This window comes from Arthrobacter sp. 9MFCol3.1 (assembly GCF_000620385.1).
Taxonomy (GTDB): domain Bacteria; phylum Actinomycetota; class Actinomycetes; order Actinomycetales; family Micrococcaceae; genus Arthrobacter.
The window spans coordinates 1-48,876 of record NZ_JIBJ01000023.1 but is presented as its reverse complement, the minus strand read 5'-3'; the positions used below and the strand labels follow the sequence as shown (position 1 = coordinate 48,876).

The window sequence follows — 48,876 nt, the reverse complement described above, 5'->3', positions numbered from 1 at the left end:
CCGTTCAAGAGCATGGACGTCGAGAAGATGAAGGACATCACGCTCGCCGAACTCGCCGCGATGGGCATCGACCTGCGCGACGTCGAACAGCCCATCGGCCAGCTCTCCGGCGGTGAACGCCAGTGCGTCGCGATCGCCCGGGCCGTGTACTTCGGCGCGAAGGTCCTGATCCTGGACGAGCCCACCGCGGCCCTGGGCGTGAAGCAGTCCGGCGTGGTGCTCCGCTACATCCTGCAGGCCCGCGACCGCGGCCTCGGGGTCATCTTCATCACCCACAACCCGCACCACGCCTTCCCCGTCGGGGACCGGTTCCTGCTGCTCAAACGCGGCAAATCAATCGGCTACTACGACAAAAAAGACATCACCCTCGACGAACTCACCGCCCAAATGGCCGGCGGCGCCGAACTCGCCGAACTCGCCCACGAACTCGAACAACTCGGCGGCCACGGCGACATCGTCAAGGAAGTCCAGGGTGAAGTCGCCGACGTCGCCCAGACCACCGGCACGACCTACCAGTAAGGGCCGCCCCACTCCTGAAAGGACAAGCCTTTGGCTTACCTCAACCGCACCCCGTCCGACGCCGCCCTGCCGGTGCGGATCGGACTCATCGGCTCGGGCTGGATGGGCGCCTTCCACGCCGAGAGCATTGCCCGCCGGGTCCCCGGCGCCGTCCTTGCCGCCATCGCAGATCCGAACCTGGAATCCGCCGGGGCGCTGGCCGGCGCCCTGGGCACCACCAAGGTGACCGCGGACGCCACCGACCTCCTGGCCGACCCGGCGATTGACGCCGTCGTCATCGCCAGCCCCGCGCGTTTCCATTCCTCCCTGATCGGCCAGGCCGCAGCGGCCGGAAAGCACGTCTTCTGCGAGAAGCCCGCCGGCCAGGGGCTCGAGGAGCTCGGCGCCGCCCTTGACGCCGTCGCCGCCGCCGGGGTGCACTTCCAGATCGGCTTCAACCGCCGGTACGCCGCAGACTTCCAGGCGGCCAAGAAGGACCTCGCCGCCGGAATCGTGGGGCAGCCGCAACTGCTGCGTTCGCTGACCCGGGACCCGGGCACCGGGACCATCGGGCACGCCGCAAAGATCCCTGTGTGGACCATCTTCCTCGAAACCTTGATCCACGACTTCGACACCCTGAACTGGTTCAACGAAGGCGCCGAACCTGTGGAGGTCTATGCGGTTGCCGACGCGCTTGTGGAGCCGGGACTGCGGGACCAGGGGTTCCTGGACACCGCCGTCGTGACCATCCGCTACAGCAACGGCGCCATCGCCGTCGCCGAGGCGAACTTCAGCGCACTGTACGGCTACGACATCCGCGGCGAGGTCTTCGGCTCCAAGGGCATGGTCCAGGCCGGCCGCGCCACCGAAACCGCCGCCCGCCGGTTCACTGCCGAGGGGCTGTCCGCCGACACCCCACGGCTGAACGTCGAGCTCTTCCGGCAGGCCTACACGGACGAGCTGGTGGACTTCGCAGACGCCGTGCGCGCCCGGCGTGACGGTACCGCGCCGGAGCCGAAGCCCTTCACCCTCACTCCGGGAGCCAGTGACGCCCGGCGCGCACTGGCCATGGCGCTGGCCTGCATAGAGTCCGTCAAGCAGGGCGCCCCGGCAACGGTCAACACAGTGGCCGTCAACGAGAGCGTGGTCCTCTGATGCGGCTCGCCGTGTGCGCTGAGATGGTCTTTACGGACCTGCCGTTCACGGAGCGGGTGCGCAGGCTCCACGAGGCCGGTTTCGACGTCGAACTCTGGGACTCGCGGCCCAAGGACATCGGCGCGCTCAAGGCCACCGGGGCGGTGTTCTCCTCCATGACCGGTTACAGCTCCGGCAGCCTCGTGGATCCGGACACGGCGGACGAGGTGGTGCGGACCGCCGAGTCCCTGATCCCCACCGCCCTGGAACTTGGCGTCAGCCGGATGGTAGTGCACCCGGCGGAACTCATCGACGGCCACGCGGCCCGCCCGGTCTACCGGGCCACCGGCCAGATGTGGGCCACCGGCGCCCGGACCCTGGAACGGCTCGGGAAGCTCGGTGAGAAGTACGGGGTGACGTTCTGCCTCGAGAACCTCAACACCATCCTGGACCACCCCGGCATTCCGCTGGCACGGGCCAAGGACACCCTGGCGCTCGTGCAGGCCGCCGGGCACCCGAACGCCAGGCTCATGCTGGACCTCTATCACGCCCAAATGGGGGAGGGGAACCTGGTCGAGCTCGTTCGGACCGCCCTGCCATACATCGGCGAGATCCAGGTGGCGGACGTTCCGGGCCGCTGCGAACCCGGAACCGGGGAAATCAACTACGCGGCCGTCGCCAGGGCGCTCGCGGACGCAGGCTACGAAGGGACTGTGGGCCTGGAAGCGTGGGCCAGTGGCGACAGTTATGCGGCCCTGGAGGCCTTCCGTGCGGCGTTCACCGTGCCCGCACCAAACCTGAGAGTAGAAGTATGAGAGACGTAATCCTTGGACTCGTCGGCGTTGGGCGGATCGGGGTCATGCACGCCAACAACATCGCCGCCCTCAACGAGGTCCTGAATCCGCAGGGGATCCGTGTCCGGCTCCGCCTCACCGACGTCGCCGAAGAGCACGCCCGGACGGTGGCAAGCGGTCTCGGTGCCGAATTCCTGCCCTCGGTCGAGGCGCTGCTGGCCTCGGGGCTGGACGGCCTGGTCATCGCCACCGGAACCGGGACCCACCCTGAGCTCATCAAGGCCGGCGTGGACGCCGGGATCCCGGTCTTCTGCGAAAAGCCCGTGGCCCTGAACGTGGCCGAGGCCCTGCCGGTGCTCGACTACATCCGGGACCGGAACGGCGTGGTGCAGATCGGGCATCAGCGCCGGTTCGACGCCGGGTATCTGGAAGCCCGCCGCGCCTACCAGGCCGGCGAGCTGGGCTGGATCCATTCCCTGCGTGCCGTCACGTGCGACATGACGCCGCCCCCGGTCGAGTTCCTGGCCAGCTCCGGCGGGCTCTTCCGGGACTGCTCGGTCCACGATTTCGACATCCTGCGCTGGCTCACAGGCCGCGAAATCGTCGAGGTCTACGCCAAGGGCTCCAACAACGGAGACCCGGCGATCGGTGAAGCCGGCGATGTGGACACGGCCCTCGCGCTGGTGACGTTCGACGACGGCACCGTGGGAACGGTTTCGGCCACCCGCTACAACGGGGCGGGCCATGATGTCCGGCTGGAAATCCAGGGCTCCCGCGGCTCCCTGATGGTGGGCCTGGACGACAAGACGGCGCTGGCCTCCGCCGAGGCCGGGATCACGTTCCCCGCGGGGAAGCCGCATCTGACGTTTGCCGAGCGGTTCGAGACGGCGTACCGCTCCGAAATGGAGGCGTTCGTCGAACTGATCCTTGGCCGCCGGGAGAATCCCTGCACTCCGGAAGACGCCGTCGCGGCCTCCCGGGTTGCCGATGCCGCCCAGGAATCGCTGGCCACCGGTGCCCCGGTCAAGGTGACGGTGAGCGTCGCCAGCTGACCACGGCCCGGGGGTTGCCGGTCCTGAGCGGTCAGGGCCGGGTGCGGCACACCTCGACGAAGGCCCGGAACGGCGCGAGCCGCTCCCCGGCCGGGAGTTCCAGGGCCTCGGGGTGCCACTGGACCGAGGCCACCCAGCGCTCCGGATCCTCGAGCGCCTCGACAGTCCCGTCCTCGGCCACGGCCGTCACCCGCAATCCTCCGGCCACCCGGGCCACGGCCTGATGGTGGCCGGAGGCGATCTTCACGTTCACGGCACTCGAACCGCCGCCGTAGAGGGCCGCCACCCTCGAGCCGGCCCGCACCCCCACCTCGTGCCAGGCCCACGGTCCGGCCCCGCGCACCGGCGCGGGCTCGCGGTGCGCCACCGTCCCCGGCGCCATGTCCTGGATGAGCGTCCCGCCGTAGAGCACATTGAGCAGCTGGTGCCCGCGGCAGATGCCGAACACGGGCAGCCCGGCGTCGATCGCACGACGCGCCACGGCGAGATCCAGCGCGTCCTGGGCAGGGCTGACGTCGTAGCAGACGTCGCCGCGCAGCTCGCCGTAGAGGGCGGGGTCGAGGTCGCCGCCGCCGGGAAGAACGACGCCGTCAAGGGAGGCCAGCGCCGCGGCGAGGCCGCCGTCGTCGGGCCCCAAAGCGTCGAGCAGCACCGGTTCGCCGCCGCCCTCGCGCAGCAGCTCCACGATGTACTCGAACAATGCGTTGGCTTCCGCCACGCGCGGGTCGGGATCGGCGGAACTGCTGAGGCGGACGGGAACGCCGATGCGCGGCCGGCCGCGGAAGGGGTTGCGGGAAGTCTGCATGCCTCATTCTGCAACACGATCGCGGACTAGGATTACTAGATGAATCCCCGCTATCTCGTGTCCCGCAGCCGGTACATTGCCGCCGCCCCCGAGGCCATCTTCGAGGTGCTCGCCACGCCTGCCCTGCACAGCGTGATCGACGGCTCGGACACGGTGAAGGGCGCCCAGCCGCGCGGGCCACGGCGGCTGTACCTCCGCGCGAGGTTCGGCATGCAAATGAACATGCGGGTGAACTACAAGATCCTCAATACGGTCTGCGAATTCGAGGAAGGCCACCGGATTGCGTGGCGGCACTTCTACGGCCATGTGTGGCGCTACCTGCTCGAACCATCCACGGGCAAGGACGGCACAGCGGGCACGCTGGTCACCGAGCAATGGGACGCGCGCCGGGTCCGCGGCAAGAGCCTGCTCCGGCTGGCCGGCTACCTGCGCCGCCATCCGGCCAACCTGGAACAGACGCTGGCCAAGCTCGACGCCTACATGGCTGCGCACCCGGACATGGGTAATGTGGATGGCAGCACGAAACGAGACTGAAGGTGGGAACTGGGATGGGCCGCAGGACACTGGTCGACGATCTCGTCGACGGCCTGCTGACCGAAATCCTTGACGGCAAGCTCCAGCCCCATAACCCGATTCCGCCCGAGGCCGACATCGCCAAGGCCTACGGCGTCAGCCGGCTCACCGTGCGTGAGGCCCTCAAAGCGCTCCGCGCGCAAAACATCCTCTATGTGAAGGCCGGCCGGGGAACGTTCGTCAATCCCACGGACAACTGGACCGGCCTGGACGCGATTTTCAAGGCGGCCTCGCATGGCAATGCGGCCGACCAGGTCTCGGTGGGACTGATCGAGATGCGCCGGATGGTGGAGACCGGGGCGGCCGCGCTCGCCGCCAAACGCTATACCCCGGAGCAGGCCGAGCGCATGCGCGAGTGCATCGCGGACATGAAGCGCTTCCACGACTCCGGCGACCTGGACCGCTTCGTGGAGGCGGACATTGGCTTCCACGACGCCGTCCTGAAGGCGTCCGGCAACCCCTTTGTGCGGGCCCTGTTCGCCCAGTTGGGCCAACTGCTGTACGTGACCCGACGCGAAACATCGGCCGTCGAGGTGATCCAGCAGCATGCCATCGATTACCACCAGCGGGTCCTGGACAGCATCCTGAGCGGCGACGCCGAGCGCTCGCGGCAGGCGATGGATGAGCACATGGACCAAACCAACGCGGACTACGAACGCTACGTCCGGGGCGCCAAGTCCTGACGTCCACCTCCGGACCCTTGACGTAATCCGAATCACATCCTAAGATTTTGCCTAGTTCCTGAATCAGATGTCTGACATCTGACTCAACAAGTATCCTGCAGCACGCGCTTCCAAGCGGGCAGGATGACCACCCCAATCCACCGATTTCCTCACCCGGCACAGCCGCAGGGCGGGAAAACACGTAAGAAGGTCGATGATGACTTCATTAGCCCCCAAGTCCTTCGGACTCGGCGAACTGGGCGACCGCACGCTCCGCAAGGTCCGCCGCCGCGTCATGCCCCTGATTGTCCTGCTCTACTTCGTTGCCTACCTGGACCGCAACAACGTCGGATTCGCCAAACTCACCATGAGCGAGGACATCGGCCTGAACTCCGCTGCCTACGGACTGGGCGCCGGCATCTTCTTCCTTGGCTACGCCCTCCTGGAGGTTCCCAGCAACGCGGGCATGTACCGATTCGGAGCCCGGAAATGGCTGGCCCGCATCCTGATCACGTGGGGCATCTTCGCCACCGCCATGTGCCTGGTGAACGGTGAAACCACCTACTACATCATCCGGTTCCTGCTCGGTGCCGCCGAGGCCGGATTCTTCCCGGCGATCCTGTTCTACCTGACGCTGTGGTTCCCCGCCGCGCAGCGCGTCACCGTGCTGGGCATCTTCATCCTTGCCCAGCCTGTATCCAACGCGCTCGGCGCCCCGGTATCCGGGCTCCTGCTGCAGATGGACGGCGTCATGGGACTCCAGGGCTGGCAGTGGCTCTACATCATCGAAGGCATCCCGGCGATCGCCCTCGGCCTGCTGACGCCCATCCTCATGACGGACCGTCCGCGGGACGCCAAATGGCTCGAGGCCGACGAGCGCAACTGGCTCACGGCCACCATGGACGCCGAACTGGCGGCCAAGTCCCAGTCGGGCAAGCACAACTTCCTGGCCGGGCTCAAGGACAAGCGCACCCTGGTCTACTCCGCCCTCTACTTCGGCCTCGTGTGCGGAATCTACGGCCTGGGCCTGTGGATGCCCACCATCGTCGCGGCCCTCGGCAAGTTCTCCACGGCCGAGATCGGCTTCATCGTCTTCATCCCCTATGCCGTGGCCGCAGTATTCGTCTACTTCTGGAGCAAGCGCGCGGACCGGACCGGCAAGCGTGCCTGGCACGCCTCGGTCAGCATGGTGCTCGCGGGCGTCGGACTCCTGGCCGCCGGCTACCTGCTGCCGGTCAACCCCTTCCTCGCGATGATCGGCCTGACGGTCTCGGCCATGGGGATCTACGGGGCCATCGCCCCGTTCCTCTCGATGCCCTCCGCGGCACTGACCGGTGCGGCTGCCGCTTCCGGACTGGCCCTGGTGAACTCCCTCGGAAACCTCGGCGGCTTCATCTCCCCGTACGCCGTCGGCCTCCTCAAGGACGCCACCGGAAGCAACCAGAGCGGGCTGCTGTTCCTCTCCCTCTGCCTGTGCCTCACCGCCGTGGCCACCTACCTCTACGCCCGCCGGCGCCCCGAAGGCGACGCCGGCCTTGACCCCGCGGTCGCGGCGGCTGCCGCCGTCGACCCGGCCAAAGTATCCTGATCCGAACCCCTGAAGGAATCTTCGACATGACATCAATTACCCCGTTCCCCACTGAACGCACTGTGGTCCTGACCGGAGCCGCGTCAGCCCGCGGCATCGGCCGTGCCGCCGCAGATCGCCTGGCCAGCGAGGGCTGGTCCATCGCAATCCTGGACATCAATGCCGAGGACGCCAGCGCCGCTGCCGCCGAGATCGGTTCCAACCGTGCGGTCAAGGCCATCGGCGTCGGTGCGGACGTCTCCGACGCCGCGTCGGTTGACCGGGCCATCACCGAGATCGAAGGCTCGCTGCCCCCAATCGTCGCGCTGGCCAACCTGGCCGGCATCAGTTCCCCGACGCCGTTCATGGACACCACGGTCGAGGAATGGGACAAAGTCTTCGCCATCAACATGCGCGGATCCTTCATCGTCTCCCAGCGCGTGCTCAAGGGCATGATCGAGCGCAAGCTCGGCCGGATCGTGAGCATCTCCTCGATTTCGGCACAGCGGGGCGGCGGCACCTACTCCAAGGTCGCCTACAGCGCCTCCAAGGCCGGGATCATCGGATTCACCCGCGCCCTGGCCCGCGAGGTGGGCGAGTTCGGGGTCACGGTCAACGCGATCGCCCCCGGCCCCATCGACACCGACATCATGGGCGGCACCCTGAGCGAGGAACGCAAGGCGCAGATGTCGGAGGGCATCATGATGGGGCGGGTCGGCAGCCGCGAGGAAGTGGCGGCCCTGATCGCCTTCCTGCTCGGCCCGGACGCCGGTTACATCACCGCGGCCACCTACGACATCAACGGCGGCCTCCAGGTCTCCTAAGCTGCACGCACCCCCGTTGCGCTATCACTTTTGGGCCTCAAGATCCCGGAATGGCCCGGAATGGCCACCAAAAGTGATAGCGCAACGGGGGATTGGCGACGGTCTAGGCTGGCTCCATGAGCGCCGCCCGCAGCCTTTACCCCAGCCCCCGCACGTTGGAGGTCGAGAGCGTTGCCGGTTTCGACCGGCTGGTCGCGGCGGGGGCGCGCAGCATGCACGGCTGGCATGTCCAGTCCCTGGACCTGCGGGGCCGCCGGACACAGTTGGAGGCGCTGGAGGCCCAGGGCGCGGTCTTCCTGGGCTGCAGGTTCGATCAGGGTGTGGAGGATTTGCTGCGCGGCCGGGGCGCCCTCATCTTTCCCCGGCTCACGGCGGTGCCGTTCAACCCCTACCGCGGGCAGCTGTATACGCCGCAGGAACTTTATGCCGGCATCGCCGCGTCGCCCTATGAGGACACGCTCGACGCGCGGGTGTACCAGTGGAGCATCCGGCCGGGCCAGCGCCGCCGGCTCGATGCGACTCTGGCCGCCGCCCTGCATGACCATTCGATCGGCGTGGCCCTCGACGAGCTGGCCGGCACCTATCTCCGCGCCGGCCGCACGATGGTGGGGGTCATGGGCGGGCATATTGCCCGCCGCGGCACCGCCGTATTTGAGGAAGCCGCACTGCTGGGCCGGCTGCTGGCCCGGAGTGGACGGGTGGTAGCCACGGGCGGCGGCCCCGGGGCCATGGAGGCCGCGAACCTGGGCGCCTTCCTCAGCGACGCCCCCGAGCCGGACTTCCGGCGGGCCCTGGCCGACCTCGCGGCGGTGCCGTCCTTCCGCCCCTCGGTGTCCGCCTGGGCGCGGGCGGCTGCGGCGGTCGCCCAACGCCACCCGGAGGGTAAGCCGTCGCTGGGGATTCCCACGTGGTTCTACGGTCATGAACCACCGAACTTCTTCGCCACCCACGTGGCCAAATACTTCGCGAACGCCATCCGGGAAGCCATCCTGCTTGAACTGTGCAACGGAGGCATCGTCTTCTTGCCGGGTTCCGGCGGCACCGTCCAGGAGATCTTCCAGGACGCCTGCGAGAACTACTATGCCGCTCCGGAAACCGTCACCCCCATGGTCCTGGTGGGACACGAGCACTGGCTGCGTCGGTTCCCCGCGTGGCCCCTCTTACAGAGCCTGGCGTCAGGGCGCCGGATGGAGGGACGGATCTTCCTGGTCGATACGGTCGCAGAAGCCCTTGAGGCGCTGGAGCGCTAGCGGGTCAGAGATCCTTGCGGCACTGGGCGTGGCCGAGCTCGTAGAGTCCGTTCAGGTCCCCGTCGGCAAGCCCGTCCGGGGCTCCGATCTCGGGGTACATCAGCTGGGCCGGGTCATCGACATGTTCCAGGCCCATCACATGGCCGAGCTCGTGCAGGATCACGGCCGTGGCATAGGCCGCACCCTCTGCGCGGTCCAGGTCTTCCGCGATTTGCGGCGCATCCAGTTCCAGGCTGCCCGTGACGAAGCTCTTGGGACCGTCGCCGAAACTGAAGTGTGTGCTCCCGCCCGTGCCGATCACCGGGCCTTTGAGCTGCGGTGCCTGCTCCGGTGTGGTCCAGGCGATTAGCAGCGGCGCCCACCGGTCCCCGTAGCGGTCCTTCTGGTAGGGCGCCCGGGTGGGCGAGGGGGCCTCGGACGTGGGGCCGTCATTGATGAACGTGATTCCGGTGGCCTCCGAGATCGTCCGGATCGAGTCCTCCACAAGCCGCTCGGCACCCTGCGGGGCCAGGGCGGCATTGATGACGTAGTGCAGCGGACGGCACGGCGAGTAACCCACCGGAGTGCCGTCGTCGTTCGTTGCCAGAAACTTGTACGAAGTGCTGGCGGCCTCCGGTTTCCGGGGCACGCCGAGGGGCTGGTCCTGCTCCTCGAGCCCGGGCGGGGGAGTGTCCGTCCGGTCTCCTCCGGCCGGCACGGCAGGCTGGCCGGAAGCCTGGCCAGCCTGCGGCTGTGCGTGCACGTCACTGCCTGAATTGTGCCCCGCGTTGTGCCCCGTTTCGCGAGTGACCTCGAAGAGGCCCGTGAACCGGGGATCGCCGTAGACGAGTCCCGCGGTGAGGAAGGCTCCGCCGGCGATCACCGCGGCGGCGGCCAGGTTCCTGACGATCCGCAGCGCGGTGGCTGGCCGGCTGTGCCGTGATCCGCGGTCCCGAAACTCAGGACCGTCCACTAGCCAACCACGGCGCCAAAGGCCATGCCCAGCAGGTACGTCACGCCGGCGGCACCCATGCCGATGGCCAGCTGGCGCAGGCCACGGGTGGCAGGCGACGTGCCGGAGAGCAGGCCCACGACGCCGCCGGTGAGCAGCAGCGCCACGCCGACGAGGGCGGCGGAAACCACCAGTGCGGCGAGTCCGGTCATGCCGAGCAAGAAGGGAATGATGGGCACGATCGCGCCGGAGGCGAAGAAGCAGAAGCTCGACGCCGCCGCACTCCAGGCGGTGCCGACCGCCTCGTGCTGGTCCTCGCTTTCGGGCAGTTCCGGCCGCAGGGACAGGCTGGGATCGCAGTCGCAGTCCAGCAGGCCCATCCGCTCCGCGACGCGGTGCTCGGCGGCCTCCCGGGACATGCCGCGGGCCAGATAGACGAGCAGGAGTTCGTTGTGCTCGATATCGAGCAGCGGCGCCGCCGCCAACGTGATCTGGGTGGGACGGGTCGCGGCGAGGAGCTCCCGCTGCGACCGTACGGAAATAAACTCCCCGGCCCCCATGGACAAAGCGCCGGCCAGCAGCCCGGCGACGCCGCTGAGGAGCACCACTTGGCTTCCCACGCCCGAGGCCGCCATGCCCATGACGAGGGACAGGTTGCTGACCAGCCCGTCGTTGGCGCCGAACACGGCGGCGCGGAACGTTCCGGCCAGCCGGTTGCGGCCCCGGGTGGCCAGTCCGCGGACCACTTCCTCATGGATCTGCTCGTCGGCGACCATGGCCGGGGTGGCGAACGACTCGGTGGCGTACGGGGAGCGGCTCTCCGCCCGCTGGGCTAGGGCCAGGACGAAGACCGAGCCGAAATGCCGGGCTAGGAAGCCCAACAACCGGCTCCGGAGTGAGGCATGCCGGTCCTTGCCGGCGTGATCGCCCAGCAACTGGAGCCAGTGGGCCTCATGGCGTCCCTCGGCCTCGGCCAGCGCCAGCAGGATGGCGCGCTCCTCGCCGGCACGGTTCTGCGCCAGGTCCCGGTAGACGGCCGCCTCGGCACGTTCATCGGCGAGATACTGGCGCCAGCGCTTGATGTCCGCAGCGCTGGGCGCTGCGCTCGCGTCTGTTCCGGGCTCCGGGCTGGGTGCGCTGACGGGAGGCGCGGTGCGGGAAGTCGCGCCGGGGGCAGGGGAGGCGTGCGGCGGGGCGGGGCGCGGGTCCGTCTCGGGGACCTGGGAGGGCTGTGTCGGGTGGTGCTGCGAAGAATCGTTGCGGTCCGATTCGGTGTGCTGAGACACGAAAAACTCCTGGGTTTGGTCGGGCATGGTCCGGCCCCATTGCGACTCCAGAGTACCCGGTATTTCCGCGTCTTTCCGGCTGGCCATCCTCAGCGGAAAGTTTAGGGCGGCCGTAACTGCCCTGCCGTGGCGGGGCCGCCCGCAGCCGCTTTCCGGCCGCAATTGTGAGCCCTTGACCGCCCGGGTCCGCGGTGTTCGAATGAAACCCAGGGCGGGCTCCCCGGGGCCCTGCCGCCGCCGAAGCCGCATGGAGGTTGCACCATGGACAGCACCGCATCACATCCCATCCAGCCGGCCCGGGACTCCCTCGAGTCCGATCCCGCCTACGACTACGCCGAGGACGCGCCCGTCAGTGATGCCGCGGAGACCGAGGACGAGGAGCTTCTCGAAGAGGCCGATCGGCTCGTTCCCCTGGACGCGGACGACTTCCTGGGCGACGAGACGCCGGTGGTGCCCCTGGAGGGGGAAGAATTCCTTGCCACTGAGGAAAACGAGTGATTCTCCCGCGGCCCGTTAGATAGCCCAAAGCCGAATAAATAGCCAAAGGCCGACGGCGGCGCCCCCGCGTGGGGAGCGCCGCCGTCGACCTGCAACTCGCGGTCAGGACCCTGACGGGGCCCGGCCCTAGTGCGTAAGGGCCCTAGTGCGTGAGGGCCGGGGCCTTTTCTTCCTCGGCCGCGCCGCCGGCGACACGCCGGCGCCAGTTCTGCATGACCGCGGGATCCGTCGGCTTGGTCAGCAGGGACACCGCGATGTAGACGGCCGCGGAAGCCGCCAGGCCGTAGTAGATCGGCTCGTTGGCGTAGATGCCGTCCAGCGGAACCTCGGCGTTGACTTCCAGGATGATCATGGTGCCGAGCGTGATGACCGAGCCGACCGCCATGGACGCCGCGGCGGCGACGCCGGTGCCGCGCTTCCAGACCAGGCCGCCGAGGATGGCCACCAGCAGGCCGCCGACAAGGATGTCGTAGGCAATGGTCAGGGCCGCGACAACGTCCTTGGTGACGATGGCGATCACGATTGCCACGATGCCCAGGCCCAGGACCCACATGCGGTTGGCCTTGACGTCGTGTTCCGGGTTGTCGGTGTCATCGGTGTTGACGGTCTTGCCGAACCAGCCGGCAACGAACGGCAGCACATCGGCGCGGGCCACGGTGGCGGCTGCGATCAGGGCACCGGAGGCGGTGGACATCATGGCAGCGACGGCGGCGGCCAGCACGAGGCCGCCGATGCCGATGGGCAACAGGTGGGTGGCGACCTCGGCGTAGACAACGTCCTTGCCCAGGGCCTTGACGTCGATCTGCGGCAGCGCCACCCGGGCGCCGAGGCCGATCAGGGCGCCGGCTGCGCCGTAGAGGATGCAGTAGATGCCGGCCGTCGCGCCGCCCCAGCGCGCAACTTCAGGCGTCTTGGCGGTGAACACACGCTGCCAGATGTCCTGGCCGATCAGCAGGCCGAGGGTGTAGACCACAAAGTACGTGATGATCGTCTGGGCGCCGATGCCGTCGATCTGGAAGAACGTGGCGTCCACCCGGCTGCGGATCCCGTCGAGGCCGCCGGCGGCGTTGAGCGTGAACGGCAGCATCAGGAAGAAGATGCCGACCGTCTTGATGACGAACTGGACCTGGTCGGCCAGCGTGATGGACCACATGCCGCCGATGGTCGAGTACACCAGCACGATTGCCCCGCCGACGGCGATCGCGACGGCGCGGTCCCAGCCGAAGAGCACCACGAAGATGGTGGCGTAGGCGCCCGTGGAGGTGGCGCAGAGCATCAGCGTGTAGGCGAGCATGACGATGCCCGAGGTCTGCGTGGCGTTGCTGCCGTAGCGCAGGGTCAGCATCTGGGAGACGGTGTAGATCTTCAGCTTCTGGATGGTGCTGGCGAAGAGCAGGCTCAGCAGCAGGACGCCGGCGCCGATTGCGACGACGAGCCACATGCCGGAGATGCCGAACTTGTAGCCCAGGCCCACACCACCGACGGTCGAGGCGCCGCCCAGGACGACGGCGGCCATGGTGCCGGTGTAGAGGAACGGGCCGAGGCGGCGGCCGGCGACGAGGAAGTCGCTATTGTTCTTGGTGCGGGACTTGCCCCACCACCCGAACGCCAGCATGGCGGCCAGGTACACCACCACGATTGCGATGTTGACGAAAGTTGCGTCCATTAGAGGCTCCTTGGAGCGGGTTGGCAGCGGATGCGGGCTTGCCGGGCCTCAACAGAATGGTCGGCAAGGCTACTGCTGCGTGACGTGGGTAGAGGAGGATTTCCGTCGGAACCTCCGGTTTTGCCCTATAGGCAACACATGTTGCCCAGAAGAGTATGCTGTGACTCCGGTAACAGTCAAGGCGCAGGGCGTGGTGCCGCCGCCTCCGCGTCACGAAGGCCCGCTCCCGCTAGGATTGCTCCAATAATGGGGCCAAGCGGCCGGCCGTGAAAGGTTCCTAAATGAAGGCACTACCAGTTGAACCGAGCAATGTTCCCGTTGCCATCGGTTCGCGGATCCGCGCCGCCCGGCAGTCCCAGCGGCTCACCATTGAACAGGTAGCAGACGCCACCGGGCTCACCAAGGGATTCCTCAGCCGGGTCGAACGGGACCTGACCTCGCCCTCGGTTGCCTCCCTGGTAACGCTGTGCCAGGTTCTGTCCATCTCCATTGGCGACCTCTTTGCCGCCCCCGAAACGCACCTCACGAAGCAGAATGAGGGTCCTCGAATCTCCCTCGGCGGCGAGGGGATCGTCGAGCGGCTGCTGACCGCCCGGTCCGAGCGCCGTGTCCAGATCATCCAGGCCGTGATCGAGCCGCGCGGGCGCGGCGAGTCCGAACTCTATGCCGTGGACTGCGACGTCGATGTCCTGCATGTGGTCAAGGGAAGCATCCGCCTGATCCTCACGAATGAGGAATTCGAGCTCAGCACCGGAGACACTGTAACGTTCCCCGGCCGGGAACCCCACACCTGGGTCAATCCCACCGACGACGCCGTCGAGGTGCTGTGGGTGCTGGTACCCGCCGCCAGCCGCTGAGGGCAGGACCGCAACAATAACCACCATGAAAGTATCCACACGGCGCAATCCGGCACCACAGGACGGGCGCAAGCCGCTCGCGTCATCAACTGGGGGATCCATGAACCGCAACAACGTCTTTCTGTCCCTGGCCCTGGCCGCCGCGCTCGCGGTTGCCCTTGGCCTTAGCTCCTGCTCCGCAGCGGGTCAGCGTGCCGGCGAAACGGCAAGCGGCCCCGCCAGCGAAACTGCCGCCCCGGCGCAGCAGGAATCCGGCCCGGCCGCCACAACCGCGTCCACCGCCGCTTCGGCCACGCCCGCGCCGTCCTCCAGCGCCTCCGGCACCCCCGCCCCGGCCGCGCCGACGGCCAGTGCCGTGGCCGGCGTGAAAACCTTCACTTTCCCGGACGGGCACCTTTCCTTCTCCTACCCGAACGGCTGGTCCATCCGGTTGGTGGGCTCGCCCGAGGACGCCGCCAAGCTGCGGGGCGTGCAGGCGGTCATCGCCGACGCCACCGGCAACGAACTGGCTTCCATCATCAGCAGCACCAGCGCCAGCAACGCCTCCGGCCCGGTGGCCCGTACCGTGCTGGACACCGCTCCGGTGCCGGGGTTAAAGGATGTGGACGGTGAACAGCTGGCCTTCGGCTTCGCATTCGATTCCATCGCTGACCAGTCCGATTTCCACATGAGCGTCCGCAAGGAACGTGACTTCGCGCCCGGGGTCGCTGACTCCGGCTCTGCCTATGTCAGCTTCGCCAACGGCGGGGCGGAAGCCAAGGTGCTCTTCGGCAGCCCGGCGTTTGCCTCCGTCGACGCCGCCAAGGCCTGGATGACCACGGAGCAGTACATCCAGCTCAAGCGCCTGCTGCTCACTCTCAAGTACAACTGACCCCCGGGGCCTTGGTGAGATGTACGTCACATTTCGGCAATCTGCCGGAAACGGCAAATTAATGCCCAGAGCCGCCGCGTAACGTGCCGGCAAGAATCGGAAAGCCTTCCCGAAACACGCCGTGGGTAGCGTCATCCGCGGGGGGACGTACAACAGTCCCAAGGTGACATGGTCTCGCCGAATCGGCGCCCTCGGAGCGCCGGCACTCGAGGAAGGCTCCCGCTATGAAGTTCTCTGTGCTTGCAGTAGGAATGGCAGTAGATCCGCAGGTCCTTGACCCCGGATCGACCGCGTGGATGCTCACGGCGTCCGCCCTGGTCCTCCTGATGACCCCCGGACTTGCGTTCTTCTACGGCGGGCTCGTCAGGATGAAGTCCGTCCTCAACATCATGATGATGAGCTTCGGCGCCATGGGCGTGGTGGGCGTCGTCTGGGCCCTGTGGGGCTACGGACTGGCCTTCGGCCCGGATGCGTTGGGCGGATTCGTTGGGGATCCCTTCACTAATTTCGGCCTGAGCGGGCTGACCACCAGCATCGGCACCAAAGCGCCAGGACTGCCGGACATGATATTCGTCGGCTTCCAGGCCACGTTCGCCATCATCACTGTCGCGCTGATCAGTGGGGCGGTGGCCGAGCGCGTCAGGTTTGGCCCCTGGCTGCTCTTTGCCGCCCTCTGGGTCACGCTCGTCTACGCGCCGATCGCGCACTGGGTCTGGGGCGGCGGCCTGTTCGGGCCCACCGGCATCATTGGCAGCAAGATCTCCGCCCTCGACTTCGCCGGCGGCACGGTGGTCCACATGAACGCCGGCATAGCCGGACTCATGCTCGCGGTGGTTCTGGGCAAGCGGCTCGGCTTCATGAAAGACCCCAACATCCGCCCGCACAACCTGCCTTTCGTCATGCTCGGCGCAGGGCTGCTCTGGTTCGGCTGGTTCGGGTTCAATGCGGGCTCGGAACTCGCTGCCGACGCCACGGCCGCCCTGGCCTGGATGAACACGCTGCTTGCCACCTGCGCCGCCCTGCTGGGCTGGCTGCTCGTGGAGCGGCTGCGCGACGGGCACGCCACCTCGCTCGGAGCCGCCTCGGGTGCCGTCGCGGGACTCGTGGCAGTGACCCCGGCCTGTGGGTTCGTCGACCCTGTCGGGGCAATCCTGATCGGCACAATCGCCGGAGCCGTCTGCGCGCTCGCCGTCGGGCTGAAGTTCAAGATCGGACTCGACGACTCCCTGGACGTCGTGGCTGTGCACTTCGTGGGCGGCCTGTGGGGGACCCTGGCCCTCGGATTCTTCGCACTGCCGTCCGCCAAGACGGCCGGCGGCCTCTTCTACGGCGGTGGCCTGGCGCAGTTCTGGCCACAGATTCTCACCGCCCTGATTGTCACGGCATGGAGCGCCGCCATGACCACGCTGATTGGTTTCGCGATCCACAAGAGCATCGGCATGCGCGTTTCCGAGGCCGACGAGCTCTCCGGCATTGACGTGACGGAGCACGCCGAAACAGCGTACGAGCTCCTCATGGTCGGCGGCAGCTTCCACCCCGGTGACCCGCATGCCCGGACTGATGGTGCGGCGGCCCACGCCCACACCGGGACTCAGGCCGAAGCCCAGGCCGAGACCCAGGCCGGGGCCGAAGGTGAGGCCGTCCGCGGCAGGGTGTCGTCATGAAGCTCGTCACGGCCATTGTTCGGCCGGAGCGGGTTGCCGCCGTCAGCGCGGCCCTGGAACGGGCCGGGGTCAACGGCCTGACCGTGAGCCAAGCCAGCGGCTACGGCCGGCAGCGGGGCCATACCGAGGTGTACCGGGGCGCCGAATACAGCTCGGACCTGCTGCCCAAAGTGCGGCTGGAAGTCCTGGTCGAAGAGGACGCCATGGGCGCCGTCATGGCGGCCGTTGAGGAGGGCGGGCGCACGGGCCGCTTCGGCGACGGCAAGATCTGGATTATCGAGGTGCGCGACGCCGTCCGTGTCCGGACAGGGGAGCGGGGCGCCTCGGCCATCGCGTGAAGCGGTTGGTAAACAAATGATGCGCAATACGAAACTTCGAGTGTATGATGGGTGTCACAACCCGTCGGTCAATCCTCGAAGGAGAGGCTTCTTTTGGAAGAGCTGCGCATCGAGGCCAATGGCAACCTTGGCCCCATCGATTCATCCCGCGTCCCACGCTACGCCGGGGCTGCTACCTATGCCCGCCTGCCGCGCCTGGACCAGGTGGCCAAGGCAGACGTCACGGTGGTCGGCGTGCCGTTCGACACCGGCGTCTCCTACCGCCCCGGCGCCCGCTTCGGGGCCAACCACATCCGCGAGGCCAGCCGCCTGCTGCGCCCGTACAACCCGGCGTGGGACGTCAGCCCCTTCGAGAACATCCAGGTTGCCGACGCCGGCGACATGGCGGTCAACCCCTTCAACATCAACGACGCCATCGAAACCATCCAGCAGAACGCCCTGGACCTGACGGCGACCGGCAGCAAGCTGGTGACCCTCGGCGGCGACCACACCATCGCCCTGCCGCTGCTGCGCGCCGCCGCAGAGCGCGCCGGCGGGCCCATCGCCATGCTGCACTTCGACGCGCACCTGGACACCTGGGACACCTACTTCGGCGCCGAGTACACCCACGGCACACCCTTCCGCCGCGCCGTCGAGGAAGGCATCCTGGATACCGAGGCCATCAGCCACATCGGCACCCGCGGCCCGCTCTACGGCAAGAAGGACCTCGACGACGACCACCGGTTCGGCTTCGGCATCGTCACCTCCGCCGACGTCTACTACCAGGGCGTCCTGGAGACGGTCGCCAAGGTCCGGGACCGGATCGGCAACCGCCCGCTCTATATTTCGGTGGACATCGACGTCCTTGACCCCGCGCACGCCCCGGGCACCGGCACGCCGGAAGCCGGCGGCATCACGAGCCGCGAGCTGCTGGAAATCATCCGCGGGTTCCGCGGCATGAACCTCGTCGGTGCCGACGTCGTCGAGGTTGCCCCGGCGTACGACCACGCCGAGATCACCGGCGTGGCGGCAAGCCACGTCGCCTACGAACTCGTGACGCTGATGGCGGACCGCGCCGTCGAAGGGGACCGCTTCGGCGCCCCGAACGGCTACGCGGCCCAGGCCCTCGGCCAGGAACCGCGCCGCACCGCCGGCTTCGGCTCCCCGGTGGCTTCGCCGGTGGCATCACGATGACCGGCGTGCGCAACGGCGGGGACCTCGTCGTCGAGACCCTTGAGGCGCTCGGCGCCAAGACGGTCTTCGGCATCCCGGGCCAGCACGCCCTGGGCCTGTTCGATGCGATGGGCCGCGGGAACCTGCACTTCGTCTCCTCCCGGGTCGAGAACAACTCGGCGTTCGCCGCGGACGGCTACTCCCGCGCCACCGGCGAGGTCGGCGTGCTGTTCCTGTCCACCGGTCCGGGCGCACTGACGTCCCTGGCCGGGCTGCAGGAGGCCTACGCCACCGGTGTTCCCATGGTGGTCGTGGCCAGCCAGATCCCGCTCGAGGGCCTCGGCGCCCGGCGCAAGGGCATGCTGCACCAGCTCGATGACCAGAAGGCCTCGGCCGCGAACGTCACCAAATCCCAGCGGCTGATCCAGCACGCCTCCGGCATCCCCTCGGCCATCCAGGATGCCTGGACCGAGGCGATCTCCTCGCCGCAGGGCCCCGTGTGGCTCGAAATTCCGCAGAACGTCCTGCTGGACCCCATCATGGTGCCTCCCGTGGAGGACGCCCTCGCCGAAGCGGCCGACAACCCGCCCCGCGTGGAACTGGTCCGCGAAGCCGTGAAATGGCTCTCGACGGCGGAACGTCCCGCCATCATCGCCGGCGGCGGCACCCGCCGCGGCCGGGCCGAAAAGTCGCTGCTCTCGATTGCGGAGAAGCTGCGGGCGCCGGTAATCTGCACCCCGGGCGGCAACGGCGCGTTCCCCTGGAACCACGAACTCTCGCTGCAGTCCTGGATCGAGGACCAGTACATGACGGAGGTGCTCGAGGACGCCGACGTGCTGATCGTCATCGGCTCCTCCCTGGGCGAGGTCACCTCCAACTACTTCACCTTTGAACCGCGCGGCCGGATCATCCAGATCGACGCCGAACCCCGCGTCCTGGAGTCCAACCGTCCGGGCCTGGGCATCCGGGCGGACGCCGGCCAGGCCCTCGCCGCCCTCGACGCCGCCCTGACCGAACCGCACGGCGAACGCGCCGACTGGCACGGCACGGCTCCCGAGGTGCTCGTCAAGGACACCCTGGCCAAGGTCAAGGCCCGCCTCGAGTCCCAGGACCTCGGCAAGGAACTGAAGTTCATGGCCGACATCCGTGAGGCCGTTCCCGCGGGCATGCAGACGTTCTGGGACATGACCATCTCGGCCTACTGGGGCTGGAGCTGCTGGGATGCGCGCGAGGGCCAGTTCCACTCCGCGCAGGGCGCCGGCGGGCTGGGCTTCGGCTTCCCCGCGGCGATCGGCGGCGCCGTCGGGCTCGAAACCACCGGCACTTCCGCCGGCGCAGCTGCCGGACACGCCAGAGTACTGGCCGTCTCCGGCGACGGCTCCGCGATGTACTCCATCTCCGAGCTCGCCACCGCCAAGCAGCACAACGTCCCGGTCACCTGGCTGATTGTGGACGACGGCGGCTACGGCATCCTGCGCGAATACATGGTAGGCGCCTTCGGCAAGGCCACGGCCACCGAGCTCGCCCGGCCCGACTTCGTCAAACTGGCAGAGTCCTTCGGCGTCCCGGCCGTCCGGGTGGCCCCGGAGGGCGTCGGGGACGCCCTGAAAGCGGGTTTCGCCGCGGACGGCCCCAACGTCGTCGTCGTCGAAACCCTGCTCCACATGTTCGGCCCCACCCACCTGGCCACGTAGCCGGGACCTCAACAACACAGCAGCATTGAAGTAACGGCACTTCAGTAGCAACAGTGCAGTAGCAGCACTGCACAGCGCGGACCCGGCCGGGTCTGCCCCTCACGCGAGGGGCAGACCCGGCCGGTCCGCGTTTGGCATTTAAGCGCCCTTTCGGGGCCGCGCGGCACCTCCCACGAGAGAGTTAGTTTCCCGAAGTAACCAATTTCGTATATAGTTGCCTTGGGCAAACAAAAGAGGGGTGTCCATCATGTCAGTTGAGTCCAACGCTGCAGCCAAACTCGTGTACCAGATCTTCGACCTCCAGCGCGCGGTCCGCTGTGTTGCCGCCGCCAGCCTGCGCGGGCAGGACACCGGAGTGGCGTTACAGGGCGTTCTGCGCTTTGTGGGGGAGGGCGAATCCCGGGCCACGCATCTTGCGGAGCGGCTCGGCGTCAGCGCCCCGGTCCTCAGCCGGCACATCGCCGACCTCGAAGAGCACGGCTATGTGGTCCGCCGGCCGGACCCGGAAGACGGCCGCGCGCAGCTGATCGCCCTGTCCGCTGCCGGCACGGAGAAGCTGCGTGTCATCGAGGACCAGCGGACGGCCACCATCCAGGACCTGTTGCGGGACTGGAGCCAGGACGACGTCGAACTGACGGCGCGCACCCTCGAAAAACTTGCTGAGTCCCTCAGGACCTCAGCCCGGGCAACGACGGCCGGACCCACGAAGACGACCGAAATTGTTGAGGAGTAGATATATGGCTAGCCACGCCGCCGCCACAGGGCCGTCCCCGGCCCCGTCCGACCTTGCGCAGGGGGCATCCCGCGCATCCCAGACCGCCGCAGAACCTGTGGCGATGACCCACCGCCAGATCATGGAGGCGCTCACCGGGCTGCTGGCGGCGTTCTTCACCGCCATCCTGAGCAGCACGATCGTCGCCAACGCGCTGCCCACCATCATGTCCGAGCTCAAGGGCACCCAGACGGACTTCGCCTGGGTGATCACCGCCGCGCTCCTGGCCAACGCGGCAACCACCCCGATCTGGGGCAAGCTCGCGGACCTCTTCAACAAGAAGGTCCTCGTCCAGCTGAGCATCGTGATCTTCGTGGCCGGCTCCGTCATGGCCGGCCTGTCCGAGACCATCCCGCTGCTGCTGACCGCCCGTGTCATCCAGGGCATCGCCATGGGCGGGCTCACCGCCCTTGCCCAGGCCATCATCGGCTCCATGATCCCGCCGCGTGACCGTGGAAAGTACTCCGGCTACATGGGCGGCGTCATGGCCGTGGGCACGGCAGGCGGCCCGCTGCTTGGCGGCTTCATTGTCGACAGCCCGCTGGGGTGGCGCTGGACCTTCTTCGTCTGCGTCCCGCTCGCGGTGGTCGCGCTGATCCTGCTGCAGGTCACCCTGAAGATCCAGCACGTCAAGCGCCCCGCCAAGATCGACTGGCTCGGCTCCATCCTGTTGACCTCCGGTGTCAGCCTGCTGCTCATCTGGGTCTCCTTCGCCGGCAACCCCGACTACTACGACTGGTGGTCGTGGCAGACGGTGGCCATGGTGGGCGGCGGTGTCCTGCTCCTGGGCCTGCTGGTGCTGGTGGAATCCCGGGTAGCCCAGCCGATCATCCCGCTCAAGATCATCTCGGAGCGGACCACCGCCCTCGCGATTCTCGCCTCGGTGGCCGTCGGCGTGGGCATGTTCGGCTCCTCGACCTTCCTTGGCCAGTACTTCCAGGTGGCACGCGGCGCCACCCCCACCGAGGCCGGGCTGCTCACGCTGCCCATGATCGCCGGCAACCTGATCGGGTCGGTTGCCTCCGGCATGCTGATCAGCCGCACCGGCAAGTGGAAGCGGTACCTTGTAGCCGGTGCCATCTTGCTGATCGGCGGCCTGGGCCTTGCCGGCAGCATGGACCACACCACTGACCTGTGGCTGACCGGTATCTACACTGCCATCCTGGGCGTCGGTCTGGGCCTGCTGATGCAGAACCTCGTCCTCGCCGTCCAGAACACCGTCCAGGCCAAGGACATCGGCACGGCCAGTGCCTCTGTTGCCTTCTTCCGGTCCGTCGGCGGGGCGATCGGCGTCTCGGTCCTCGGCGCCGTGCTGGGCAACCGGGTCAAGGAGCTCGTCGTGGAGGGGCTCGCGTCCGCCGGGATCCAGGTTCCCGCCGGGTCCGCGGGGGCCAGCATGGACCTCAAGGACATGCCGGCACCGATCCGCGACATCATGCGCGCCGCCTACGGTGACGCGATCGCCGAGGTCTTCCTGATCTCTGCAGTTGTCGGCCTCGTGGCGCTGGTGGCCATCCTGTTCATCAAGGAACGCCCGCTGCGCCGCACCGTCGACGTCCGGCCGGAACCCGCCGAACTCGCAGGGGACGCCCCGGATCTCGCCATGGCCGCTGCCGCGGCGACAACGCCGGGCACCACCGGGAAAACCCGTAACGCCGGGAACGCCCGTAACGCCGGGAACACCGGGACCGACGCCGGCGTGGCAGCTCCGTCCGCCGGCGGCACCGGCATCGTGGACCTGGACCGGGAATTCATCGAGGTGCTCAGCCGGGAGCGCGCCGAATCCCGCTTTCCCGGCGCCGCCCGCCAGCGGACCCGGACCTTGGTGGCCGAGGACCGGCCCGAGGCCGCCGACGTCGTACCTGTGATGCTGCAGACCCAGCAGCTGCTCGCGGAGCAGCAGCTGCTGCTGGCGGACGCGCTGCGCGCCGTGCACGAGCAGGCCGCCGAGCAGCGTGCCGTCGCCGCCGAACAGGCCCGGGTTGCCGAGGAGCTCACGGCACTGCGCCGGCAGCTCGCCAAGCAGCGCAAGATGCAGCGCGCGGCTGCCGACTACATCGCCACCCACGGCCGGCACCGCACCGAGTAGCGCCGGCTCGCGTAGGACCCGAGTAGCACCGGACCGCAGAGGCCCCGCGGCCGCCCCCAGGGGCGGCAGTGGGGCCCTTCGCACGGCAAGACGGTTGCGTGCGAGGCGGCGGCAGCCGCTAAACTACACCGTTTGGATGATCTTCAGTGTCCCGTGTTCCACCCGGGCAGGGGATTTCGTAGAGTTGGGTGGCCAAGGCTGTCGGCCCCAACGGATAGTCTTCAATCAGCTTTTCAACTCACTTCATTTCCGGTCTTCGTATCGTCCGGCCTTCCCAAAGGACTCGTGGGCATGCTCGTTACCCTCATGCGGCGCTATTCCAAGCCGTATCTGCCATACATCGCGGCTGTGGTCATCTTCCAGCTGGCCTCGACCATCGCGGCTCTGTACCTGCCCAGCCTCAATGCCCAGATCATCGACGAGGGCGTCTCCCGCGGCGACACGGACTACATTTGGCGGACCGGCGGCGTCATGCTCGGCGTCGCCCTGATCCAGGTGGCCACCGCGATCGCCGGCGTCTACTTCGGCTCGAAGGCGGCGATGGCGTTCGGCCGGGACCTGCGCCGCGGCGTGTTCCGCAAGGTGAGCAGCTTCTCGGCGCGGGACGTCAACGTCTTCGGCGCCCCCACCCTGATCACCCGGGGCACCAACGATGTGCAGCAGGTCCAGATGCTCATGCTCATGGCGCTGAACTTCATGGTGGCCACGCCCATCATGTGCATCGGCGGGATCTTCATGGCCCTGCGCGAGGACCTCAACCTGTCCTGGCTCGTCTGGGTGTCCGTGCCCCTGCTCGTCGTCGTGGTGGGCTATCTTGTGGTCCGCCTGATGCCGCTCTTCCGTTCCATGCAGGAGAAGATCGACCGGCTCAACGGTGTCCTCCGCGAGCAGATCATCGGCATCCGGGTGGTCCGGGCGTTCGTGCGCGAACCCCACGAGGCCGAGCGCTTCGGCGCGGCCAACAAAGACCTCACCGACGTCTCGCTGAAAATCGGTTCCCTGTTTGTGCTGATGTTCCCCGCCATCGGCATGATCCTGCACATCTCCACGGCGGCCGTGCTCTGGTTCGGTGGCCAGCGCGTCGACGCCGGCGAGATGCAGGTCGGTTCGCTGACTGCCTTCCTCCAGTACCTCCTGCAGATCCTCATGGCCGTCATGATGGGCACTTTCATGGCCATGATGATTCCCCGCGCCTCGGTCTGCGCCGACCGGATCGGTGAAGTGCTCGACGTCGAACCCTCCATCCATGAGGCGCTCACCCCGGTGACGCCGGCGGCCAAGGCCGGCCGCGTTGAATTCCGCAACGTGACCTTCGCTTACCCCGGTGCCGAGGCGCCCGTGCTCAGTAACATCAGCTTTACGGCCGAGCCCGGACAGACGGTAGCGATCATCGGCTCCACGGGAGCCGGCAAATCCAGCCTGCTGGCCCTGCTCCCGCGGCTCTACGACGCCGAGTCGGGCGAGGTCCTGCTCGACGGCGTCCCCGTCACCCAGCTGGACCGGGCCGAGATCACGCAGCGCGTGGCCATGGTGCCGCAACGGCCCTACCTGTTCTCCGGAACCATCGAGCACAACCTGCGCTTCGGCAAGCCCGAGGCCACGGACTCGGACCTGTGGGAGGCCCTGACGGTCGCCCAGGCCGCGGACTTCGTGCGCGAAAAGAAGGGCGGCCTCGCAGCGCGGATCGCCCAGAGCGGCACCAACGTCTCCGGCGGCCAGCGGCAGCGGCTGTGCATCGCCCGCGCCCTCGTCACCGAACCCAAGGTCTTCCTGTTCGACGACTCGTTCTCGGCCCTCGACGTCGCCACCGATGCCAGGCTCCGGCGGGCGCTCAAGGCCAAGACGGCCGATGCCACGGTGATCATCGTCGGCCAGCGCGTCTCCACCATCGCCGATGCGGACCAGATCCTTGTGCTGGACAACGGCAGGATCGTGGACCGCGGAACACATGAGGAACTGTTGGAAAGCTCCAGCACCTACCAGGAAATCGTCGAATCCCAGCTGAGCGCGGAGGCAGTGGCATGAGCACCAACGAGAAAGTCTCCACGACTTCGGCCACCGCAGCCGGCCAGGCCGCAGCAGGGACGGACGCAACCGACCTGATCGAGGATGACTTCCTCGAGGAGGAGTACACTCCCGGTGAGGCCGACGGCGGCATGTTCGGCGCCGTGCCGGCCAAGAAGGCCCAGCACTTCTGGCCTTCGGCCAAACGGCTCATGGGGCTGCTAAAACCCGAGCGCGCCGGCATCATCGCCGTGCTCGCCATGGTGACGGTCGCCGTCGTCCTCAACGTCATTGCCCCGAGGATCCTGGGCCAGGCGATGGACGTGATCTTCGCCGGAGTGGTCGGCAAGCAGCTCCCGACCGGGGCCACCAAGGAGCAGTTCATCGAAGGACTGCGCTCCCAGGGCCAGGACAACTTCGCCGACATGCTCTCGAAGATGGACGTCGTGCCGGGCGCAGGCATCGATTTCCAGAAGCTCGCGTTCCTCATCAGCGTGGTGCTGGTGATGTACTTCGTCGCCAACATCTTCCTGTGGCTCCAGGGCTATGTCCTCAACGTGCTGGTCATGCGCGTGGTCCGCACGCTGCGCGATGACACCGAGAAGAAACTCAACAAGCTGCCGCTGAACTACTTCGATACCCGCCAGCGCGGCGACATCCTCTCCCGCGTCACGAACGACGTCGACAACATCCAGCAGGCGCTCCAGCAGGCCTTCGCCCAGCTCGTGAACTCGGCGCTGACGGTCATCGGGATCGTGATCATGATGTTCATCGTGTCCTGGCAGCTGGCCCTGATCGCGCTCGTCGCCCTGCCGCTCTCCGGGGTGGCCGCCGGCATCATTGGCGCCCGCAGCCAGAAGCTCTTCGCCGCCCAGTGGAAGAACACCGGCGAGCTCAACGGCCAGATCGAGGAATCGTTCTCCGGCCACGACCTCGTCCGCGTGTTCGGCCGCGACGCGGACATGCTGGCCCGCTTCGACGAGCGCAACGAGGAACTCTACAAGGCCAGCTTCGGGGCCCAGTTCGTTTCCGGCATGATCATGCCGGTCATGCAGTTTGTCTCCTACCTCAGCTATGTGGGGATCGCCGTCGTCGGCGGTCTGCGGGTGGCCTCGGGCAGCATGAGCCTGGGCGACGCCACGGCGTTCATCCAGTACTCGCGCGAATTCACCCAGCCGCTGGGCCAGATGGCCGGCATGGCCAACATGCTGCAGTCCGGTGTCGCCTCCGCCGAGCGGGTCTTTGAATTCCTCGACGCCGACGAACAGGACGCCGAGACCGCCACCGAGCACCTCCCGGCCAAGACCGACGGACACGTCGAGTTCAAGCACGTCACCTTCAGCTACACGCCGGACAAGCCGCTGATCGAGGACCTGTCCTTCACGGCCGAGCCCGGTCACACGGTCGCGATCGTGGGACCGACCGGGGCGGGCAAGACCACCCTCGTCAACCTCGTGATGCGCTTCTACGAACTCAACGCCGGCAGCATCACCCTGGACGGTGTGGACATCACCCGGCTGAGCCGTTCAGAGCTGCGTGCCAAGGTCGGCATGGTGCTGCAGGACGCCTGGCTGTTCGGCGGAACCATCTACGAGAACATCCGCTACGGCAAGCTGGACGCCACCGAAGAGCAGATCATGGCGGCGGCCAAGGCCACGTTCGTGGACCGCTTCGTCCGAGCGCTGCCGGACGGCTACAACACGGTGATCGACGAAGAGGGCAACAACGTCAGTGCCGGCGAAAAGCAGCTGATCACCATCGCCCGGGCCTTTGTAGCGAACCCGTCGTTGCTGATCCTGGACGAGGCCACGAGTTCCGTGGATACCCGTACCGAAGCCCTGGTCCAGAAGGCCATGGCGGCGCTGCGGACGGAACGCACCAGCTTCGTCATCGCCCACCGCCTCTCCACCATCCGGGACGCGGACACCATCCTTGTCATGGAGGACGGGCAGATCGTCGAACAGGGCCGGCACGCCCAACTGCTGGCCCTGCAGGGCGCGTACTACCGGCTGTACATGTCCCAGTTCGCCGGCGAGGACGCGGACGCCGCCTTGGCGGATTCCGCGGAGGACGCGACGGCGGTGCACAGCTGAGCGCCGCGGGCCCCGCGGGGGAGGGCACAGCCACGGGGGACGGCCCCGCTGGGGAGAACACAGCCACGGAGCCTCGGCGCCTCGAGGTGGAGGTGCCGATGCGCTGGAGCGACATGGATGCCTACGGGCATATCAACAACGTGCAGATTGTCCGGATCCTCGAAGAAGCACGGATCGCGGCCTTCGGCCCGCCCAGGGGTCCCGGGCTGCCGGGAACCGAACCCCTGGTGCCGCTCTTCAATGAAATTCCGGAAGGGACGCTGGCACTCGTGGTCGAGCACAAGATCAGGTACGTCAGGACCCTTGAATACCGGAACGTGCCCGCCGTGGTCCAACTGTGGATCGGGGCGGTCAAGGGCGCCAGCTTCGACATCCACTATCTGGTGCAGGATCCAATCACGCGGGAGGACTGCGTCCGGGCCACGAGCCATCTTGCCTTCGTGGACGAGGCAACCGGCCGGGTGCTGCGGCTGACGCCGGAGCAGAAGGACCGGATGGCCCCCTACACCCGCGCCCACCCGGTCCAATAGCCTCTACCCCGGTGCTCGGCCCGGCTCCTAGAATGAACAATCCCGACGCATAAGGAGGCGTGGTCGTTGTGAACATGGGCCAGAACATGCACAAGAAGCACACACGCAAGAAGAAGTGGAACGAACTCTCGCCGATGGCACGGTTCGGAACCATCTCCGCTGCCATCGTCCAACTCTCGCTGCTGGTCGCGGCCCAGACGGACATCAGCCGACGCCCGGCCGCGCAGATTCGCGGCAGCAAGGCCATGTGGCGGCTTGCCACCCTGGTGAATTTCATCGGTCCGGCCACGTATTTCACCTTCGGCGTGAAGCGCGGGCCCGGCGCGAAATCGGGTCTGCTGCCCGCCCGACCATAATCTACTGGCCGGTAGTTTAGGGGCCGGCGTTAAATGGGCGCGTTCAGTTTAAGCCTGTAAATTGAACGTATGACCCCAACCAAGAAGCCTGCCCTGCACCGCGCCCTCGGTATCTCCAAGGAGATTGAAGACGCGGCGTGGTTTGTGCTGGGCCCGGGGTTGCTCGGCAAGGCGTCCCCCCTGGACGGCCGAACCAAAACTTGGTCCGTCCAGGCTGCCGCAGAGCTGCTGGAACGCCTCGAACGGGGCGTTCCAGATCCCAAGGCGCCGATGATGACCAACCTGCGCCAGAACCTGGAAGACGCCACCCGCGGGGCGAAGCAACTGGCCGTGGAGCTACTTTTCCTCCAGTCCCTGCCGCTGGCCCATGAGGTCAAGTCGCTGAAGGTCAAGCGGGCGCGCGTCGCCGAGGCGGCGTCGTGGCTGGAGCCTGCGCTGGAGCTCCCCGACGAGCTCTATGCGGGGATGACGGACCACGGCGTGATCAGGGACCGCACCGCGGAATTCAACTGGACCATCTGGGACCACCTGAAATGGCTCTGCCGCTTTGTGCAGCACGTCGCACAGCGGCCGGCCCACGTCGTCCAGGCCGCGGTCAAGGATCCGCTGGCCTTCCACCGGCTGGTCGCCGGGACCCCGGATGACCAGCCGGCCATCCGCCGCAGCATTGAGTTCCTGGTCTGGCCCAGCTACTTCGAACCTGTGGTGGCCGATGTCGAACGGCAGGAGATCCGCGACGCTTTCGCTTCCTTGGTGGGCGGGGCCAAGGGGGACAGCGACGAGGACATTTCGGCGGACATCCACCGGATCCGCCTGCACCTGGACCAGCAGGCCGGGCAGCGGATCGACTGGTACTCGCGCCAGCTGGTGAGCCAGTGGCGAAAGGTCGGTGACCCCGGCCGTCGCGCCTGGCTCCTGCGCACCCACCACGACAACGCCGAGCTGCTGGGGGAGTGGCGGGACGAGGAAGCGGTGACGCTCGACGTCGAACACCTCCGCCTGCTGGACCCCGGCGTTACCGCCGGGCTGGTCCAGAACGCGGTTGACGAGGACTACAAGCACCTCGGCTATGTGGAGCGTGAGGACACCAAAACCGCAGTCTTCGCCTTCCTGACCGTCATGAAACCGGGCGACCTCGCGCTCTACCAGAGCTCGGGCAAGGTCCGGATCGGCGTGGTCCTGGGCGAACCGGAGCATGCCAAAGACAACCGCCAGCTCCGCCGCAAGGTCCGCTGGTTCGATGAGGAACATGACGCCACGGGTCTGCCCCGCCACGTGCAGCGCCAGCTCACCACTTCCGGCAACATCGTGGACATCACCCGCGTGATCCAGGCGCTTGAGGCCCTGCTGCCGGCTGAAGCGGAAGCCGAGGACGGCGACGGCGCCGCGCCGGATGCCGCCGTCGAACCGGCCTGTGACGGGTTCCGGCCGCTGACGCCGGAGTTCGCCGCGTCCCTGCACATGGACCTGGAGCCGTTGCAGGAAATCGCCGAACTCCTCGAGGAGAACCGGCAGCTGGTGCTTTACGGTCCGCCGGGAACGGGCAAGACGTACCTCGCCAAACATCTCGCCGCCGAGCTCGCCGGCGACACCACGGACGAGCGGGTCAAGCTGGTCCAATTCCACCCGTCGTACGCCTATGAGGACTTCTTCGAGGGCTTCCGCCCGGACAAGACGGACGAGGGCCAGGTGTCCTTTAAGCTCGTGGCGGGCCCGCTGCGCCGGCTCGCCGAGGAAGCAGCCAAGCCCGGCAACGAGAGCAAGCCGTACTTCCTGATCATCGACGAGATGAACCGGGCCAACCTCGCCAAGGTGTTCGGCGAGCTGTACTTCCTGCTCGAATACCGCGACGACCGCATCTACCTCCAGTACAGCCCCAACGAGCCCTTCACCCTGCCGGACAACCTGTACATCATCGGCACCATGAACACCGCGGACCGCTCCATCGCGATGATGGACGCGGCCATCCGGCGGCGGTTCTCCTTCATCGAGCTGCACCCGAAGACGGAACCCGTGAGGGGCTCGCTGCTGCGGTTCCTCCAGGCCCGCGACCTGGACACGACGCCCGCCCTGCTGCTTGACGCTTTGAACGACGCGATTGATGAATGGGACCGCGACCTCATGATCGGGCCCTCCTACTTCATGAAGAAGTCCGCACAGACGCCCAAGGGCCTGCGCAGAATCTGGAAGTACGAGCTCATGCCGCTGCTGGAGGAGCACTACCACGGCCAGCTCAACCGCGCCCAGCTCGAGGAACGGTTCGGACTGGAACAACTCCTGGGCCGCCTGGCGCATGCCTAGGCTGGCCGGGGACGCCGTAGTGCAGGACCGCAAGGCCTCGGACCGCGGTGCTGACCGTGATGCGCAGGACCTCAAAGCCTCGGACCGCGGGGCGGTTGGGCGGGTTTTATCCGGGCGCGGCTCATCCCGACCCGGTTCATCCGGGCGCGGCGGCGCCGCGGAGAACTGCCGGCACATTGTCCTGGACGAACTCTCCGTCGGCGTCGTGGAGCGGCTTGATCCGGACACTGCCGCCTACGTCAACGCCAGCGGCCTGGCGAAGGCCTCGCCGATGGGCATGGGACTGTATCGGATCGAACCGGTGGGCACCGTCGGGTCGGTGCGCACCCCCGCCGTGCAGCTGGAGGTGCGGCCGAAGGGTCGGCTCGGGCTGAGCCGTTTGCTGTTCCTGCTCGGCTACGCGGGGGACCAAGGGTTCCGGGACGAGTCCGTCGCCGCGGTGGAGCATACCGATCTTTGGAGCGCCCTGGCCGAATCCCTGGCGCAGCTCGCGGACCGGGCGCTGAGCCGCGGCGTGCTGCAGGGGTACCTCATGGTGGAAGAATCCCTCCGGACCGTCAAGGGCCGGATCCGGATGTCGGACCAGATTTCCCGCCGTCCGGGCATGCTGGTCCCGCTGGAAGTCTCCTATGACGAGTTCACCGAGGACATCGCGGAGAACCGGATTCTGCGCGCCGCGCTGGAACGGATGTCCCAGGTGCCGCGGGTGCGGCCTGAGGTCCTGAGCCGCCTGCGCCAGCTCAAGGGAAAGCTCGACGCCGTGACGCGCCTTCAGTCCGGCGCGCCGCTGCCGCAGTGGCGGCCCAGCCGGATGAACACCCGCTACCACGCCGCTCTCCGGCTCGCCGAACTGATCCTGCGGAACGCCTCGGCGGAGGCCGGGCACGGCAAGCAGCAGTCGGCGTCGTTTGTGGTGGACATGGCAAAGGTGTTCGAGGACTTCGTGGGAACGGCCCTGCGCGAAGCCATGGCCGCCTACCCCGGAGAAATGCGGCTGGGCTACAACGCACTGCTGAACGAGGCTGTCCGCGACTCGGACCGCATTGTGGTGCAGCCCGGTGCCGTCCACTTCCTCGGCGGCCGGCCCGTGATGGTGTACGACGCCAAGTACAAGGCCGCGGCCGACGTCGGCGCCTCCCTCTCGGGCGACCACTACCGGATGCTGGCCTACTGCACATCCTTGCGGGTGCCGACGGCGTGGATCGTTTATCCGGGAGCCGGGGAAATCAAGCTGCGCCGGATTCTCAATACCGACATCGACATTGTTGAGTTCCCGCTGGATCTGTCGCTGCCGCCGTCGGAAATCCTGGCCGCCGTGGCGGATCTTGCCCAGCAGTCCTGGGGCGAAGTGCTCCGGCAGGCCAGTATCGACAGGTCCGCCGGCTAGGCGGATTCCTCCTGGTCGGCCACTGTCCGCAAATGTTCCAGGAGCGCCTTTTCCGGCTGGCCGGGGTTGTTAGCGACGTGCCACTGGAGTTTCTCCCGCACTTCAGCTTCTTCCGGGTTGGTACCGGCCAGAACCTCATCAATGATCGTGGCCGCCTGCCGGCGCAGCGGCTCCAGATCCGGGTTCGCTCCGCGGAACTGGCGGGGCCGGACGCCGCGGAGTCTCGTGTGGCCGGCGCGACGGAACGGCAGAACCGTGGGATCTGAAACTGCGGGGCTGGAATCTGTGCGACTGGAATCTGTGCGACTGGAATCTGTTGGCGCAACAGTCGTTTCGGGCTGGTCGTTGGACATCAGCAAGTGCGGCATCGTGCGCTCTCCCGTGTTTGCAGTACGCGTTGGTACTGACCGAATAATGCCTATCGCCCCCGGAGTCGAATATTAGCGGAGGCTGTTCAGCTTGCACCGGAGGTAAGCCGCGCGACACGCGGGACGTTGTTGCTCGGTAAAGGTCCTCAGGAGGGCTCGTCCCGGGTCGGGCCTTGGCGGAAGGGGCCCTGAAGGAGACGGCCTTGAAGGAAGGCATCCAGCCGGAGCTCCAACGCCGATCGATCCTTCAGCTCGCACTCCCACACGGTAAGGACTTCCCAGCCATCGCGTTCGAGCTGCAGCCGCTGGGCGGCGTCGCGGTTCCGAGTGCGCGTGCGCTTGGTTTCCCAGAACTCGGCGTTTGCCTGGGGTGCGTGCTGGCCCACCCGGCAGTCGTGGAAATGCCAGAAGCATCCGTTGACGAAGATGACTTTGTGCCGGCCGGCGAAGACGAGATCGGGGTTGCCCGGGAGTTTGCCGCCGGCCGCGGTGCCGTGCAGGCGGTAGCGGTATCCCTTCGCGTGCAGCAGCCTGCGGACCAGCATTTCCGGCTTGGTGTTCTTGCCCCGGATCCGGGACATGTTCCAGCTGCGCCGCTCCGGAGTCAGCTTGTCCGCCATTATTTAAGTCTAGGCGGGTGCAAGGTCTTGGCGCCGGCCGGCACGTGGCCGGGCCGGCGGGCCCGGGGGTCTGGGGCGGGCCGGCGTCGGCGGGCCGGCGTCCGGGGTGGACCGGCGTCGGCGGGCCGGAAGTCGCCGTCGGGCGCTAGATCTCCCGCTCCGGGTGTTCGCCGAACTGGAAGTGGCGGCCGCTGACCGACGTCGGCGTAATTTCCACGTAGAAGTCCTTCAACGTTGGAACCCACGGTTTCAGCCCGAGGGCCTCGGCCTCGGCGATATCGGCTGATTGGTCGAGGACGCGCGCAGTGCCGCGCAGGACTACTGACCATGCTTCCTCGGACAGGATGCCGTCCGTTTCGAAGAGCACCTTCGAATTGATGGTGAGCTCGGCCAGCTTGTTTCCCGGGGCGGTGCGGAGAAACAACTTCCGGCCGCCGACCGCGTAGTTCACCGGGAAGATGTCGGGTTCGCCGGCCACCGTGACCACGAGCCTGCCGTGCTTGGTGCCCTCAATCAATGCCCAGGCTTGATCGTCGTCCAGTTTGAGAATCGGATTGCCATCTTCGTGTTCGAACATCATGGGTTCATTGTTCTGTCCCCCCGAGTGAAATGGCTAGGGGCTAAAGGACTGGCAAAGGACTGCCGGGGTGGTCTGCCGGGGTCTGCCGGTACGCGGGGCGGGCACATGATGCCTGTGGATAATCTTGACCAGCAAAATGTGATCTCGGTTACCCTTAAGCCACAAATTGGCTTCAATCGTCTTGATTTTCTATCGGGGGAGTAGCTGACCATGACATCTCGCACTTGGCTTTCCGGTCCCTGGCGAGCCTGTGCGGTCGCTTTGCTGTCGATCTCCCTGGTGTCGGTCACAGCGTGCAGCGGGGGTTCAACCACTCCTCCCGGATCTCCACCTGCTGCTTCGCAGAACCCCGCCGGGTCGCCCACCCCGAGCGCAACTCCCACACCTACCGCCAGCTACAAGCCCGCCGACGCGACCGGCAAGGCGCAGAACGTGCCAGTGCCGGAGTTGCCGGAAGCTGCGAAGGCCGAGACGAAGGAAGGGCTGGAGGCGTTTGCGCGGTACTGGTTCAAAGAACTAAATTTCGCGTACGAGACTGGCACATCGTCCGGATTGGACTCCGTGACCTCGACAGGATGCGAGTTCTGCTCAAACATCACGCGTTCATTGAAGACAAATTATGCGGACGGCCGATGGCTCGTCGGTGGCCATATTGAAACACCTTCACTTAGCACGACCTTTGAAGCCCAGGCCGACGGTCAGTATCAGATTGCCGTCCAGGTGCAGCAGGCGAAGATCACGTACTTCGACCCTGACGGAACTGAATTCCGGAAACCGACGCCGCCATCGGATACAGGCAACGTAATGCTGGCGGCGTTCAAGGATGGCGCGTGGCAAATTACCGCTCTCCATCCGTTCCGGTGAGCGCGTCAGTGTTTCGACCAAGGCATAGAACTCTCGGGTTGCTTGTCGGCGGCCTAATCTGGGTAGGCTCCCTAGCGCTACCCCTAGTTGCGGTGGCTGATGATGGAGGCATTGATTCCGGATTCGGAAATCAGGGTGTAGATGTTGGCGGTTGGAGACTGGATCCCGCCACGGGCAAATTTGTTGCCCTCCAGCCGGGTGCTACATTCGCCGACCCCTTCCAGTACAAATACGAACTGCAGTGCCACCTGGGCGGAGGCGACTTTGACGCCGACTGTCTCGCCGCCGCAGTGGACTGTTCCAGCGGCCCTGACGGGAAGGCCGGCATTCCCGTGGTCTGGCTAAAAGCGCCGGCGGGCGTGCCCAACCCGACATGGTCGTTTCACTCCGGCCCAACGTGCCTCTTCGATCCTAGGCCGGCGGACTTGCTGCCCAGAATTGCCGCAATGATCCAGAGGGAGTTCCAGCGGCTTCCGATATCTGCGGGCACGTCCACGGCCCAGCCCAGCCCCAACACGCTCCGGGGAGCCGAGACCAACTTCTTCGCCAGCGCCGCGGATCAGGAGTTCGACATCACGATCCTGGCCCAGGCCGTCCATGTCACCGCCAAGCCGGTGCAGTACTCCTGGAGCTACAGCGACGGCACCTCGCTCGGCCCGCAAACGGCGGCCGGCGGACCGCTTCCGCAGGACCGCTGGGGCGAGAAGACCCTGACGAGTCACGTGTATACCCAGACCGGCGACTTCCCGGTGGTTCTGACCACCCATTTCCAGGGAACCTACTCGGTGAATGGCGGCCCGCCGCTGCCCATCCCCGGCCAAGGACAATTCAGCTCGCCGCCACAGACAGTCAGTGTCTGGCGGACGATCACAAGGAACTACGCAGACACGTGCCTGCAGAATCCCCAAGGCCAAGGCTGCCCCGGCGTCGCCCCGCCGCCTCCTAGCCCATAGCTAGGCTCGCAGCTCCCGGTCCACCCGTTCTATCCGGGCATTCACGAGCTCGCAAAGACAAGGCGGCTTCGTCCGGGGTCGCGGATCACGTGCTCGACCCGAGTGCCGACGACGTCAAGGCGCGCGTGCTGGAACTGACCAACGGGGCGGGGGCCGATGCGGCGGTTGAATGTGCCGGTGTGAATGCGGTGCTGGACACCACGCTCGACGTCGTGAGGTCCGCCGGCGTCGTCGTCAACGTCTCGATCTGGGGATCGTCGTCCACCCGTAGTGATCCGAGTCTCACCCGGGAATAGTTGCAGACGCCTCGCAGTTACCGCCAGTGAACCCATTCACTGCGAAAGGAATTGCGCATGCTGTTTTCCCCGATGACCCTCGGCGAGCTGGAACTGCCCAACCGACTCGTCATGGCGCCGCTGACCCGTCTCCGTTCCGGCCAGGAAGGTATCCCGGGGCCCTTGGTTGCCGAGCACTACCGCCAGCGCGCCTCGCTCGGCCTGATCGTCAGCGAGGGCACCTACCCGAGCCCGGCCGGGCGCTCGTACCCGGGCCAGCCCGGCATCGTCACCCCGGACCAGATTGCCGGCTGGAAGACGGTCACGGAAGCCGTTCACGCCGAAGGCGGCCGGATCTTCGCGCAGATCATGCACGGTGGCCGGGTTTCGCACGAGGACATCACCGGCGGCCACCAAGTGGTTGCGCCGAGCGCCATCGCCGTCGAGGCAGAGACTCGCACGTCCAAGGGCAAGCAGGCGCACCCCGTGCCGCACGCCCTGACCACCGACGAACTGCCCGGCATCCTCCAGGAATTTGTCCAGGGATCGCTAAACGCGATCGAGGCAGGGTTCGACGGCGTGGAGCTGCACTCCGCCAACGGTTACCTGCTGCACGAATTCCTGGCGCCGTCGTCGAACCAGCGTGACGACCTCTACGGCGGCTCCCCGGAGAACCGCGTGCGCTTCGTCATCGAAGTTGTGAAGGCTGTGGTTGAGGCCGTGGGCGCAGATCGCGTCGGCATCAGGATCTCGCCGGAGCACAACGTGCAGGGTGTCACCGAACTGGACTCCGCAGACGTCCGCGAGACATACCGCCTGCTGGTGGATGCTATTGCGCCGCTGAACCTGGCCTACCTGAGCATCCTGCACAAGGACCCCACCGGCGAACTGGTCCAGGACCTGCGTTCACGCTTCAACGGAGCCTTCCTCGTCAATACCGGATTCGGCGTCATCACCACCCGGGATGAGGCCATCTCGCTGGTTGCCGACGGCCACGCCGACGCCGTCGTCGTCGGACGCCCGGCCATCGCGAACCCGGACCTCGCCCGCCGCTGGCGCGAAGGCCTGCCGGTCAACGAGCCCGACGCGTCCACGTTCTACGCCGACGGCGCCACGGGCTACACCGACTACCCGGCCTACCAGAACTAGGGCCAACTGCGGGCGCGGTGACTCCCGCAGTGACTCTCGCGGCGCGGCGCCGCGCCGAGTTGCAGCACACGCTCGGCTGGACATGCTCAGCCGCAGTCACGATCAGGGGGCAGAATGCCATTCTGCCCACTGATCGCATTTAACAATGAGCATGTCCCTCGCAGGGCAGGTCCGAGACGGAACATGCTCCGCGGTGAGGTGCACGAAAGAGCATGTTCCTCGCAGCGCATCATGACCACTGGACATGCCCAGCCGCACCCGCGTCCGGACATGCTCCGCGGTGAGGTGTACGAAAGAGCATGTTCCTCGCGGCGCATCATGACCACGGGACATGCCCAGCCGCAGCCATGATCAGTGGGCAGAATGCCATTCTGCCCACTGATCGCGCTTAACAATGAGCATGTCGCTCGCTGGTTTGGCCTAAGGCTGGACATGTTCCTCGCCGGAGTGTGCGGGTGGGCATGTCCCGTCTTGCATGGCGGGGCCACCGGACAGGTGCCCTGGACGAATTGGCCACTGGACATGTCCCGTGGCTGGCGCCGGGATTGGGTATGTCCCGTGGGCCATGACGCGCAGCGAGGGGCATGTCCATCGGTGGGGGCGGCAAATGGGCATGTCCCGGAGGGGATCTCGCCGCGCCCGGTCCTATAGGATCTGAAGATGCAATTCGCTTCCACCGGCAGCCACTCTGAGGGGCGCTCCGCCGGCCGCCCCGTCAGCCGGCAGGTCCTGGCGGACCACGTCTATGAAGAACTCCTGGCTTCGCTCATGGACGGCCGGCTGGAACCCGGGGCTGCGGTCAGCATCGACGGGACCGCCCGGGAACTCGACGTCTCGCCCACGCCTGTGCGGGAGGCGCTCGCCAGGCTGGAACATACCGGGATGGTGCGCCGCGTGGCTCTCAAGGGCTACCGGGTTGCTCCGGTGTTCACCCGGGAAGACTTCGCCGAGCTCATGGAAGCCCGCCTCGCGATCGAGCCCGTCAACGCCCGACTGGCGTGTGCCCGGCTGACGCCAGGCCACCTGGCCGAACTGGAACGGGCAGTCGCCGATCTCAAGGACGCCCCGCGCGGGCCGTCCTTTGCCGAATTCCGCGGCTACCTCGAGGCCGACGAACGGTTCCACCGGCTGATCGCGGAGCAGACGGGCAACCAGTTCATGGTGGCCGCCTACGCCGCCCTCGGCGGACAGATTCAGCGGTTCCGACTGTTCGGGGGAGTGGGCATCACCGACGCCGAGCACGCGATCGCCGAGCATCAGGCGGTCCTGGATGCCCTCGCGACGGGCGACCCTGAGAAGGCGGCAGCCGCCATGGCCGAGCACGTGCAAAAGGTGCGCGGCCGCGCCATCGCCGACGCTCCCGCGGAATAGGTCTCCTCCCAGGCTGACGCACGCGGGCACAGCCCCGCGGAACAGCGCAACCGGCTCCTGTGCCATCTTTTTGTGACCCTCTTCACAGCTGATCGAAGACCCTATAGGATCTTCGATTGTGACGGCTACGGTGCCGGCATTGGGAGTCACAAGGGAGTGAAGAGTGCAAACAGAAACTTTGGCCGCAGGGCCCAAGGAATCCGCAACACGCCGCACCATCAAGAATCTGCGGTGGTGGATTCTCGGCTGGGCGCTGGCCGCCGGCATCATCAACTACATGGACCGCAGCGCGATCTCCATCGCCGCGCCGCAGCTGATCAAAGAGTTCGGCATGACCCGGACGGACATTGGCCTCCTGGGCACCGTGTTCTCCTGGACCTACGCTTTTGCCCAGTTGCCCGCGGGCTGGCTCGTAGACAAACTGGGCGCCCGACGGATGTACTTCCTCGCAATCGCGGGCTGGAGCATCGCGACCGCGCTGATGGCCGTCGGCACCAAGATGTGGCAGTTCATCACCTTCCGCTTCCTGCTCGGCATCACCGAAGCCCCCAACGGGCCGGCGTCGGCAAAGCTGACCGCTGACTGGTTCCCGCGGGCCGAGCGCGGGCAGGCCACCGCCATCTGGGACAGCGGTTCCAAATGGGGACCCGCCATCGCGCCGCCCGTCCTGACCGCCATCATGCTCGCGTTCGGCTGGCAGGCCATCTTCCTCTTCCTCGGCGTCGCAGGCCTCGTGCTGGCACTGGCCTTTTTCCTCTACTACCGCGCTCCCGAAGAGCACAAGCGCATCAGCGCGAAGGAACTGGACTACATCGAAAGCCAGCGCACCACCCAGCTCCTGACTGCCAAGAAGGTTTCGTGGCTCGGACTCTTCAAGCACCGCCAAATCTGGGGCATGATGGCCGGATTCTTCTGCGTCATCTGGATCTGGAACATCTTCATCGTCTTCCTGCCGCTCTACCTGCAGGAAGAACGCGGTGCCAGCATCGCCAGCTCCGGCTGGCTCGCGGCTGTCCCGTACCTCGGCGCAGCCATCCTCGGCATCACCGGCGGCTGGGTCATGACGCGCTACTCGAAGAAGGCAGGCCGCGATCCGCTGCTGGCCAAGCGCCACGTGATGTCCGTAGCAGCGATTGCCGCCGGCATCCTGATCTGCCTCATCCCGTTCGTGGATTCCCTCCCGCTCGCCATCGCCGTCATGACCGTGGCGCTGGGCTTCGTGGCCACCATGCAGGCGGCCGCCTGGGCCATGCCCGGCGACATCGTGGACAACTCACAGGTTGCCTCCGTCGGCGCCATCCAGAACTTCGGCGGCTACTTCGGCGGCGCCTTTGCCCCGCTGCTGACCGGCGTGATCGCCGATGCCACCGGTTCCTACGCGCCGTCGTTCGTGATCGGCGGCATCATCGCGGCCCTGGCCGCAGTGGCCTACACGGTGCTGGTCCGCGAACCGATCAAGGACAAGACTCCAGCAACGCAGACAGAAAGCCGAACCGAAGCATGAGCACAGCAACAAACGCATTGACGACGACGGCGGCCGCCACCACGGCGGCCGCCCCGGCGGCGGGAACCGCCACTGCGCGAACCACCACTGCGCGAACCGCCACTGCGGGAACCGCCCGCTCGCCGTTCACCGTGGCCGTCACGGCCGACGCCGCGCGGCCGGACGGAAGCTCCATTCACGGGGATTTAGGGCTGCAGCGGCTCAGCGAGCACGGCATCAGCTGGAGCGTCCTGCCCAGTTACACGGATCCGGTTCCGCTGGCCGACCTCGCCGGGGTCCAGGCCGTGCTGTCACTGGGACACATCGCCTTCGATTCACACACCGTGGACCACGCCCCGGACCTGAGACTGATTGCACGGTTCGGGGCCGGCTACGAAACCATCGACCTGGACGCCTGCACCCGCGCCGGCATCGTTGTCACCAACACCCCGGATGCCATCCGGCGGCCGTTGGCAGTGGCGGGACTGACGCTGCTCCTGGCGCTCTCGCACAAGCTCCTGGCCAAGGACAGGCTGACCCGGACCTCTGACTGGGCGCAACGCGAGCACTACCGCGGCGCGCCGCTCGTGGGCCAGACGGTCGGCATCGTGGGCTTCGGCAGCGTGGGCGCTGAGCTCGCCCGCCTCCTGGCTCCGCTCGGGATGAAAGTCGTGGGCAACAACCGCGGCGGCCGCCACGCGGAGGCCGCCGGACTCGGCGTCGAGCTGCTGGGCCTGAATGAGCTCCTGGAGCGCTCGGATTACGTCGTGCTCTGCGCCGCGCTGACACCGGCGACCGAAAAACTGATCGGCGCCGCCGCGTTGGCCCGGATGAAGCCAAGCGCCTACCTGATTAATATCGGCCGCGGAAAACTCGTGGACACGGATGCCCTCCGGGACGCCTTGCGGGACGGCCGGATCGCTGGCGCCGGCCTCGACGTCTTTGAGCCGGAACCCCTGCTTCCCGACGACGAGCTCCTGACCTTGGACAACGTCGTGCTTTCCCCGCATTCCCTGTGCTGGACCGAGGACTTCACACGGGACGTCGCGGCCAGCGCCATTGCCTCGATCCTGGCGGTCGCGGCGGGGGAGCGCCCTGCCAACGTCCTGAATCCGGAGGTCTTCGCAACCGCGGCCTTCGCCGCGAAAGGGGCGTAACCCGGGATGTGACCTTGACAACATCCCCTCAGATAGTAAATCCTATAGGAAACAGGATTCCACGAAGGAGTGAACCCCATGGCCTATACAGCCGAAAACTGGCCCATCACAGCAGCGCTCCTGCAGTTCCCGGGAACCGATGCGCAGGGCAACCACATCAACGACGCCGACGCCTCCGCCTGGGCCGAGGTCCTCACCGAGGTCAAGGACGCCGGCTTCGCCAATGCCGACCTCACGGACAGCTGGGTCCGCCCCGGCGACCTGAGCTCCGCCCGGCTTGCCGAGTTCAAGCAGACCGCGGACAACGTCGGCATCGGTATCCCCGTCATCTCTGCCATCCGCCGCAGTGTCATCGAGGAAGGAAACTGGGAAGCCAACCTGGCGTACAGCCACCGCACCATCGACGCCGCCGCCGAGCTGGGCTGCGAGGTTGTCTCGTTCGGACTGCACCAGGCCATCACCGCCGAGCAGCAGAAGCAGCTCTGGTTCTGGACCGTCGAAGGGTACAAGGACCCGGTGGGGGATAAGGAAACCTGGGGCAAGGCCGTAAGCCGCCTGCGCGAACTTGGCCAGCACGCGGCCGAGGTCGGCGTCCTGCTCTCGCTCGAAATGTACGAGGACACGTATCTGGGCACCGCGGATTCCTCGGTCCAGCTGGTCCAGGACATCGGCCTGGCCAACGTCGGCATCAACCCGGACATCGGCAACCTCATTCGGCTGCACCGCCCGATCGAGGACTGGCGCGAAATGGTCGCCAAGACCCTCCCGTACTCCAACTACTGGCACATGAAGAACTACATCCGCGACGAGGACGTCGCCCGGGACACCTACGTCGCGATGCCGGCCCCGATGGAAAGCGGCCTCATCAACTACCGCGAGGCGTTCAAGACCGCACTCTCCGTCGGCTTCCAGGGCATCCTCTGCACCGAGCACTACGGCGGCGACGGCCTCAGCGTCACGGCCAGCAACCAGGACTACCTCCGCCGCCAGGTCCTGCCGAAGACCGACGGTTATGCCCTCGGCACCAGCCAGGTGGCCCAGGGCCGGCAGCTGCCGGCAGCCACGGCACTCGCCAGCGTCTGACCGGGCATCTGAAAAGCCAGCATCTGAACTCAGCGTCTGAATGGGCGCTGAACGGGCGCTGAAGGAGCGCCGGCACCGGCGCGTGGTGCGGCCGTCAAACCATTTGGGGGCGGCCGCACCACCCCAGCTTCACCCCAGCTCTTTACCCACAGCATTAGTTCTCCAACACGGATTCAATGAGGAACCATGACCCAGATCTTCGACAATCCCGCTGATTTCGCGGATGAGGCACTGGACGGCTTCGTTGCGGCCAACCGCGGCTACGTGGCCCGAGTCGACGGCGGCGTCGTCCGCTCCACCGAAGTCCCGGCCGGTCAGGTGGCCCTGGTGGTCGGCGGCGGCTCCGGGCACTACCCGGCCTTCGCCGGGCTCGTCGGGCCGGGACTGGCCACCGCCTCGGCCTGCGGCAACATGTTCGCCTCGCCCGCGGCCGGCCAGGTCTACCGCGTGGCCAAGGCGGCCAACGCCGGCGGCGGCGTGCTGCTGAGCTACGGCAACTACGCCGGCGACGTCCTGCACTTCGGCCAAGCCCAGCTGCGCCTCAACGCCGAAGGCATCGAAACCCGCACCGTCCTGGTCACCGACGACATCGCCAGCGCCCCGCTGGAGCAGATCGAGAAGCGCCGCGGCATCGCCGGGGACCTGACAGTGTTCAAGATCGCCGGCGCCGCCGCGGAGGCGGGACTGAGCCTGGACGACGTCGAACGGCTGGCCATCCGGACCAACTACCGTACCCGCTCGCTCGGCGTGGCCTTCGACGGCTGCACCCTGCCCGGCGCGGAGGCCCCGCTGTTCTCGGTCCCCGCGGGGCACATGTCCCTGGGCCTGGGCATCCACGGCGAACCGGGGATCTCCGATCACCCCATGCCCACCGCCTCCGAGCTGGCCGAACTCCTGGTCACCCGGCTCCTGGCCGACAAGCCGGACGACGCCGGCACCCGCGTGGTCGCGATCGTGAACGGCCTCGGCACGGTCAAGTACGACGAACTCTTCCTGCTGTTCGGCAAGATCGAGAAGCTCCTCAGCGCCGCCGGACTCACCGTGGTGGAGCCCGAGTGCGGCGAGCTCGTCACAAGCCTGGACATGTCCGGACTGTCCCTGACCCTGCTGTGGCTGGACGAGGAACTCGAGCAGTACTGGGCCGCCCCGGCCGACACCCCGGCGTTCCGCAAGGGAAACCTGGCGCCCCGGGCCCGCCGCGAGCTCGCCGGTCCGGACGCCGAGGAGACCGCCGACGTCGAACGGCCCACCGCTGCGGCGGCAGCCCTCGGCCAACTGGCCGCCGACTTGCTCGGGCAGGTGCGGGACGTGGTGGTCGAGCATGAGGAAGAACTGGGCCGGCTCGATGCCATCGCCGGCGACGGCGACCACGGGATCGGCATGCGCCGCGGCGTGGACGCGGCAGTCACCGCGGCCGAACAAGCTGCCGCGAACGACGGCGGCGCTTCGCCGTCGCGGGTCCTGACCGCTGCGGGGGAGGCCTGGAGCGAACGCGCCGGCGGCACCTCGGGCGCGCTCTGGGGCTCGGCGATCATCGCCGCCGGACAGGCCCTGGGCAACCAGGACAGCTACAGCGGCGAGGACGCGGCCGCGGCGGTCACGGCCTTCGTGGACGCCATCACCGCACTCGGCAAGGCCGAACCGGGGGACAAGACCATGGTGGACGCCCTCCTGCCGTTCCAGGACGCGTTCCTCACCGCGTTCGACGCCGGCACACCGGTGGCCGGTTCCCTCGCCGCGGCGGCGTCCGCCGCCACAGCCGCCGCAGAGCGGACCGCCGGGCTGCGTCCGCTCAAAGGCCGGGCCCGCCCGCTCGCCGAGAAGAGCCTCGGCCACCCCGACCCCGGCGCGGTGTCCTTCGCCCTCATCGCCACCCGGATATCCGCCCACACCGACACCGCAGACACAGCATCCCGGCCCGGCAACCCCGAGCCGGCGGAACAAGGAGAACAAGCATGAGCACAGCAACAGGCTGGCGCGTGGTCATCGGCAACGATGAGGCCGGCGTCGAATACAAGAACGCGCTGAAGGCGCTCCTCGAAGCCGACCCCCGCGTGGCGTCCGTCCAGGACGTGGGAGTCGGCGCCAACGACTCCACCGCCTATCCGCACGTCGCCGTCGACGCGGCCCGCAAGATCGCCGACGGCGACGCCGACCGGGCGCTGCTGATCTGCGGCACCGGACTGGGCGTGGCGATCGCGGCCAACAAGGTCCCCGGCATCCGCGCCGTCACCGCCCACGACAGCTACTCGGTGGAGCGGTCCGTCCTGAGCAACAACGCCCAGGTGCTCACCCTGGGGCAGCGCGTCATCGGGCTGGAACTGGCCAAGAAGCTCGTGGGCGAATGGCTGAGCCACCGCTTCGACGAAAACTCCTCCTCCGCCGCGAAGGTGGACGCCATCTGCTCGTACGAACCCGAATACACGAAGGCAGTCTGAACATGACCGAATCAACAGCAACCGCAGCCGTCATCAACGCCGCCCGCAAGATCGCCGTCGTCGGCTCCGGCTACATGGGCGGCGGAATCGCGCAGGTCCTTGCGCTCGGCGGCGCCCGGGTGGCGCTCGCGGATGTGTCCGCGGAAGTGGCCCAGAAGAACTATGAGCGGCTCCTGGCCGAATCCGACGAATTCGTGGCCGCCGGGCTCTTCCCGGAAGACGCCACCGCCATCCTGAAGGAAAACCTCTGGGCCGCCAAGGACATCGAGGAGGCCGTGGCGGACGCCGACTTCATCGAAGAAGCCGTCCCCGAGGTCATCGAGATCAAGCACCAGACCCTCGCCCGCATCAGCGCGGCCGCCCGCCCGGACGCCATCATCGGGTCCAACACGTCCACGATCTCCATCGCCGACCTGTCCGAGCCGGTCACCAACCCGGAACGCTTCCTGGGCGTGCACTTCTCGAACCCGTCCCCGTTCATCCCCGGTGTGGAAATCATCCCCCACGCCGGCACCTCGGCCGCCACGGTCGGCGCCGTCCGCGACCTCGTGCACGCGGCCAACAAGCAGACCGCCGTCGTCAAGGACGTCACCGGATTCGTGCTCAACCGGCTCCAGTACGCGCTGTTCCATGAGGCCGCCCAGCTGGTGGAACAGGAGATCGCGACCGCGGAGGACGTCGACACCCTGGTCCGCACCACTTTCGGCTTCCGGCTGCCGTTCTTCGGACCGTTCGCGATCGCCGACATGGCCGGGCTGGACGTCTACAACTTCTGCTACAAGTCCCTCCAGACCGATTTCCCGGATCGGTTCGCCACCCCGAAAATCCTCACCGACCTGGTGGAGGCCGGAAAGCTGGGCACCAAGACCGGTGCGGGCTTCCTGAACGTCCCGGCGGAGCGCACGCCGGAACTGATCGCCTACCGGAACAAGGCGTACGTGGCCATGCAGAAGCTCATCGACGAGCTCAGCCCCGCCCCCATCAGCTAAGTCCCGTTCCCGTCGTCATCAAGGAGTACCCATGAGCACTTTCCCCACAGAACGCACCGCCATCATCACCGGCGCCGTGTCCGAGCGCGGCATCGGCCGCGCCACCGCCAGCTACCTCGCGGCCCAGGGCTGGAACATCGGCATCATCGACCTCGATGACGCACTCTGCAAGGCGGCGGCCAAGGAACTGGCAGCCGAGCACGGCGTCAAGGCCTTCGGCGCCGGCGCCAATGTTTCCGACGAGGGCTCGGTCCGCGCGGCAATCGACGCCATCGAGGCGGAACTGCCGCAGATCGTCGCGCTCGCCAACGTGGCCGGCGTCAGCTCTCCGGTGCCGTACCTGGAACTCGACGCCGCGGAATGGGACCGGGTGCTGAACATCAACCTCAACGGCGTCCACTACGCCACCCGCCGCGTCGCGGAATCCATGGTGAAGAACAGGATCGGGCGCATCGTGAACATCTCCTCGGTCTCCGCGCAGCGTGGCGGCGGCACGTTCTCCAAGACGCCGTACTCCGTGGCGAAGGCCGGCGTGATCGGCCTGACCCGGGCCACGGCCCGTGAACTGGGCGAATACGACATCACGGTCAACGCCATCTCCCCGGGCCCCATCGACACCGACATCATGGGCGGCACCCTCAGCGAGGAACGCAAGGACGAACTCACCAAAGACCTCGTGGTCAACCGCGTTGGCTCCACCCGGGACATCGCAGCAGCCATCGCCTTCCTCATCAGCGAGGACGCCGGCTACATCTCCGGCCAGACGCTGAATGTGGATGGCGGACTCTACATGCACTAAGGAAGAAGCCTCGTGGCACAACACAGCCAAACCCCCGCCTCCGGATTCGCAGCCTGGAGCAAGGGACGGAAGATCTACTTGGCCGTCGGGATCCTGGCCTGCGTGGCCGGCGTCCTGATGATGGTTTTTTCGCGCTAGCTTTCTCCCACCGGATCCGGCCTGGCCTGCTTTGGCCTGGCCGGATCCGGCGCGGCTGGCTCTGGCTGGCTTTGGCCTGATCTGGCTCCGGCCCGGCCTGCTTGGCCGGCTTTGGCCTGATCCGGCGCGGCTGGCTCTGGCTGGCTTTGGCCTGATCCGGCCGCTCTCCACGCCACTGATTCACCCCACTGACATACACCACTGAGTTACACCGCTGATTGCTCGACGAGGAGTTTTTATGTCCGTAACAACAACGTCCACCCGGGACCTCCTGGAGACGCCGGTCCTTAAATCGGCCATCTCCAAGGCCGCCCGCCGGCTCATGCCCATGCTGGTGATCCTCTATGTGGTCGCCTTCCTGGACCGCACCAACGTGGGCTTCGCCGAGGCTGCCCTGGGCGTGGACAAAGGCATCACCGCCGGCGCCTACGCGCTGGGCGCCGGGATCTTCTTCATCGGGTACGCCCTGTTCGAAATCCCGAGCAACCTGCTCCTGACCAAGTTCGGGGCCAAGGTGTGGCTGGCCCGCATTGCCATCACGTGGGGCATCGTCTCGGCCTGCTTCGCGTTCGTCCAGGGCGAGACGTCCTTCATCATTCTGCGGTTCCTGCTGGGTGTCACCGAGGCCGGGCTGTTCCCCGGCGTCATCATGTTCCTGGCCGCATGGTTCCCCAACAAGGTCCGCGTCAAGATGTTCGCCATCTTCTACCTGGCCCAGCCGTTCTCCCAGATGCTGGGCGCCCCGCTGTCCGGCTGGCTGATCAACATCGGCGACCAGGTCCCCGGAGTCCAGGGCTGGCAGGTCATGTTCTTCGTCGAAGGCATGCTGGCGGTCATCGCCGGCATCGCCGCCTACTTCTTCCTGATCAACAGCCCGCAGGACGCCAAGTTCCTGAACAAGGACGAGAAGAACGCGCTCCTGGAAGTCATGGCCCTGGAGGACACCGTCAAGGAAGAGTCCGGCCCGCACGGCGTCCTGGCCGCCATGAAGAACGGCAAGGTCTGGTACTTCACCATCATCTACTTCTGCCTGCAGATCGCCGTCTACGGCGTCACCTTCTACCTGCCGCAGCAGGTGGCCCAGCTGACCGGCCAGAAGGTGGGCATCGCCGTCGGCCTGATGGCAGCAATCCCGTGGTTCTTCGGCATCTTCGCCTGCTACTTCATCGGCAAGGCCGCGAACACCGTGATCCGCCGCCGGGTCTGGGGCACCGGGCTGTTCATCTCCACCGGACTCTGCATCTTCGGCTCCGCGTGGGCCGGCGCCAACCACATTCCGGCGCTCGGCATCATCTTCATCACCCTCGCCGTGTGCTCGTTCCTCTCCATCGGCCCCATCGCGTGGTCCTACCCGACGGCGTTCCTCACCGGGACCGCCGCGGCCGCGGGGATCGGCCTGATCAACTCGCTCGGAAACCTCGGCGGCTTCGTCGCACCGATCCTGCGCACTTCGGTCAACCAGATCACCGCCTCGGAGACCGGGACCATGGGCGTCTACGCCCTCGGCGTGCTTCCGTTCCTGGCAGCGGCCATGATGTTCGCGACCCGCCGCTTCAAGAACAAGGCCGACGAGCTGCTGGAGCAGTAAAGGCCCCCGGCCTCTCTTCCGGCTCGACGTCCGGCGCCCATCCACTGGATCCAGCAGAAAGCACCAACACATGCAGCAGAGCCCCGGCAGCCAGACCTCCAGCGCCCGCATCCTGGTGGGGGTCAGCACCAAGATGTACCTAGGCTACCGGGACAGCCTGGACTGGCTGGAACGCCTGCAGCACGAAGTGGACACCCGCCCGGCCCTCGCGGCCGGGCGGGTTGTCCCGTTTGTCATTCCGTCCTTCCCCGTCCTGCCCGCGGCGGCCCGGCTCCTGGCGGGTTCGCCGCTGCTGCTCGGCGCGCAGAACTGCGGCTGGGCGGACGGGCCCTGGACCGGGGAAGTGGCCCCGTCCATGCTCGCGGAACTCGGCGTCCGGTTCGTGGAGATCGGCCATGCCGAACGCCGTCGGCACTTCCACGAGGACGATGCCATGGTGGCCCGCAAGGTCCGGGCCGCGGCCGAGGCCGGGCTCACCCCGCTGCTGTGCGTGGGGGAGCACGACGGCGGGCAGCCGGCGGCCGCGGCGGACTTTGTGTACCGCCAGATCGAGTCGGCCGTCGACGGCCACTGGGACCTCGCCGGGCATTTGGTTGTGGCGTATGAACCGGTCTGGGCTATCGGCGCGGCCGAGCCCGCCGCCGCGGCGTACGTGTCCGACGTCGTCCTGCGGCTCCGGGACCAGCTCACCACCGCCGGCGTGCCAGGGTTGCCGGTCATCTACGGCGGATCGGCCAAACCGGGACTGCTGCCAACCCTTGAGGGCGTCTCCGGCTTGTTCCTGGGCCGGTTCGCGCACGATCCGGTGAATTTCGGCCGCGTGCTCGATGAGGCATTGCTGCTGGCCGAAGGCCTCCCCGCGACGGGCCCCGCCACCGCGGGACATGTCCAGTCCTGACCGCGGGTGATGGGCACGATGCCTTGATGTCCGTTGCCCGTGGCCAAGAATGAGCATGTCCCATGGGGTGGCTGCCGGGGAATGGGCATGTTCCGTGGGGTGGCTGGCGGGGAATGGGCACGTTCCGCGGGGTGCCTAGCGAAGACTGGGCATGTCCAGCTCTGACCGTGAACTGCTCCCCGGAAGTTGGACTGAGAAATTCAGTTCCGACTCCCGGGGAGCAGTTTTATGCATGTACGTAGTCCGTTATCCGAAGAGCAGCGCGAGGCCGCTGTAGCGTGGTTTGAGAAGGGCATCGCGGATAAAGCGGCGGCACGGGTCCTGGGTGTGTCTCACTCGCCGGTGCAGCTTCTCTATCTGCGGTGGAGAATCCATGGTCGAGGAGCGCTGATGGCCAAGCCGACGAAACAGGTGTACTCGTTCGAATTCAAGCTCGCCTTGGTCGAACGGTTCATCGCGGGTGAGACTGCCCAGG

48 protein-coding genes are annotated in these 48,876 nt (G+C 67.1%); 40 read left to right on the top strand and 8 right to left on the bottom strand.

Annotated features, from left to right (window positions below; translation table 11 throughout):
* The 4 genes from C560_RS0117040 to C560_RS0117025 all read left to right on the top strand — a co-directional run.
* A partial coding sequence (locus tag C560_RS0117040; protein ID WP_026539108.1) for an ATP-binding cassette domain-containing protein occupies positions 1 to 519 on the top strand: 519 nt, incomplete at its 5' end.
* Between the two features lie 30 nt (positions 520 to 549).
* The gene (locus tag C560_RS0117035) at positions 550 to 1,653 is read left to right on the top strand and encodes a Gfo/Idh/MocA family oxidoreductase (RefSeq protein ID WP_026539107.1); all 1,104 of its coding nucleotides are present in this window, start codon (positions 550 to 552) and stop codon (positions 1,651 to 1,653) included.
* Positions 1,653 to 2,447: a TIM barrel protein gene (locus tag C560_RS0117030; protein WP_026539106.1), complete on the top strand. Its 795-nt coding sequence runs from the start codon at positions 1,653 to 1,655 to the stop codon at positions 2,445 to 2,447. The genes C560_RS0117035 and C560_RS0117030 overlap by 1 nt, the downstream gene beginning before the upstream one ends.
* Positions 2,444 to 3,478, top strand: coding sequence for a Gfo/Idh/MocA family oxidoreductase (locus C560_RS0117025; protein WP_026539105.1), 1,035 nt, complete (start codon positions 2,444 to 2,446; stop codon positions 3,476 to 3,478). Before C560_RS0117030 ends, C560_RS0117025 begins: the two co-directional genes overlap by 4 nt.
* A 31-nt stretch (positions 3,479 to 3,509) precedes the next feature.
* Here C560_RS0117025 and C560_RS0117020 read toward each other — a convergent pair whose 3' ends face one another.
* Positions 3,510 to 4,283 (bottom strand): gamma-glutamyl-gamma-aminobutyrate hydrolase family protein, encoded by a 774-nt coding sequence (locus tag C560_RS0117020; protein ID WP_026539104.1) that lies wholly within the window; start codon positions 4,281 to 4,283, stop codon positions 3,510 to 3,512.
* Between the two features lie 39 nt (positions 4,284 to 4,322).
* On the opposite strand from C560_RS0117020, the gene C560_RS0117015 reads away from it, so the two are divergent.
* From C560_RS0117015 to C560_RS0116995, 5 genes are all read left to right on the top strand, one after another.
* Entirely contained in the window at positions 4,323 to 4,817 is a 495-nt protein-coding gene (locus tag C560_RS0117015; protein WP_026539103.1) for an SRPBCC family protein, read from the top strand.
* 14 nt (positions 4,818 to 4,831) lie between these two features.
* Positions 4,832 to 5,539 (top strand): FadR/GntR family transcriptional regulator, encoded by a 708-nt coding sequence (locus C560_RS0117010; RefSeq protein WP_018775920.1) that lies wholly within the window; start codon positions 4,832 to 4,834, stop codon positions 5,537 to 5,539.
* Positions 5,540 to 5,732: 193 nt separating this feature from the next.
* Positions 5,733 to 7,106 carry an MFS transporter gene (locus C560_RS0117005; protein ID WP_018775919.1) on the top strand — a complete coding sequence of 458 codons (1,374 nt, stop codon included), beginning with the start codon at positions 5,733 to 5,735 and terminating at the stop codon, positions 7,104 to 7,106.
* Between the two features lie 26 nt (positions 7,107 to 7,132).
* Complete coding sequence (locus C560_RS0117000; protein WP_018775918.1) at positions 7,133 to 7,909, top strand: SDR family NAD(P)-dependent oxidoreductase; 777 nt, start codon at positions 7,133 to 7,135, stop codon at positions 7,907 to 7,909.
* Positions 7,910 to 8,025: 116 nt separating this feature from the next.
* A complete protein-coding gene (locus C560_RS0116995; RefSeq protein WP_026539102.1) occupies positions 8,026 to 9,159 on the top strand; it encodes an LOG family protein in 1,134 nt (377 codons plus the stop codon).
* A 4-nt stretch (positions 9,160 to 9,163) separates the two neighbouring features.
* Here C560_RS0116995 and C560_RS0116990 read toward each other — a convergent pair whose 3' ends face one another.
* Both C560_RS0116990 and C560_RS0116985 read right to left on the bottom strand, forming a co-directional pair.
* Complete coding sequence (locus tag C560_RS0116990; protein ID WP_026539101.1) at positions 9,164 to 10,111, bottom strand: matrixin family metalloprotease; 948 nt, start codon at positions 10,109 to 10,111, stop codon at positions 9,164 to 9,166.
* A complete protein-coding gene (locus tag C560_RS0116985; protein ID WP_026539100.1) occupies positions 10,111 to 11,403 on the bottom strand; it encodes a VIT1/CCC1 transporter family protein in 1,293 nt (430 codons plus the stop codon). The genes C560_RS0116990 and C560_RS0116985 overlap by 1 nt, the downstream gene beginning before the upstream one ends.
* Positions 11,404 to 11,637: 234 nt before the next feature.
* Here C560_RS0116985 and C560_RS0116980 point away from each other — a divergent pair, with 234 nt between their 5' ends.
* A complete protein-coding gene (locus C560_RS0116980) occupies positions 11,638 to 11,874 on the top strand; it encodes a hypothetical protein (protein ID WP_018775915.1) in 237 nt (78 codons plus the stop codon).
* Between the two features lie 142 nt (positions 11,875 to 12,016).
* On the opposite strand, the gene C560_RS0116975 is transcribed toward C560_RS0116980, so the two are convergent.
* Complete coding sequence (locus C560_RS0116975; protein ID WP_018775914.1) at positions 12,017 to 13,540, bottom strand: sodium:solute symporter; 1,524 nt, start codon at positions 13,538 to 13,540, stop codon at positions 12,017 to 12,019.
* Between the two features lie 281 nt (positions 13,541 to 13,821).
* On the opposite strand from C560_RS0116975, the gene C560_RS0116970 reads away from it, so the two are divergent.
* From C560_RS0116970 to C560_RS23430, 15 genes are all read left to right on the top strand, one after another.
* Positions 13,822 to 14,397, top strand: coding sequence for a helix-turn-helix domain-containing protein (locus C560_RS0116970; RefSeq protein WP_018775913.1), 576 nt, complete (start codon positions 13,822 to 13,824; stop codon positions 14,395 to 14,397).
* A gap of 25 nt (positions 14,398 to 14,422) precedes the next feature.
* Positions 14,423 to 15,268: a hypothetical protein gene (locus C560_RS23435; protein WP_155855817.1), complete on the top strand. Its 846-nt coding sequence runs from the start codon at positions 14,423 to 14,425 to the stop codon at positions 15,266 to 15,268.
* 224 nt (positions 15,269 to 15,492) lie between these two features.
* Entirely contained in the window at positions 15,493 to 16,932 is a 1,440-nt protein-coding gene (locus tag C560_RS0116960) for an ammonium transporter (RefSeq protein WP_026539099.1), read from the top strand.
* Positions 16,929 to 17,270, top strand: a complete 342-nt coding sequence (locus tag C560_RS0116955; protein WP_026539098.1) for a P-II family nitrogen regulator — start codon at positions 16,929 to 16,931, stop codon at positions 17,268 to 17,270. Before C560_RS0116960 ends, C560_RS0116955 begins: the two co-directional genes overlap by 4 nt.
* A 93-nt stretch (positions 17,271 to 17,363) precedes the next feature.
* Positions 17,364 to 18,443 (top strand): agmatinase, encoded by a 1,080-nt coding sequence (gene speB / locus C560_RS0116950; protein WP_026539097.1) that lies wholly within the window; start codon positions 17,364 to 17,366, stop codon positions 18,441 to 18,443.
* Positions 18,440 to 20,116: a thiamine pyrophosphate-binding protein gene (locus C560_RS0116945; RefSeq protein WP_051533257.1), complete on the top strand. Its 1,677-nt coding sequence runs from the start codon at positions 18,440 to 18,442 to the stop codon at positions 20,114 to 20,116. The genes speB and C560_RS0116945 overlap by 4 nt, the downstream gene beginning before the upstream one ends.
* A 247-nt stretch (positions 20,117 to 20,363) precedes the next feature.
* Positions 20,364 to 20,849 (top strand): MarR family winged helix-turn-helix transcriptional regulator, encoded by a 486-nt coding sequence (locus C560_RS0116940; protein ID WP_026266850.1) that lies wholly within the window; start codon positions 20,364 to 20,366, stop codon positions 20,847 to 20,849.
* Positions 20,850 to 20,952: 103 nt separating this feature from the next.
* Entirely contained in the window at positions 20,953 to 22,977 is a 2,025-nt protein-coding gene (locus tag C560_RS0116935; RefSeq protein WP_043423353.1) for an MDR family MFS transporter, read from the top strand.
* Between the two features lie 291 nt (positions 22,978 to 23,268).
* Positions 23,269 to 25,002 carry an ABC transporter ATP-binding protein gene (locus C560_RS0116930; RefSeq protein ID WP_026539094.1) on the top strand — a complete coding sequence of 578 codons (1,734 nt, stop codon included), beginning with the start codon at positions 23,269 to 23,271 and terminating at the stop codon, positions 25,000 to 25,002.
* Positions 24,999 to 27,074 carry an ABC transporter ATP-binding protein gene (locus C560_RS0116925; RefSeq protein ID WP_026539093.1) on the top strand — a complete coding sequence of 692 codons (2,076 nt, stop codon included), beginning with the start codon at positions 24,999 to 25,001 and terminating at the stop codon, positions 27,072 to 27,074. The genes C560_RS0116930 and C560_RS0116925 overlap by 4 nt, the downstream gene beginning before the upstream one ends.
* Positions 27,075 to 27,172: 98 nt before the next feature.
* On the top strand, positions 27,173 to 27,604 hold the full coding sequence (locus C560_RS0116920; protein ID WP_026539092.1) for an acyl-CoA thioesterase: 432 nt from the start codon (positions 27,173 to 27,175) through the stop codon (positions 27,602 to 27,604).
* Between the two features lie 59 nt (positions 27,605 to 27,663).
* Positions 27,664 to 27,960, top strand: coding sequence for a hypothetical protein (locus C560_RS0116915; RefSeq protein ID WP_018775902.1), 297 nt, complete (start codon positions 27,664 to 27,666; stop codon positions 27,958 to 27,960).
* A 69-nt stretch (positions 27,961 to 28,029) separates the two neighbouring features.
* On the top strand, positions 28,030 to 30,261 hold the full coding sequence (locus C560_RS0116910; protein ID WP_026539091.1) for an McrB family protein: 2,232 nt from the start codon (positions 28,030 to 28,032) through the stop codon (positions 30,259 to 30,261).
* A 181-nt stretch (positions 30,262 to 30,442) separates the two neighbouring features.
* Positions 30,443 to 31,648, top strand: a complete 1,206-nt coding sequence (locus C560_RS0116905; protein ID WP_026539090.1) for a 5-methylcytosine restriction system specificity protein McrC — start codon at positions 30,443 to 30,445, stop codon at positions 31,646 to 31,648.
* A gap of 32 nt (positions 31,649 to 31,680) precedes the next feature.
* A complete protein-coding gene (locus C560_RS23430; protein ID WP_026539089.1) occupies positions 31,681 to 31,914 on the top strand; it encodes a hypothetical protein in 234 nt (77 codons plus the stop codon).
* A gap of 248 nt (positions 31,915 to 32,162) precedes the next feature.
* On the opposite strand, the gene C560_RS22255 is transcribed toward C560_RS23430, so the two are convergent.
* Both C560_RS22255 and C560_RS0116890 read right to left on the bottom strand, forming a co-directional pair.
* A complete protein-coding gene (locus tag C560_RS22255; protein ID WP_051533256.1) occupies positions 32,163 to 32,636 on the bottom strand; it encodes a very short patch repair endonuclease in 474 nt (157 codons plus the stop codon).
* Between the two features lie 145 nt (positions 32,637 to 32,781).
* Positions 32,782 to 33,216 (bottom strand): pyridoxamine 5'-phosphate oxidase family protein, encoded by a 435-nt coding sequence (locus C560_RS0116890; protein WP_018775897.1) that lies wholly within the window; start codon positions 33,214 to 33,216, stop codon positions 32,782 to 32,784.
* A gap of 210 nt (positions 33,217 to 33,426) precedes the next feature.
* Between C560_RS0116890 and C560_RS0116885 the strand changes: the two genes are divergently transcribed.
* Positions 33,427 to 34,080, top strand: coding sequence for a DUF6318 family protein (locus tag C560_RS0116885; protein WP_026539088.1), 654 nt, complete (start codon positions 33,427 to 33,429; stop codon positions 34,078 to 34,080).
* Between the two features lie 83 nt (positions 34,081 to 34,163).
* Here C560_RS0116885 and C560_RS23425 read toward each other — a convergent pair whose 3' ends face one another.
* A complete protein-coding gene (locus tag C560_RS23425) occupies positions 34,164 to 34,328 on the bottom strand; it encodes a hypothetical protein (RefSeq protein ID WP_155855815.1) in 165 nt (54 codons plus the stop codon).
* Between the two features lie 198 nt (positions 34,329 to 34,526).
* On the opposite strand from C560_RS23425, the gene C560_RS0116875 reads away from it, so the two are divergent.
* The 14 genes from C560_RS0116875 to C560_RS0116810 all read left to right on the top strand — a co-directional run bounded on the left by C560_RS0116875 (position 34,527) and on the right by C560_RS0116810 (position 48,401).
* The gene (locus tag C560_RS0116875) at positions 34,527 to 35,033 is read left to right on the top strand and encodes a hypothetical protein (protein ID WP_026539087.1); all 507 of its coding nucleotides are present in this window, start codon (positions 34,527 to 34,529) and stop codon (positions 35,031 to 35,033) included.
* The gene (locus tag C560_RS0116870) at positions 35,030 to 35,329 is read left to right on the top strand and encodes a zinc-binding dehydrogenase (RefSeq protein ID WP_269320032.1); all 300 of its coding nucleotides are present in this window, start codon (positions 35,030 to 35,032) and stop codon (positions 35,327 to 35,329) included. Before C560_RS0116875 ends, C560_RS0116870 begins: the two co-directional genes overlap by 4 nt.
* Before the next feature lie 57 nt (positions 35,330 to 35,386).
* Positions 35,387 to 36,457, top strand: a complete 1,071-nt coding sequence (locus C560_RS0116865) for an alkene reductase (protein ID WP_026539085.1) — start codon at positions 35,387 to 35,389, stop codon at positions 36,455 to 36,457.
* A gap of 660 nt (positions 36,458 to 37,117) precedes the next feature.
* Entirely contained in the window at positions 37,118 to 37,828 is a 711-nt protein-coding gene (locus tag C560_RS0116860) for a GntR family transcriptional regulator (RefSeq protein ID WP_026539084.1), read from the top strand.
* Positions 37,829 to 37,991: 163 nt separating this feature from the next.
* Positions 37,992 to 39,332 carry an MFS transporter gene (locus C560_RS0116855; protein WP_231494383.1) on the top strand — a complete coding sequence of 447 codons (1,341 nt, stop codon included), beginning with the start codon at positions 37,992 to 37,994 and terminating at the stop codon, positions 39,330 to 39,332.
* A complete protein-coding gene (locus C560_RS22250) occupies positions 39,329 to 40,468 on the top strand; it encodes a 2-hydroxyacid dehydrogenase (protein WP_051533254.1) in 1,140 nt (379 codons plus the stop codon). Before C560_RS0116855 ends, C560_RS22250 begins: the two co-directional genes overlap by 4 nt.
* Positions 40,469 to 40,546: 78 nt before the next feature.
* Positions 40,547 to 41,551 (top strand): sugar phosphate isomerase/epimerase family protein, encoded by a 1,005-nt coding sequence (locus C560_RS0116845; RefSeq protein WP_018775888.1) that lies wholly within the window; start codon positions 40,547 to 40,549, stop codon positions 41,549 to 41,551.
* Positions 41,552 to 41,737: 186 nt separating this feature from the next.
* Positions 41,738 to 43,510: a dihydroxyacetone kinase subunit DhaL gene (gene dhaL, locus C560_RS0116840; RefSeq protein ID WP_026539082.1), complete on the top strand. Its 1,773-nt coding sequence runs from the start codon at positions 41,738 to 41,740 to the stop codon at positions 43,508 to 43,510.
* The gene (locus C560_RS0116835; RefSeq protein WP_018775886.1) at positions 43,507 to 43,989 is read left to right on the top strand and encodes a ribose-5-phosphate isomerase; all 483 of its coding nucleotides are present in this window, start codon (positions 43,507 to 43,509) and stop codon (positions 43,987 to 43,989) included. The genes dhaL and C560_RS0116835 overlap by 4 nt, the downstream gene beginning before the upstream one ends.
* Before the next feature lie 2 nt (positions 43,990 to 43,991).
* On the top strand, positions 43,992 to 44,978 hold the full coding sequence (locus C560_RS0116830) for a 3-hydroxyacyl-CoA dehydrogenase family protein (RefSeq protein WP_026539081.1): 987 nt from the start codon (positions 43,992 to 43,994) through the stop codon (positions 44,976 to 44,978).
* 31 nt (positions 44,979 to 45,009) lie between these two features.
* Entirely contained in the window at positions 45,010 to 45,777 is a 768-nt protein-coding gene (locus C560_RS0116825) for an SDR family NAD(P)-dependent oxidoreductase (RefSeq protein WP_026539080.1), read from the top strand.
* A 12-nt stretch (positions 45,778 to 45,789) separates the two neighbouring features.
* Positions 45,790 to 45,915, top strand: a complete 126-nt coding sequence (locus tag C560_RS23970) for a hypothetical protein (RefSeq protein ID WP_018775883.1) — start codon at positions 45,790 to 45,792, stop codon at positions 45,913 to 45,915.
* Between the two features lie 238 nt (positions 45,916 to 46,153).
* Positions 46,154 to 47,503 carry an MFS transporter gene (locus C560_RS0116815; protein ID WP_026539079.1) on the top strand — a complete coding sequence of 450 codons (1,350 nt, stop codon included), beginning with the start codon at positions 46,154 to 46,156 and terminating at the stop codon, positions 47,501 to 47,503.
* A 70-nt stretch (positions 47,504 to 47,573) separates the two neighbouring features.
* Positions 47,574 to 48,401: a triose-phosphate isomerase family protein gene (locus C560_RS0116810; RefSeq protein ID WP_026539078.1), complete on the top strand. Its 828-nt coding sequence runs from the start codon at positions 47,574 to 47,576 to the stop codon at positions 48,399 to 48,401.
* A gap of 246 nt (positions 48,402 to 48,647) precedes the next feature.
* Here C560_RS0116810 and C560_RS23900 read toward each other — a convergent pair.
* On the bottom strand, positions 48,648 to 48,876 hold a 229-nt coding region (locus C560_RS23900; protein ID WP_231494382.1), incomplete at its 5' end, for a hypothetical protein.

Bases quoted from the DNA above. Each gene is read 5' to 3' on its own strand.
- C560_RS0117030 (WP_026539106.1), top strand. From the start codon at position 1,653: ATGCGGCTCGCCGTGTGCGCTGAGATGGTCTTTACGGACCTGCCGTTC.
- C560_RS0117025 (WP_026539105.1), top strand. From the start codon at position 2,444: ATGAGAGACGTAATCCTTGGACTCGTCGGCGTTGGGCGGATCGGGGTC.
- C560_RS0117020 (WP_026539104.1), bottom strand. From the start codon at position 4,283: ATGCAGACTTCCCGCAACCCCTTCCGCGGCCGGCCGCGCATCGGCGTT.
- C560_RS0117015 (WP_026539103.1), top strand. From the start codon at position 4,323: ATGAATCCCCGCTATCTCGTGTCCCGCAGCCGGTACATTGCCGCCGCC.
- C560_RS0117010 (WP_018775920.1), top strand. From the start codon at position 4,832: ATGGGCCGCAGGACACTGGTCGACGATCTCGTCGACGGCCTGCTGACC.
- C560_RS0117005 (WP_018775919.1), top strand. From the start codon at position 5,733: ATGATGACTTCATTAGCCCCCAAGTCCTTCGGACTCGGCGAACTGGGC.
- C560_RS0117000 (WP_018775918.1), top strand. From the start codon at position 7,133: ATGACATCAATTACCCCGTTCCCCACTGAACGCACTGTGGTCCTGACC.
- C560_RS0116995 (WP_026539102.1), top strand. From the start codon at position 8,026: ATGAGCGCCGCCCGCAGCCTTTACCCCAGCCCCCGCACGTTGGAGGTC.
- C560_RS0116985 (WP_026539100.1), bottom strand. From the start codon at position 11,403: ATGCCCGACCAAACCCAGGAGTTTTTCGTGTCTCAGCACACCGAATCG.
- C560_RS0116980 (WP_018775915.1), top strand. From the start codon at position 11,638: ATGGACAGCACCGCATCACATCCCATCCAGCCGGCCCGGGACTCCCTC.
- C560_RS0116975 (WP_018775914.1), bottom strand. From the start codon at position 13,540: ATGGACGCAACTTTCGTCAACATCGCAATCGTGGTGGTGTACCTGGCC.
- C560_RS0116970 (WP_018775913.1), top strand. From the start codon at position 13,822: ATGAAGGCACTACCAGTTGAACCGAGCAATGTTCCCGTTGCCATCGGT.
- C560_RS23435 (WP_155855817.1), top strand. From the start codon at position 14,423: ATGAAAGTATCCACACGGCGCAATCCGGCACCACAGGACGGGCGCAAG.
- C560_RS0116960 (WP_026539099.1), top strand. From the start codon at position 15,493: ATGAAGTTCTCTGTGCTTGCAGTAGGAATGGCAGTAGATCCGCAGGTC.
- C560_RS0116955 (WP_026539098.1), top strand. From the start codon at position 16,929: ATGAAGCTCGTCACGGCCATTGTTCGGCCGGAGCGGGTTGCCGCCGTC.
- C560_RS0116945 (WP_051533257.1), top strand. From the start codon at position 18,440: ATGACCGGCGTGCGCAACGGCGGGGACCTCGTCGTCGAGACCCTTGAG.
- C560_RS0116940 (WP_026266850.1), top strand. From the start codon at position 20,364: ATGTCAGTTGAGTCCAACGCTGCAGCCAAACTCGTGTACCAGATCTTC.
- C560_RS0116935 (WP_043423353.1), top strand. From the start codon at position 20,953: ATGACCCACCGCCAGATCATGGAGGCGCTCACCGGGCTGCTGGCGGCG.
- C560_RS0116930 (WP_026539094.1), top strand. From the start codon at position 23,269: ATGCTCGTTACCCTCATGCGGCGCTATTCCAAGCCGTATCTGCCATAC.
- C560_RS0116925 (WP_026539093.1), top strand. From the start codon at position 24,999: ATGAGCACCAACGAGAAAGTCTCCACGACTTCGGCCACCGCAGCCGGC.
- C560_RS0116920 (WP_026539092.1), top strand. From the start codon at position 27,173: ATGCGCTGGAGCGACATGGATGCCTACGGGCATATCAACAACGTGCAG.
- C560_RS0116910 (WP_026539091.1), top strand. From the start codon at position 28,030: ATGACCCCAACCAAGAAGCCTGCCCTGCACCGCGCCCTCGGTATCTCC.
- C560_RS23430 (WP_026539089.1), top strand. From the start codon at position 31,681: ATGTTCCAGGAGCGCCTTTTCCGGCTGGCCGGGGTTGTTAGCGACGTG.
- C560_RS22255 (WP_051533256.1), bottom strand. From the start codon at position 32,636: ATGGCGGACAAGCTGACTCCGGAGCGGCGCAGCTGGAACATGTCCCGG.
- C560_RS0116890 (WP_018775897.1), bottom strand. From the start codon at position 33,216: ATGATGTTCGAACACGAAGATGGCAATCCGATTCTCAAACTGGACGAC.
- C560_RS0116885 (WP_026539088.1), top strand. From the start codon at position 33,427: ATGACATCTCGCACTTGGCTTTCCGGTCCCTGGCGAGCCTGTGCGGTC.
- C560_RS0116875 (WP_026539087.1), top strand. From the start codon at position 34,527: ATGATCCAGAGGGAGTTCCAGCGGCTTCCGATATCTGCGGGCACGTCC.
- C560_RS0116865 (WP_026539085.1), top strand. From the start codon at position 35,387: ATGCTGTTTTCCCCGATGACCCTCGGCGAGCTGGAACTGCCCAACCGA.
- C560_RS0116860 (WP_026539084.1), top strand. From the start codon at position 37,118: ATGCAATTCGCTTCCACCGGCAGCCACTCTGAGGGGCGCTCCGCCGGC.
- C560_RS22250 (WP_051533254.1), top strand. From the start codon at position 39,329: ATGAGCACAGCAACAAACGCATTGACGACGACGGCGGCCGCCACCACG.
- C560_RS0116845 (WP_018775888.1), top strand. From the start codon at position 40,547: ATGGCCTATACAGCCGAAAACTGGCCCATCACAGCAGCGCTCCTGCAG.
- dhaL (WP_026539082.1), top strand. From the start codon at position 41,738: ATGACCCAGATCTTCGACAATCCCGCTGATTTCGCGGATGAGGCACTG.
- C560_RS0116835 (WP_018775886.1), top strand. From the start codon at position 43,507: ATGAGCACAGCAACAGGCTGGCGCGTGGTCATCGGCAACGATGAGGCC.
- C560_RS0116830 (WP_026539081.1), top strand. From the start codon at position 43,992: ATGACCGAATCAACAGCAACCGCAGCCGTCATCAACGCCGCCCGCAAG.
- C560_RS0116825 (WP_026539080.1), top strand. From the start codon at position 45,010: ATGAGCACTTTCCCCACAGAACGCACCGCCATCATCACCGGCGCCGTG.
- C560_RS0116815 (WP_026539079.1), top strand. From the start codon at position 46,154: ATGTCCGTAACAACAACGTCCACCCGGGACCTCCTGGAGACGCCGGTC.
- C560_RS0116810 (WP_026539078.1), top strand. From the start codon at position 47,574: ATGCAGCAGAGCCCCGGCAGCCAGACCTCCAGCGCCCGCATCCTGGTG.